The 54,654-nt window shown below is 67.2% G+C and carries 64 protein-coding genes (2 of these 64 running past the window's edge); 14 read left to right on the forward strand and 50 right to left on the reverse strand.

Going from position 1 to position 54,654, the window contains the following annotated elements:
* The 3 genes from truA to ACX1DX_RS06270 form a co-directional block, all read left to right on the forward strand.
* Positions 1-548, forward strand: partial view of a tRNA pseudouridine(38-40) synthase TruA gene (gene truA / locus ACX1DX_RS06260; RefSeq protein ID WP_459397993.1) — the 3' portion only. The gene continues 256 nt to the left of window position 1, outside the view; the window shows 548 of its 804 coding nt (coding positions 257-804); the start codon falls outside the window, past its left edge; it ends in the stop codon at positions 546-548.
* Complete coding sequence (locus ACX1DX_RS06265; RefSeq protein ID WP_459397994.1) at positions 545-1,141, forward strand: class I SAM-dependent methyltransferase; 597 nt, start codon at positions 545-547, stop codon at positions 1,139-1,141. The genes truA and ACX1DX_RS06265 overlap by 4 nt, the downstream gene beginning before the upstream one ends.
* A gap of 108 nt (positions 1,142-1,249) precedes the next feature.
* Positions 1,250-1,861, forward strand: a complete 612-nt coding sequence (locus tag ACX1DX_RS06270; RefSeq protein ID WP_182763762.1) for a superoxide dismutase — start codon at positions 1,250-1,252, stop codon at positions 1,859-1,861.
* Positions 1,862-1,927: 66 nt separating this feature from the next.
* On the opposite strand, the gene ACX1DX_RS06275 is transcribed toward ACX1DX_RS06270, so the two are convergent.
* The 14 genes from ACX1DX_RS06275 to infA form a co-directional block, all read right to left on the reverse strand.
* On the reverse strand, positions 1,928-3,895 hold the full coding sequence (locus ACX1DX_RS06275) for an acyltransferase family protein (protein WP_459397995.1): 1,968 nt from the start codon (positions 3,893-3,895) through the stop codon (positions 1,928-1,930).
* A gap of 17 nt (positions 3,896-3,912) precedes the next feature.
* Positions 3,913-4,554, reverse strand: coding sequence for a transglutaminase-like domain-containing protein (locus ACX1DX_RS06280; protein WP_182763764.1), 642 nt, complete (start codon positions 4,552-4,554; stop codon positions 3,913-3,915).
* Complete coding sequence (locus tag ACX1DX_RS06285; protein WP_182763765.1) at positions 4,551-5,696, reverse strand: glycosyltransferase; 1,146 nt, start codon at positions 5,694-5,696, stop codon at positions 4,551-4,553. Before ACX1DX_RS06285 ends, ACX1DX_RS06280 begins: the two co-directional genes overlap by 4 nt.
* A gap of 63 nt (positions 5,697-5,759) precedes the next feature.
* Positions 5,760-6,551, reverse strand: coding sequence for an ABC transporter ATP-binding protein (locus tag ACX1DX_RS06290; RefSeq protein WP_076058057.1), 792 nt, complete (start codon positions 6,549-6,551; stop codon positions 5,760-5,762).
* Complete coding sequence (locus ACX1DX_RS06295) at positions 6,551-7,453, reverse strand: ABC transporter permease (RefSeq protein ID WP_076058055.1); 903 nt, start codon at positions 7,451-7,453, stop codon at positions 6,551-6,553. The genes ACX1DX_RS06290 and ACX1DX_RS06295 overlap by 1 nt, the downstream gene beginning before the upstream one ends.
* A gap of 8 nt (positions 7,454-7,461) precedes the next feature.
* Positions 7,462-8,427 carry an ABC transporter substrate-binding protein gene (locus ACX1DX_RS06300; protein ID WP_459397996.1) on the reverse strand — a complete coding sequence of 322 codons (966 nt, stop codon included), beginning with the start codon at positions 8,425-8,427 and terminating at the stop codon, positions 7,462-7,464.
* Between the two features lie 77 nt (positions 8,428-8,504).
* Entirely contained in the window at positions 8,505-9,467 is a 963-nt protein-coding gene (locus ACX1DX_RS06305; protein WP_459397997.1) for an ABC transporter substrate-binding protein, read from the reverse strand.
* An 88-nt stretch (positions 9,468-9,555) separates the two neighbouring features.
* Entirely contained in the window at positions 9,556-10,077 is a 522-nt protein-coding gene (gene rplQ, locus ACX1DX_RS06310; RefSeq protein ID WP_459397998.1) for a 50S ribosomal protein L17, read from the reverse strand.
* Between the two features lie 36 nt (positions 10,078-10,113).
* A complete protein-coding gene (locus ACX1DX_RS06315) occupies positions 10,114-11,136 on the reverse strand; it encodes a DNA-directed RNA polymerase subunit alpha (RefSeq protein WP_182763769.1) in 1,023 nt (340 codons plus the stop codon).
* Positions 11,137-11,262: 126 nt separating this feature from the next.
* Positions 11,263-11,868 (reverse strand): 30S ribosomal protein S4, encoded by a 606-nt coding sequence (gene rpsD / locus ACX1DX_RS06320; RefSeq protein WP_076058042.1) that lies wholly within the window; start codon positions 11,866-11,868, stop codon positions 11,263-11,265.
* A 32-nt stretch (positions 11,869-11,900) separates the two neighbouring features.
* Positions 11,901-12,308, reverse strand: coding sequence for a 30S ribosomal protein S11 (gene rpsK, locus ACX1DX_RS06325; protein WP_182763770.1), 408 nt, complete (start codon positions 12,306-12,308; stop codon positions 11,901-11,903).
* A 50-nt stretch (positions 12,309-12,358) separates the two neighbouring features.
* A complete protein-coding gene (rpsM, locus tag ACX1DX_RS06330) occupies positions 12,359-12,733 on the reverse strand; it encodes a 30S ribosomal protein S13 (RefSeq protein WP_076058038.1) in 375 nt (124 codons plus the stop codon).
* Positions 12,734-12,924: 191 nt separating this feature from the next.
* Positions 12,925-13,038, reverse strand: a complete 114-nt coding sequence (gene rpmJ, locus ACX1DX_RS06335) for a 50S ribosomal protein L36 (RefSeq protein WP_002514836.1) — start codon at positions 13,036-13,038, stop codon at positions 12,925-12,927.
* 275 nt (positions 13,039-13,313) lie between these two features.
* On the reverse strand, positions 13,314-13,535 hold the full coding sequence (infA, locus tag ACX1DX_RS06340; RefSeq protein ID WP_040284660.1) for a translation initiation factor IF-1: 222 nt from the start codon (positions 13,533-13,535) through the stop codon (positions 13,314-13,316).
* Positions 13,536-13,663: 128 nt separating this feature from the next.
* Between infA and ACX1DX_RS06345 the strand changes: the two genes are divergently transcribed.
* Complete coding sequence (locus tag ACX1DX_RS06345) at positions 13,664-13,951, forward strand: YciI family protein (protein ID WP_459397999.1); 288 nt, start codon at positions 13,664-13,666, stop codon at positions 13,949-13,951.
* Positions 13,952-14,020: 69 nt separating this feature from the next.
* Here the strand turns inward: ACX1DX_RS06345 and ACX1DX_RS06350 are convergent, their stop codons facing one another.
* From ACX1DX_RS06350 to ACX1DX_RS06425, 16 genes are all read right to left on the reverse strand, one after another.
* Positions 14,021-14,863 (reverse strand): neutral zinc metallopeptidase, encoded by an 843-nt coding sequence (locus ACX1DX_RS06350; protein WP_459398000.1) that lies wholly within the window; start codon positions 14,861-14,863, stop codon positions 14,021-14,023.
* A gap of 122 nt (positions 14,864-14,985) precedes the next feature.
* On the reverse strand, positions 14,986-15,345 hold the full coding sequence (locus tag ACX1DX_RS06355; RefSeq protein ID WP_076058030.1) for a DUF1707 SHOCT-like domain-containing protein: 360 nt from the start codon (positions 15,343-15,345) through the stop codon (positions 14,986-14,988).
* Positions 15,346-15,376: 31 nt separating this feature from the next.
* Positions 15,377-16,195 carry a type I methionyl aminopeptidase gene (gene map, locus ACX1DX_RS06360; RefSeq protein ID WP_459398001.1) on the reverse strand — a complete coding sequence of 273 codons (819 nt, stop codon included), beginning with the start codon at positions 16,193-16,195 and terminating at the stop codon, positions 15,377-15,379.
* Complete coding sequence (locus tag ACX1DX_RS06365) at positions 16,192-16,770, reverse strand: adenylate kinase (RefSeq protein ID WP_076058026.1); 579 nt, start codon at positions 16,768-16,770, stop codon at positions 16,192-16,194. Before ACX1DX_RS06365 ends, map begins: the two co-directional genes overlap by 4 nt.
* A complete protein-coding gene (secY, locus tag ACX1DX_RS06370; RefSeq protein WP_076058024.1) occupies positions 16,767-18,080 on the reverse strand; it encodes a preprotein translocase subunit SecY in 1,314 nt (437 codons plus the stop codon). Before secY ends, ACX1DX_RS06365 begins: the two co-directional genes overlap by 4 nt.
* A gap of 183 nt (positions 18,081-18,263) precedes the next feature.
* Positions 18,264-18,704: a 50S ribosomal protein L15 gene (gene rplO, locus ACX1DX_RS06375; RefSeq protein ID WP_076058022.1), complete on the reverse strand. Its 441-nt coding sequence runs from the start codon at positions 18,702-18,704 to the stop codon at positions 18,264-18,266.
* A gap of 1 nt (position 18,705) precedes the next feature.
* Positions 18,706-18,888, reverse strand: coding sequence for a 50S ribosomal protein L30 (rpmD, locus tag ACX1DX_RS06380; RefSeq protein WP_459398002.1), 183 nt, complete (start codon positions 18,886-18,888; stop codon positions 18,706-18,708).
* Positions 18,888-19,502, reverse strand: coding sequence for a 30S ribosomal protein S5 (gene rpsE, locus ACX1DX_RS06385; RefSeq protein WP_076058018.1), 615 nt, complete (start codon positions 19,500-19,502; stop codon positions 18,888-18,890). The genes rpmD and rpsE overlap by 1 nt, the downstream gene beginning before the upstream one ends.
* Before the next feature lie 24 nt (positions 19,503-19,526).
* Positions 19,527-19,910: a 50S ribosomal protein L18 gene (rplR, locus tag ACX1DX_RS06390; protein WP_076058016.1), complete on the reverse strand. Its 384-nt coding sequence runs from the start codon at positions 19,908-19,910 to the stop codon at positions 19,527-19,529.
* A gap of 3 nt (positions 19,911-19,913) precedes the next feature.
* Positions 19,914-20,456: a 50S ribosomal protein L6 gene (gene rplF, locus ACX1DX_RS06395; protein WP_076058013.1), complete on the reverse strand. Its 543-nt coding sequence runs from the start codon at positions 20,454-20,456 to the stop codon at positions 19,914-19,916.
* Between the two features lie 27 nt (positions 20,457-20,483).
* Positions 20,484-20,888, reverse strand: a complete 405-nt coding sequence (gene rpsH, locus ACX1DX_RS06400) for a 30S ribosomal protein S8 (protein WP_076058012.1) — start codon at positions 20,886-20,888, stop codon at positions 20,484-20,486.
* Between the two features lie 76 nt (positions 20,889-20,964).
* Positions 20,965-21,150: a type Z 30S ribosomal protein S14 gene (locus tag ACX1DX_RS06405; protein ID WP_076058010.1), complete on the reverse strand. Its 186-nt coding sequence runs from the start codon at positions 21,148-21,150 to the stop codon at positions 20,965-20,967.
* A gap of 7 nt (positions 21,151-21,157) precedes the next feature.
* On the reverse strand, positions 21,158-21,787 hold the full coding sequence (rplE, locus tag ACX1DX_RS06410) for a 50S ribosomal protein L5 (RefSeq protein WP_076058008.1): 630 nt from the start codon (positions 21,785-21,787) through the stop codon (positions 21,158-21,160).
* Positions 21,787-22,155, reverse strand: a complete 369-nt coding sequence (gene rplX, locus ACX1DX_RS06415) for a 50S ribosomal protein L24 (protein WP_076058006.1) — start codon at positions 22,153-22,155, stop codon at positions 21,787-21,789. Before rplX ends, rplE begins: the two co-directional genes overlap by 1 nt.
* Position 22,156: 1 nt before the next feature.
* On the reverse strand, positions 22,157-22,525 hold the full coding sequence (gene rplN / locus ACX1DX_RS06420) for a 50S ribosomal protein L14 (RefSeq protein WP_076058004.1): 369 nt from the start codon (positions 22,523-22,525) through the stop codon (positions 22,157-22,159).
* A 281-nt stretch (positions 22,526-22,806) separates the two neighbouring features.
* Positions 22,807-26,106 (reverse strand): ABC transporter ATP-binding protein/permease, encoded by a 3,300-nt coding sequence (locus ACX1DX_RS06425; RefSeq protein ID WP_459398003.1) that lies wholly within the window; start codon positions 26,104-26,106, stop codon positions 22,807-22,809.
* Between the two features lie 143 nt (positions 26,107-26,249).
* On the opposite strand from ACX1DX_RS06425, the gene ACX1DX_RS06430 reads away from it, so the two are divergent.
* Both ACX1DX_RS06430 and ACX1DX_RS06435 read left to right on the forward strand, forming a co-directional pair.
* On the forward strand, positions 26,250-28,148 hold the full coding sequence (locus ACX1DX_RS06430) for a hypothetical protein (RefSeq protein ID WP_459398004.1): 1,899 nt from the start codon (positions 26,250-26,252) through the stop codon (positions 28,146-28,148).
* A 75-nt stretch (positions 28,149-28,223) separates the two neighbouring features.
* Positions 28,224-28,604, forward strand: a complete 381-nt coding sequence (locus ACX1DX_RS06435; RefSeq protein WP_076060654.1) for a phage holin family protein — start codon at positions 28,224-28,226, stop codon at positions 28,602-28,604.
* 253 nt (positions 28,605-28,857) lie between these two features.
* Here the strand turns inward: ACX1DX_RS06435 and rpsQ are convergent, their stop codons facing one another.
* The 12 genes from rpsQ to ACX1DX_RS06495 all read right to left on the reverse strand — a co-directional run bounded on the left by rpsQ (position 28,858) and on the right by ACX1DX_RS06495 (position 37,542).
* Entirely contained in the window at positions 28,858-29,151 is a 294-nt protein-coding gene (gene rpsQ / locus ACX1DX_RS06440; RefSeq protein ID WP_076060656.1) for a 30S ribosomal protein S17, read from the reverse strand.
* Between the two features lie 2 nt (positions 29,152-29,153).
* Complete coding sequence (gene rpmC, locus ACX1DX_RS06445; protein WP_076060659.1) at positions 29,154-29,384, reverse strand: 50S ribosomal protein L29; 231 nt, start codon at positions 29,382-29,384, stop codon at positions 29,154-29,156.
* A complete protein-coding gene (rplP, locus tag ACX1DX_RS06450) occupies positions 29,384-29,803 on the reverse strand; it encodes a 50S ribosomal protein L16 (protein WP_076060661.1) in 420 nt (139 codons plus the stop codon). Before rplP ends, rpmC begins: the two co-directional genes overlap by 1 nt.
* Positions 29,804-29,805: 2 nt before the next feature.
* Positions 29,806-30,615, reverse strand: a complete 810-nt coding sequence (gene rpsC, locus ACX1DX_RS06455) for a 30S ribosomal protein S3 (RefSeq protein ID WP_076060663.1) — start codon at positions 30,613-30,615, stop codon at positions 29,806-29,808.
* Positions 30,616-30,618: 3 nt separating this feature from the next.
* Complete coding sequence (gene rplV / locus ACX1DX_RS06460) at positions 30,619-31,020, reverse strand: 50S ribosomal protein L22 (RefSeq protein ID WP_076060665.1); 402 nt, start codon at positions 31,018-31,020, stop codon at positions 30,619-30,621.
* 27 nt (positions 31,021-31,047) lie between these two features.
* Positions 31,048-31,329 carry a 30S ribosomal protein S19 gene (gene rpsS / locus ACX1DX_RS06465; RefSeq protein ID WP_076060668.1) on the reverse strand — a complete coding sequence of 94 codons (282 nt, stop codon included), beginning with the start codon at positions 31,327-31,329 and terminating at the stop codon, positions 31,048-31,050.
* Positions 31,330-31,347: 18 nt separating this feature from the next.
* Positions 31,348-32,184: a 50S ribosomal protein L2 gene (gene rplB, locus ACX1DX_RS06470; protein WP_459398005.1), complete on the reverse strand. Its 837-nt coding sequence runs from the start codon at positions 32,182-32,184 to the stop codon at positions 31,348-31,350.
* Between the two features lie 28 nt (positions 32,185-32,212).
* Positions 32,213-32,524: a 50S ribosomal protein L23 gene (gene rplW, locus ACX1DX_RS06475; RefSeq protein ID WP_182763784.1), complete on the reverse strand. Its 312-nt coding sequence runs from the start codon at positions 32,522-32,524 to the stop codon at positions 32,213-32,215.
* Entirely contained in the window at positions 32,521-33,258 is a 738-nt protein-coding gene (rplD, locus tag ACX1DX_RS06480; protein ID WP_076060672.1) for a 50S ribosomal protein L4, read from the reverse strand. Before rplD ends, rplW begins: the two co-directional genes overlap by 4 nt.
* On the reverse strand, positions 33,255-33,911 hold the full coding sequence (rplC, locus tag ACX1DX_RS06485) for a 50S ribosomal protein L3 (RefSeq protein ID WP_459398006.1): 657 nt from the start codon (positions 33,909-33,911) through the stop codon (positions 33,255-33,257). Before rplC ends, rplD begins: the two co-directional genes overlap by 4 nt.
* An 11-nt stretch (positions 33,912-33,922) precedes the next feature.
* The gene (rpsJ, locus tag ACX1DX_RS06490; RefSeq protein WP_040284687.1) at positions 33,923-34,234 is read right to left on the reverse strand and encodes a 30S ribosomal protein S10; all 312 of its coding nucleotides are present in this window, start codon (positions 34,232-34,234) and stop codon (positions 33,923-33,925) included.
* Positions 34,235-34,581: 347 nt separating this feature from the next.
* A complete protein-coding gene (locus ACX1DX_RS06495; RefSeq protein ID WP_459398007.1) occupies positions 34,582-37,542 on the reverse strand; it encodes a glycoside hydrolase family 2 TIM barrel-domain containing protein in 2,961 nt (986 codons plus the stop codon).
* Positions 37,543-38,027: 485 nt separating this feature from the next.
* Here ACX1DX_RS06495 and ACX1DX_RS06500 point away from each other — a divergent pair, with 485 nt between their 5' ends.
* The 5 genes from ACX1DX_RS06500 to ACX1DX_RS06520 all read left to right on the forward strand — a co-directional run bounded on the left by ACX1DX_RS06500 (position 38,028) and on the right by ACX1DX_RS06520 (position 43,946).
* A complete protein-coding gene (locus ACX1DX_RS06500; RefSeq protein ID WP_459398008.1) occupies positions 38,028-39,854 on the forward strand; it encodes a DUF294 nucleotidyltransferase-like domain-containing protein in 1,827 nt (608 codons plus the stop codon).
* Positions 39,851-40,522, forward strand: a complete 672-nt coding sequence (locus tag ACX1DX_RS06505; protein WP_459398009.1) for an exonuclease domain-containing protein — start codon at positions 39,851-39,853, stop codon at positions 40,520-40,522. Before ACX1DX_RS06500 ends, ACX1DX_RS06505 begins: the two co-directional genes overlap by 4 nt.
* A gap of 72 nt (positions 40,523-40,594) precedes the next feature.
* Positions 40,595-42,346 carry a DEAD/DEAH box helicase gene (locus tag ACX1DX_RS06510; protein ID WP_459398010.1) on the forward strand — a complete coding sequence of 584 codons (1,752 nt, stop codon included), beginning with the start codon at positions 40,595-40,597 and terminating at the stop codon, positions 42,344-42,346.
* 78 nt (positions 42,347-42,424) lie between these two features.
* Positions 42,425-43,381, forward strand: a complete 957-nt coding sequence (locus ACX1DX_RS06515) for a glutathione S-transferase family protein (protein ID WP_459398011.1) — start codon at positions 42,425-42,427, stop codon at positions 43,379-43,381.
* 22 nt (positions 43,382-43,403) lie between these two features.
* A complete protein-coding gene (locus tag ACX1DX_RS06520; protein ID WP_459398012.1) occupies positions 43,404-43,946 on the forward strand; it encodes a hypothetical protein in 543 nt (180 codons plus the stop codon).
* Positions 43,947-43,983: 37 nt separating this feature from the next.
* Here the strand turns inward: ACX1DX_RS06520 and ACX1DX_RS06525 are convergent, their stop codons facing one another.
* Positions 43,984-44,811, reverse strand: a complete 828-nt coding sequence (locus ACX1DX_RS06525; protein WP_182763792.1) for a uracil-DNA glycosylase — start codon at positions 44,809-44,811, stop codon at positions 43,984-43,986.
* Positions 44,812-44,875: 64 nt separating this feature from the next.
* On the opposite strand from ACX1DX_RS06525, the gene maeA reads away from it, so the two are divergent.
* The gene (gene maeA, locus ACX1DX_RS06530; RefSeq protein ID WP_459398013.1) at positions 44,876-46,591 is read left to right on the forward strand and encodes an NAD-dependent malic enzyme; all 1,716 of its coding nucleotides are present in this window, start codon (positions 44,876-44,878) and stop codon (positions 46,589-46,591) included.
* A gap of 48 nt (positions 46,592-46,639) precedes the next feature.
* Here the strand turns inward: maeA and gltX are convergent, their stop codons facing one another.
* A complete protein-coding gene (gene gltX / locus ACX1DX_RS06535; protein ID WP_459398014.1) occupies positions 46,640-48,097 on the reverse strand; it encodes a glutamate--tRNA ligase in 1,458 nt (485 codons plus the stop codon).
* A 74-nt stretch (positions 48,098-48,171) separates the two neighbouring features.
* Between gltX and ACX1DX_RS06540 the strand changes: the two genes are divergently transcribed.
* Both ACX1DX_RS06540 and ACX1DX_RS06545 read left to right on the forward strand, forming a co-directional pair.
* On the forward strand, positions 48,172-48,777 hold the full coding sequence (locus ACX1DX_RS06540) for a DUF4112 domain-containing protein (protein ID WP_459398015.1): 606 nt from the start codon (positions 48,172-48,174) through the stop codon (positions 48,775-48,777).
* Positions 48,778-48,801: 24 nt separating this feature from the next.
* Positions 48,802-50,481: a glutamine--tRNA ligase/YqeY domain fusion protein gene (locus tag ACX1DX_RS06545; RefSeq protein WP_459398016.1), complete on the forward strand. Its 1,680-nt coding sequence runs from the start codon at positions 48,802-48,804 to the stop codon at positions 50,479-50,481.
* Between the two features lie 161 nt (positions 50,482-50,642).
* Here the strand turns inward: ACX1DX_RS06545 and ACX1DX_RS06550 are convergent, their stop codons facing one another.
* The 6 genes from ACX1DX_RS06550 to fusA all read right to left on the reverse strand — a co-directional run.
* Positions 50,643-51,029, reverse strand: a complete 387-nt coding sequence (locus tag ACX1DX_RS06550) for a hypothetical protein (protein ID WP_459398017.1) — start codon at positions 51,027-51,029, stop codon at positions 50,643-50,645.
* A gap of 85 nt (positions 51,030-51,114) precedes the next feature.
* Complete coding sequence (locus ACX1DX_RS06555; protein WP_459398018.1) at positions 51,115-51,546, reverse strand: hypothetical protein; 432 nt, start codon at positions 51,544-51,546, stop codon at positions 51,115-51,117.
* Positions 51,547-51,673: 127 nt separating this feature from the next.
* Complete coding sequence (locus tag ACX1DX_RS06560; RefSeq protein ID WP_182763799.1) at positions 51,674-51,841, reverse strand: hypothetical protein; 168 nt, start codon at positions 51,839-51,841, stop codon at positions 51,674-51,676.
* Between the two features lie 760 nt (positions 51,842-52,601).
* Complete coding sequence (gene tuf, locus ACX1DX_RS06565) at positions 52,602-53,795, reverse strand: elongation factor Tu (RefSeq protein WP_076060712.1); 1,194 nt, start codon at positions 53,793-53,795, stop codon at positions 52,602-52,604.
* Positions 53,796-53,977: 182 nt separating this feature from the next.
* Entirely contained in the window at positions 53,978-54,439 is a 462-nt protein-coding gene (locus ACX1DX_RS06570) for a GNAT family N-acetyltransferase (protein WP_459398019.1), read from the reverse strand.
* A gap of 77 nt (positions 54,440-54,516) precedes the next feature.
* Positions 54,517-54,654 carry the end of an elongation factor G gene (gene fusA, locus ACX1DX_RS06575; protein WP_459398020.1) on the reverse strand. 1,944 nt of this gene lie beyond the right edge of the window, so 138 of the gene's 2,082 nt are visible here — the last part of the coding sequence; its start codon lies off the right edge, out of view — the gene reads right to left on this strand; it ends in the stop codon at positions 54,517-54,519.

Here is a 54,654-nt window from a genome sequence, read left to right on the forward strand (position 1 = left end):
CGGACGACATCGCCATCCGCGACGTCACCCCGGCCCCCGAAGGTTTCGACGCGCGGTTCTCGGCCATCTGGCGGCGCTACTGCTATCGCCTGACCGACGGGGTCGCCGATCCGCTGCTGCGCGGGCACATCACACCGTCGCGCGAACCGATCGACGTCGGCGCGCTCAACGCCGCAGCGGAACTGCTGATCGGGCTGCGGGACTTCGCCGCCTTCTGCCGGCCGCGCCAGGGTGCCACCACCATCCGCGACCTCCGGGAGCTCAGCGCCACCCGCCGCCCCGACGGCGTGATCGAGGTGCACCTGCTGGCGGACGCGTTCTGCCACTCGATGGTGCGCTCCCTGATGGGCGCGCTGACCGCCGTGGCGGCGGGGCGGCGCAGCCTCTCCTGGTTGGAGGAGGTGGCCGCCAGCAGCGTGCGCCATGGCGAGGTGCAGGTCATGCCGGCCTGTGGCCTCACGCTGGAAGAGGTGGGCTATCCGCCCGACGATGAACTGGCCGCCCGCGCCACCGCGGCGCGCGCCATGCGCACCCTGGAGACATCATGAGCCACTACTTCGACACCCCTGACCAGCCGCTGGTCACGCACGAGTTCACCGCCACCGTCTTCGGCAACGACCTGACGTTCACGACAGCCGGTGGCGTGTTCTCCGGGGGCCGCCTCGACCTGGGCACCTCCGTCCTACTGCGCGAGGTGAGCCCACCCGAGCGGGGCCATCTGCTGGACCTCGGGTGCGGAGTCGGCACCATCGCCGTCGGGCTGGCCGTGGCGGCGCCCGGCGCCACCGTCGACGCGGTCGACGTGAACGGCCGCGCCGTCGAACTGACCCGGATGAACGCCCAGCGGCACGGTGTCGCCGAGCGGGTGCACGCCGTCGCCCCCGACGAGGTGCCCGCGGACATGCGCTACGACGAGATCTGGTCGAATCCTCCGATCAGGATCGGCAAGCAGGCGTTACACGAGTTGCTCCTGACGTGGTTGCCGCGGCTCCAGCCTGACGGTGTCGCCTGGTTGGTCGTCGGGAAGAACCTCGGCGGTGATTCGCTGCAGCGCTGGCTGACGGACCAGGGGCATCCGACGGAGCGCGTGGCGTCGGCCAAGGGCTTCCGTGTGCTCAGGGTCGCCGCCTCAGGGGCCTGATTTCCCCGCCAGCGGAACCCGCTGAGAAGTTGAAGCGGTGACCAAATGGGCGGCATAGGATGGGGACCGTCAGCGCGCAACGGCGCGAGTCAACGATCAGGAGACACCATGACCTACACCCTTCCCGACCTCGACTACGACTACGGGGCACTCGCCCCGCACATCGCCCCGGAGATCATGGAGCTGCACCACAGCAAGCACCACGCCGCCTACGTGGCCGGTGCCAACACCGCTCTCGAGCAGCTCGCCGCCGCGCGCGACAAGGGTGACTTCGGCGCCGTGAACAAGCTCGAGAAGGACCTCGCCTTCCACCTGGGCGGCCACATCAACCACTCCGTCTTCTGGAAGAACATGTCGCCCAACGGCGGCGGCGAGCCCACCGGCGACGTGGCTGAGGCGATCGGCGAGTTCTTCGGTTCGTTCGACGGCTTCAAGAAGCAGTTCAACGCCGCCGCCAACGGCCTGCAGGGCTCCGGCTGGGCCATGCTCGTGTGGGACACCCTCGGCCAGCGCCTCAACATCAACCAGCTGTTCGACCAGCAGTCGAACGTGCCGGTCGGCCAGCTGCCCGTGCTGCAGCTGGACATGTGGGAGCACGCCTTCTACCTCCAGTACAAGAACGTCAAGGGCGACTACGTCAACGCCTGGTGGAACGTCATCAACTGGGACGACGTGGCGCAGCGCCTCTCCGCCGCCAAGAACGTCCAGCTCACCTACTGAGCCACCGCGTAACACGAAGACCCCGGGCCCAGGCCCGGGGTCTTCTCGTTTCGGCTGAGCCGCAGATCAGCTGCTGGCGGCCGTCAACACGTTCTCGAGCACCTTCTCTGCGGTCTCGTAGCCGAAGGGGTCCACCAGGATGTGGCTGCCGTCGGGCCGCAACAGCTGCCCACCGGGCCGGGAGTCGTCGCACAGCGCCGGGCCGTCGGCCGTCGCAGGCTCGGGGTCCTTGCACAGCAACGGATCCATCCGGAAGGTCTCCACCCTGTCGTCGCGCTGGGCCAGGTCGACGACGATGTCGTTCCACCGGCGGCGGTACTCGTCGTGGTTGACCATGAGATCCAGCAGCGGGTGGCACTCGTCCTCGGTGCAGCGGCTGAGCATGCCGGTGCCAGGGCGCTCGGTCTGCGCGATCACCAGAGTGGCGCCCTGAGAGGTGAGCCGATCGACGCTGCCCGCCAGGTCCTCTTCGAGCGCCTCCCAGAAGATTTCTTCGTCCGGTCCGACGATCCGTCCGTCGAGCCAGCGCTGGTGCACCTCGTAGCGCGACCACCAGAACACCGTCGCCGGACGCTCGGAGTCGATCTTCTCTGTCTGGATGTCGGCGACCATGGTGCAGTCGCCTGCACCCTCGTGGTCGGGCTTGAGGTACTCCTGCAACTCGATCGAGAGGGGCGGGCAGCCACCACGGGAGGCGTTGTCGACGACGAAGCCGTTGTCGCTGGCCACCTGGTCGAGCGATTCCATGAGGCGGAACGGCACGGAGTCGCCCACCACGATGACGAGGTCCGGGTTGGTCTGCGGCACCGGCGAGCCGCCGGGGCTGACGGGTGTCGCGGGCGGGCGCGTGCTGGGCACGGGCAGCCCGCGCAGCGCGGTGGCCCAGGTCATGATGATCACCATGATCACTGCGACGATGAGCATCGTGCGCTTGAAGGTGAGCCACGTGGTGAAGCGGCCGCGACGGATGGGCTCCTCCACGAAGTGGTAGCTCAGCACCGCACAGATCAGCGTCGCCGCCAGCGCCACGGGAGCCCGCAGCATCCGGAACTCCTCCTTGTGGGCCACGTCCAGCCACACGCTCCACGGCCAGTGCCAGAGGTACAGCCCGTAGGAGATCTGCCCGAGGTAGGTCATCGGCCGCCAGGACAGGAAACCCGACAGCATCGTCGGCGGAGAGACCACCAGCGCACCGATCAGCAGCGTGACGCCGACGCTGAGGATCACCGCGCCGCCCTGGAAGTAGAAGGCGCTCGGTCCGGCCAGGAACGGCAGCACGGCCACGGCCGTCATCACGCCGACGGCCGCGATGAGACGGTGGTGGCGGTGGAAGACGGTGCGCACCCCGTGATTGCTCATCACGATGGCCAGCAGGGCACCGAGCAGGGGCTCGAACGCCTTGGTGTCGGTGCCCATGTAGGCGCGGTCGGGCGATGCGGGGTCGTACAGCACCATCAGCAGGGCCGCCGAGACGACGATGAGGACTGCCGCCACCACCCCGATGATGGTGGTGACCCGCTTCCTGCCGCCCAGCTTCCCGGCGGCGAACGCGACGATGCCGATCAGCACCGGCCAGAAGAAGTAGAACTGCTCCTCAACGGCCAAGGACCACATGTGCAGCAGCAACGACGGTGTGCCGTCGGAGGCGAAGTAGCTGTTGGCGCCCATGAACCGCCAGTTGCCCAGGTACAGCACCGTCCAGAAGATGTCCCAGCTCGCGTTGGCCTTGCGGAACAACGGCATCAGGAACGTGGCGTAGAGGAGTACCAGCAGCAGGACCAGCGTGGCGGCGGGCAGCAGGCGGCGGAATCGGCGCTGCCAGAACTTCCCGTACTGCGGCCTCCCGTGGCGCACGGTGTCGCGCAGCAGGCCGGAGGTGATCAGGTACCCGGACAGCACGAAGAACACGTCGACGCCGGCGAACCCCAGTTCCAGGTTGGGAACGCTGAGGTGGAACGCGATGACCAGGCCCACAGCGATGGTGCGGAGGCCATCAAGGCTGGGCACATAGGTGATGTTGTCTGCCGGCTGCACCCCGGGAGTCTAACGCGTCAGCCCGCGGAAGCCCTTCCCCGGCGCCCCTTGCGGCCGTACACCCAGGGCGCCACCTCACGACCCGTCAGCCAGGCGTGCCAGACCGCGATCGCGACGAAGGAGCCCATCCAGGCGCCCAGCGCCCACCGGGTCACGCGGCGCAGCGGGAGTTCCCTGGTCAGCGGGACGAAGTTCACGGCCCCCACGCGGTTCGTCTCGTCCGAGGCGCAGGCGTCGAGCTCGTAACCGCCGACGGTCACCTTGGCCCAGGTGTGCCCGCGCAGCCACCAGGGGTTCTGGAAGCCGCGGACCATGGCCGCGTGCACCAGGCGGGTCTTGAAGCCCAGTTCGCGCAGCACGAGGAGGAGCACCGTGTTGTACTGGTGCGACCATCCCCGGTGCGAACTGAGCGCGCGCTCCGGCGGCTCCCACAGGTGCCACAGCGAATAGTAGGGAAAGGCCCGCGCGACAGCCTTCACCGCCTCGTCGGCCAGCGCCCGCCCGGTGGCTCCCGTCTCGCGGCACTGCTGGGCCAGGGCGGCGACGGTGTGGGGCCCGGACACCAAAGGTCTGCGCGGCGCCAGGGCCGCCACGGGGACCAGCGCGCCGATCAGCGCCACCAGCGGCGACCAACCGATCTTGAGCCGCTTCTTTCTCATAGCCGTCTTCCCTTCGGATTGTGCGCGAAGCCCCGCAGCTTCCGGTACGGCACCTCGTCTGCCAGTTGTCTGTGCAGCGCCAACATCGCGTCGGTGGTTCGCTGCCAGGGATACCGCTCGGCGCGCGCCCGTGCCGCACGCCGCAGCTCTGGGCCGAGGCGCGGGATCAGGCGTTCCACGGCGTCGGCCAGGGACAGTGGGTTGGCGTCGCCGCGCTCGCCGGACGTGGCGTCGACCAGTTCGCTGGCTCCCCCGCTGGTGGAACTGACGACGGGGGTGCCGCACGCCAGCGCCTCGAGCACGGCGAGTCCGAAGGTCTCCGCGGGACACACGGACAGCGACACGTCGTGCTGCGCGATGCGCCTGGCCACCTCGTCGCGGCCGGGCACGAAGCCGTGGAAGAACACCGGCGCGTTGCCGGCGACCGCCTCCAATTCGGCCTGGTCGGGGCCGGTGCCGTACAGGTCCAGCCGCACCGGATGGCCCCTCCGGTGCAGTTCGACGACGGTGGCCACGGCCAGCTGGGGGCTCTTCTCGTGGGAGAGCCTGCCCACGTAACAGAACTTGAGCACGCCGTCGTCGGCCGGTTCGCCCTTGTCGGGGTGGAACGTCTCCAGGTCCACGCCGAGCGGCACGAGCGCCAGGTTGGCGCCGGTGTCGGCGAACTCCTCCTCGGCGAAGCGGCTGGTGACCACGACGGAGTCGAAGTTGCGGGACAGCCGGCGGTTCAGCCCACCGACGATGGTCTCGACGCCGAAGCTGGAGCGCACGAACATCGCGAGCATGTCGGACAGCCGCTCATGGCTGAAGAGCACGGAGCCGACGCTGCGCTTGGCGGCCCAGTTCGCCGCCGGCGAGAGGGTCCACTTGTCCGACACCTCGATGGAGGTGGGCCGGAACCTGTCAAGCACGTCGAGCACCCGCCAGGGTTGGAAGATCATGCGGTACTGCTCGGTGACCTTGGGGGCGCGGACCTGCACGAGGATGCCGGCCTCGGTCTCGAGGATCTGGTCCTTCTCCCCCGGCGCGACGAAGATACGCGTGTGCCCGGCGTCGACGTAGCCCTGGCCCAGGGTTTCGATGACCACCTTCATACCCCCAGACGTGGGGCCGACGAAGTTGGCCAGCTGGGCGATGCGCATTGCCCTACCGTACCCATTCTGTGGGGCGTGAGCTCCCAGTGGACGAGGGACTGAGCCTGAGCGTCAGTCGAGCAGCGTGCGGTCCGACAGGCTGGCGCCCTTGATCTTGGCGAACTCCTGCGTGAGCTGCTCGGCCGTGATCGACTTCTTTGCCTCGTCGTCGACCTCGAGGACGATGCGGCCCTCGTGCATCATGATCAATCTGTTGCCCAGCTCGATGGCCTGGTGCATGTTGTGGGTGACCATGAGGGTGGTCAGCCGATGGCGCTCCACGGCCTCGCCTGTCAGGCGGGTGATCAGGGCGGCGCGCGCCGGATCCAGCGCGGCCGTGTGTTCGTCGAGGAGGAGGATGGCCGGTTGCGCATAGGTGGCCATCAGCAGGCTGAGTGCCTGGCGCTGGCCGCCCGACAGCATGCCCACGCGCATGTCGAGGCGGTTCTCCAACCCGAGTTCCAGCGTGGTGAGGGCCTCCTTGAAGACCGCGCGCTTGGGGCTGGTGACGGCCATCCGCAGGCCGCGCTTGCGGCCACGCTCGAACGCGATGGCCAGGTTCTCCTCGATGGTGAGGTGGGGCGAGGTGCCGGCCATGGGGTCCTGGAAGACGCGCGCGACCCACTTGGCCCGCTGGTGTTCCGGGGTGCGGCTGACGTTCTTGCCGTCGATCGTCACCGTGCCGCCGTCCACCGGGTACCGCCCGGAGACCACGTTGAGCATGGTGGACTTACCGGCGCCGTTGGAGCCGATAACGGTGACGAAGTCTCCCTCGTGGAGGGTGAGGTTGATGGCGTCCAGCGCGACCCGCTCGTTGACGGTGCCGGGGAAGAAGCGCTTCGTGACTGAGGCGAGTTCGAGCATCAGGCGACTCCTGCCTCTGCGGCCTGACGACGACGGCGCTGGCGGCGCAGTTTCTTGAGGGGACCCCACTGCGGCAGCACCAGGGCGAGCACGACGAGCACCGCCGAGATGAGCTTCATGTCGTTGGGGTTGAAGCCGTTGTTGAGGGCGATCTGGATGACGCCACGGTAGATGACCGAGCCGAGGGCTGCGGCCAGCACGGCCTGCCACACTGCGGTCATCCCGAAGATGGCCTGGCCGACGATGACCGAGGCCAGGCCTGCGACGATGAGGCCGATACCCATGGAGATGTCCGAGAATCCCTGGTACTGCGCCACGAGCGCGCCACAGAGGGCCACCATGCCGTTGGAGATCATCAGGCCGACGATCTTGGTGACGCCGGTGTTGATGCCCTGCGATCGGGCCATCATCTCGTTGTCGCCGGTGGCGCGGATGGACACCCCGAAGCTGGTGCCGAGGAACCAGTAGACCACCAGCCCGACGAGGAGCACGACGACGCTGAACGCCGCCACCGACATCCAGGTGCCGAGCAGCCGTTCGCCCCGGAACCAGCTGAACAGCGTGTCGGTGCGCAGCAGCGGCACGTTGGCCCGGTTGCCCATGATGCGCAGGTTGATGGAGTACAGCGCGATCTGGGTCAGGATGCCTGCCAGCAGGGGGTTGATGTTGCCCCAGACGTGGAGCAGCCCGGTGATGGCGCCGGCGAGCATGCCGGCGACCATCCCGGCGATCATCGCGGCCCAGACCGGCACCCCGTTCACGAGCAGGATGGCGCACGTGGCGGCACCTGTCGTGAACGAACCGTCCACCGTCAGGTCAGGGAAATCCAGGACCCGGTAGGTGAGGTAGACGCCCAACGCCATGATGGCGTAGAGCAGGCCGATCTCGAGCGCGATGATCATCTAGGTACTCAGAACTTCTTGGTTGCGCGGTCGACGACCGCCTGGGGCAGTTCGATGCCCTGGGCTGCGGCCGCCTCTTCGTTGACGAACAGGTCGAACTGCTTCTGCGTCTCGACCGGGATGTCGGAGGCGGGAGTACCCTCGAGCATCTTGATCAGCACGGCGGCGGCGTCCTTGCCCTGCTGGATGTAGTTCACCGAGAGCCCGGCGGTGGCGCCACGCTCCATCGTCGACTCGTCCGAGGCGAAGACGGGGACGGACTTCTTTTCGGCCACCTGCACGAGGGACTCTGCGGCGGAGACGACGGTGTTGTCGGTGGGGATCAGGTAGGCGTCGACGTCGAGGGATTCGGCTGCCTGCTGCACCTCGGCGGAGTTGGTGACGGTGGCCGTCTTGATCTCCATGCCACGGGATTCGGCGGCCTTCTCGGCCTCAGCCACCTGGACCTCCGAGTTGACCTCACCGGAGGAGTACACGATGCCGACGGTGACGGCCTCGGGCAGGATCTCCTTGACGAGGTCGAGCTGCGCGTCCATGGGGTTGAGGTCCGAGACGCCGGTGATGTTGGCGTCCGGGGCGTCCCAGTCCTGCATGAGGCCGGCGGCGACCGGATCAGTGACGGCGGCGAAGGCGATCGGCTTGTCCGTGATCACGTTGGCCAGCGCCTGGGCGGTGGGGGTCGCGATAGCGAGGTAGCCGTTGAAGTCCGAGCTGGCGAACGTGTTGGCGATGCTCGTGAGCGTCGACTGGTCGCCCTGGGCGTTCTGCAGGTCGATGGTGAGGTTCTCGCCCTCCGTGTAACCGGCCTCCGCCATGGCTTCCTTGAAGCCGTCTGCGACGGCGTCGAGCGCCGGGTGGGAGACGATGGTGGCGATGCCGATCTTGTAGGACTCCGTGGAGCCCTCCTCTGCGGCGCCACAGCCGGTCAGTGCGAGCGCGGCGATGGTGCCGAGCGCGACAACCTTGAGTTTCATGTTTCTCCTTGCGCGAAAGGGTGAGTGCCTGTAAAGCGTAGGCTTCCGCGGCGCCGCTGGGCGCCGGCGTCCACCCCTCAGTACGTGGTGGCGGCTTCGTCGATGACTGCCTTGGGGATGGTCACGCCCATCCGCTCAGCGGCGGCGGGGTTGACCACGGTCTCCAGGGATTCCTGCAGCTGGACGCTGGTGTCGCCCGGCTCCCCTCCCTTGAGGAGTTCGACGATCATCTTGGCTGTCTGCAGACCCTGCGCCTTGTAGTCGGTCGAGAGTGCCGCGGCCGCGCCGCGCTCCACCGAATCAGGATCCGAGCTGACCAGCAGCGCCTGCTTCTGTTCGGCCACCTGCACCATGGACTCCATCGCCGAGACGACGGTGTTGTCGACGAGCGTGAAATAGGCGTCGACGTCCAGCGACTCAGCGGCCTGCTGCACCTCGGAGGAGTTCTGGATGGTGACGGTCTTGACCTCGACCCCGAGTTCCCTGCCCGCCTCCATGGCCTTCTCGGCCTGCACCTGGGCGTTGACCTCGGAGGCCGAGTAGACGATCCCCACGGATTCGACGGTGGGGTCGATGTCGAGGATCAGCTTCAACTGCTGGTCGGTGGGCAACTGGTCGGAAGTGCCCGTGACGTTGCCGCCCGGCTTCTCCATCGAATCCACCAGGCCCGCGGCGACCGGATCCGTCACGGACGCGAACACGATGGGCCGGTCCTGGATCACCTGCGCCATGGCCTGGGCCGGCGGCGTGGCGATCGCCACGAACAGGTCGTGCTTGGAGGCGGCGTAGGTGTTGGCGATGTTGGTCAGAGTGGCCTGGTCGCCCTGGGGATTCTGGAACTCGAGGGTGAGGTTCTCCCCCTCGACGTAACCTGCCTCGGCGAGGCCCTCCTTCACACCCTCCCAGATGAGGTCCAGCGACGGGTGGGAAACGATGGTCACTCCACCGATCGACACCTCGTCCGGCGCGCTCTGTTGCGCGCCGCAGCCAGTGAGCAGCAGGGCGGCGACAGCCGCACCTGCAAGAACTCGTCGCAGCATCTGGTCTCTCCTCTGAACGGCCAAAACTAACGAAACCCTAGCGGTGAAACAGAAGGGGCCCCACGACGGGGGCCCCTTCCGGATGGTGTCACTTGGACTCTGCAGCGTCCTCGTCAGCAGCCGTCTCGTCGGCCGCGGCGGGCGACTCCTCGGTCTCGGCGACCTCGTCGGTTTCGGCGACCTCTTCAGTCTCCTCAACCTCTGCGGTCTCCTCGGCCGGTGCGGCCTTGGGCGCCTTGGCCTTCGGGGCCACGGCCTCGGTGATCAGTTCGATCACTGCCATGGGGGCGTTGTCGCCCTTGCGGGGGCCGATCTTGGTGATGCGGGTGTAGCCACCGTTGCGGCCCTCGAAGGTGGGGGCGATCTCGTCGAAGAGACGACGCACGACGTCGACGTCGGTGACCGACTGCAGCACCAGGCGACGGTTGTGCAGGTCACCGCGCTTGGCCTTGCTGATCAGACGCTCGGCAACCGGCTGCAGCAGCCGGGCACGGGTCTCGGTGGTGGTGATTCGGCCGTGCTCGAAGAGCTGGGTGGCCAGGTTGCGCAGGATGTGGCGCTGATGGGTCGGGCTACCGCCCAGACGGGCACCCTTGGTCGGCTTAGGCATTGATCAATTCTCCAGTGTGAGTAGCGGTGTGGGCGGTCAGTACTGCTCGGTCTCGGCGAAGTCAGCGTCTTCGTCGTTGTCCTCGTCGTAGCGCTCGATGGCCTGCAGCGGGTCGAAGCCCGGGTGCGAGTCACGCAGCGACAGGCCGAGGTTGGCGAGGGTCTCGCGAACCTCGTCGATCGACTTGCTGCCGAAGTTGCGGATGTCGAGCAGATCCTCTTCGCTGCGGGCCACGAGCTCACCCACGGTGTGGATGCCCTCGCGCTTGAGGCAGTTGTAGGAGCGGACCGACAGTTCCAGATCCTCGACAGGGAGGTTCAACGACTCGGCGATCTGCTCGTCGACGGGCGACGGGCCGATCTCGATGCCTTCGGCGTCCACGTTCAGCTCGCGGGCAAGGCCGAACAGCTCGACGAGGGTGGTGCCGGCCGAAGCGACGGCGTCACGCGGCGTCATCGACGGCTTGGTCTCGACGTCGACGATGAGACGGTCGAAGTCGGTGCGCTGGGCGACGCGGGTGGCCTCGACCTTGTAGGTGACCTTGAGCACCGGCGAGTAGATGGAGTCGACCGGGATGCGGCCGATCTCTGAATCGGGATCCTTGTTCAGCACTGCGCTGACGTAGCCACGGCCGCGTTCGACAACGAGTTCCATCTCGAGCTTGCCGGTCTCGTTGAGAGTGGCGATGTGCAGCTCGGGGTTGTGGATCTCGACGCCTGCCGGGGGCTGGATGTCACCGGCGGTGACGGACCCGGCACCTGCCTTGCGGAGGTACATGACGACGGGCTCGTCCTCCTCCGAGGAGATCACGAGGCCCTTGAGGTTCAGGATGATCTCGGTGACGTCCTCGACGACGCCCTCCACCGTGGAGAACTCGTGCTGGTTGCCTTCGATCTTGATGCTGGTGACCGAGGCACCCGGGATGGACGACAGCAGGGTGCGACGCAGCGAGTTGCCGAGCGTGTAGCCGAAGCCGGGCTCGAGGGGCTCGATGACGAACCGGGACCGGTGGTCCGAGACGACCTCTTCCGTGAGGCCCGGGCGCTGTGCGATGAGCATGGTGTTTCCTCCCCGCGCCGACCGCTATATGAGGGCGCGAAATAGTGCTGAGCCCGACCGTCGGGCCCAGCGCCCCGCCCGGAGCGAGCCGGACGGGGCGGTGGTGGGGCACAAGGCCCCGACGGATCACTTCGAGTAGAGCTCGACGATCATCTGCTCCTGGACATCGACCACGATCTGCTCGCGGACGGGGAGCTGGTGCACGAGGATGCGCATCCGGTTGGGACGAGCCTCCAGCCATGCGGGAACCGAACGCTCGCCGTGGGTCTCACGGGCGATGACGAACGGGGTCAGGTTCAGCGACTTCTCAGCCACGTCGATGATGTCCTTGGCGCGGACACGGTACGACGGGATGTTGACGCGCCCACCGTTGACCAGGAAGTGGCCGTGGACGACGAGCTGACGGGCCTGACGACGCGTCGAAGCGAAACCGGAGCGGTACACGACGTTGTCGAGACGCGACTCCAGGATCTGCAGCAGGCGGTCACCGGTCTTGCCGGGGTGACGGTCGGCTTCTTCGTAGTAGCGACGGAACTGCTTCTCGAGGACGCCGTAAGCGAAGCGCGCCTTCTGCTTCTCACGAAGCTGCAGCGAGTATTCGGAGTCCTTCGTGCGACCGCGGCCGTGCTGACCCGGAGGGTACGGACGACGCTCGAAGGCCTTGTCGTTGCCGACAAGGTCAGTCCCGAGTCGACGGGACTTCTTGGTGATCGGGCCGGTATAACGAGCCATAATGTATTAGTCCTATTCTCTCTCGGGCCGGATCAGACGCGACGGCGCTTCGGCGGACGGCAGCCGTTGTGCGGTGTGGGGGTCACGTCGGAAATGGCGCCGACCTCCAGGCCGACGGCACCGAGCGAACGGATAGCGGTCTCGCGGCCCGAGCCCGGGCCCTTGACGAACACGTCGACGCGCTTCATGCCGTGCTCCATGGCACGACGACCAGCGGCCTCGGCGGCCATCTGAGCGGCGAACGGGGTCGACTTACGCGAGCCCTTGAAGCCGACGGTGCCGGCGGAGGCCCACGAAATCACATTGCCCGTGGGGTCGGTGATCGAGATGATGGTGTTGTTGAAGGTGCTCTTGATGTGCGCCTGACCGGCGAGCACGTTCTTCTTTTCCTTGCGGCGGCCCTTGGTCTTGGCGCCGGCCTTGCGGCTTGCAGTAGCCATATGTTCTTAAGTCTCCTTGAGTCCTTGAGAGGAGGCGCTCGACCCGGAGGTCAGCGTGCCTTCTTCTTGCCAGCGACGGCCTTCTTCTTGCCCTTGCGGGTGCGGGCATTGGTGCGGGTGCGCTGACCACGAACCGGAAGGCCGCTGCGGTGGCGACGGCCCTGGTAGTTACCGATCTCCACCTTGCGGCGGATGTCGGCGGCAGTGCTACGACGGAGGTCACCCTCGATCTCGTAGCTGCCTTCGATGTGGTCGCGCAGCGCGACGAGCTGGTCGTCGGTCAGCTGGTGGACGCGGAGATCGCCGGAGACCCCAGTCGCGGCGAGGGTTTCGGCGGCGCGGGTACGGCCGATGCCGAAGATGTAGGTGAGTGCGACCTCGAGGCGCTTTTCGCGCGGCAGGTCAACACCAACTAGGCGTGCCATCAGGCGGTTTCCTTTCCTATGCGAAGGTGTGGGCGTGACGCGTCCCCGCCGCCTATGGTGCTCGGCTCGAGCACCGACGGGGCCTTGGCCTTCGTCCAAGGGTGGTCGATCCCGCTGGGGGATCTAGCTATCACGTTGTTTCAGTTGTCAGGCGGAACCAGGCCTGGGCCCTCGTCCGCGGTGGCCTGTGATCAGCCCTGGCGCTGCTTATGGCGCGGGTTGTCGCAGATCACCATCACACGACCGTGCCGGCGGATGACCTTGCACTTGTCGCAGATCTTCTTGACGCTCGGCTGAACCTTCATTCGAGCAACCTTTTCAATCGGCGACTGGGAGCGCAGGGCGCGCCCAATCTTGCGGTGGATGAGCTTGGTCGAAGTGGCCACGGGCACGCGGGCGCGCACGGGCATTGACGACCGAGGAGCAACTTTACGCTAGGCGTGCGTGGAAGGCAAAAGCACGCCCACGGCCCACCTCGGTGCGGGCAGCTGAGCAACTCGCCGGTATCCAAAATAGAAAGCGCCGCCGGCCCACGTGGGACCAGGCAGCGCTCGAGAGGGTGCGGCAGTAGCCGCAGGTCTCACTTGTGTCGGTAGACGATGCGGCCGCGGGTGAGGTCGTAGGGCGACAACTCCACGACGACGCGGTCCGACGGCAGGATGCGGATGTAGTGCTGCCGCATCTTGCCACTGATCGTGGTCAACACCTTGTGGCCGTTGGCCAGTTCGACGCGGAACATCGCGTTGGGCAGGGCCTCGACCACGGTGCCCTCGAGTTCGAGAGCTCCCTCTTTCTTCGCCATAAACTCTCTTCTGTTCGCACCGGGCGCTCTGAGCGCGCGCCGGATGATACTGCAATCGGCAAGTTTACGCCCACAGTGGCCGCTCGCCAAACGGCGGGCCACACCCGCCGCCCCACTAGCCTGTCCCCATGGCATATTTCGCAGTCCGTTACAGCTACTCCGACGACGCAGCCGAGCTCGACAGGGTGCGCCCCAGCCACCGGGAGTTCCTGGCCTCCCTGGCTGCCGGTCCTCTGGAGGCCAGTGGCCCGTTCGTCGGTGCCGCGCACCCCAGCGCAATGCTCCTCCTCAAGGCCGGATCCGCGGACGAGGTGGCGTCGGCCCTCGACGCCGACCCCTTCTGGGAGGCCGGCCTCATCGCCGAGCGCCTCGTCGAGGAATGGAATCCCATCATCGGCGTGTTCGCGGACAACTGAGTGGCCAGTTGACGCGGAACGCCGCGGGGGTCGCGATGCTCGCAGGCCAACTCTCCCCGGCACGAACTCCTAGGCGACCTGGTCGTCCGGCACGGCCCAGGTGTTGCAGTCGTTCATGGTGGCCGCGTAGAGGCCCCGGGTGCCCCAGTACAGCAGCGACTCTCGTGAGCCGTGCACCCCGTCGGCACGCATCGTCTCGAGGCGCTCCATCCAAGACTCGTACTGTTCCTGCCCGAAGCTGAACGCGCTGTTGTGCCGGGTCATCGCGGCGGACCAACAGGTGGCCTGCAGCTCCGCGCGCCGCTCCAGCACGGGGGTGTTGGCCAACGCAGTCTTGGCCCGGGTGATGCCTGCCAGGCTCTGCAGGTGGTGTCCGTACTCGTGGTTGACCATCTCGTTGACCGACAGGTCCCAGGTGCGCGCCATGTCGAAGTGCCGCGCACCGAAATGGACGCTGCCGCCCTCGGCCGAACAGTAGAACGCGGGCGCCTCCAGGTAGCCACAGGCGCTGTCGTCGCCCTCACCGGTGAAGAACTGGACGCCCGGAGCCGTCGTCAGCCACCCCAACTGCTGGAACGTGGGCACCCAGGAACGGTGCACGCAGAACCACTGGTCGCGCACCGCCGCCTCCCACTCCGCCTCGTCGCGGACGGTCTTCGGGGAGGCGCAGTGTTCCAGCGCGACCGGGGCCAGGGCGTTCAGGGTGGTGACCTGCGCGTCGTAGAGCGGCGACACCGGGTCTGGGCCCGGCAACGGCTCCCAGGTCTGCCCGGGCAGCTCCCACTCCCCCGGCCCGGCTCCCGGCTCCGGGACCTGCTCACCCCCGGCAGGGGGCGGTCCGGCATCAGGAGGGGGCTTCAGGTTCATGCCGAAAATGACGAGGGCGAGCGACAGCACCAAGGTGGTCACCACAGCGATGAGGGTGGTGAGCCCCAGCCGGAATCGCGGCCTGGCCCGCCGAGGGCGAACGGTATGGGCTGAAGTGCGCATCCGTCACTCCCCCCGTCGGCTGCACTGCGCGTGCAGGAAGTATCTCAGAAGATCAGCACGAGCAGGATGATCAACACTGCCACCAGGGCAACGCCGACGACGCCCACCATCATCGCGACGGGCACCAGGGTGCGCGACTGCGTGATCTGTCCTGCCGGGACCCCGCCCTGCTCGACGATGGCCGGCACCTGGGCGGCGGCGGCGGGTAGCTTCTCCATCACGGGGACCAGGTCGCCGAGGGTGCGTGCGTCGTAGACCACGTCCATGGCGGTGGCGTACTCGTCGTGGGTGAGACGCCCGTCGGCGAACGCGTCATTGAGCCGCTGGGTGATGGAGGCGCGCTCCGTCTCGTCGATGGGGTCGCCTGGGCGTTGCAGGTACTTCGAGCTCGGTGGCAGCGGCATGAGGACCATCATAGGCCGCTGTGGGAGCCGCTCAGTCGGACAGCGGACCGAACAGGTCACCGAGCCGGGAGGCTCCACCGTCATGTTCTGTGAGCACCCAGACGCCGTGCTCGGTGAGGGCCACCGTGTTCTCCCAGTGGGAACCGTTCGACCCGTCGCGGCTGACGACGGTCCAGTCGTCGTCGAGCTCGAGGGTCTGGTGTGTGCCGGTGGTCAGCATGGGTTCAATGGCCAGCGCCATGCCCACGGACAACCTGGGGGTGGGCCGACGGCGGTGCCAGTTGGGCACGTCAGGGTCCATGTGCATCTCGGAGCCGATGCCGTGCCCGGTGTACTCCCGCAGCGTTCCGTAGTGCGTGGGCAGGCTCGTGACATAGCCCTCGATGGCTTTGGAGACGTCGCCCACCCGGCCGCCGTCGCGCATCGCCCTGGCGCCGGCCCAGAAGGCCTCGCGGGTGGCGTCGATCAGGGCCTGGTCCTCCGCGGCGCCCGACCCCACGATGATGGTGCGGGCAGCGTCTCCGTGCCAGCCCTCCACGATGGCGCCGAAGTCGATGGAGACCACGTCGCCGTCCTGCAGCACCCTGTCACCAGGGATGCCGTGGACAAGTTCGTTGTTGGTGGAGATGCATGCCACGCCGGGGAACGGGGTGCCGTAGTCGCCGTAGCCCAGGAAGGAGGAGCCGGCGCCGTGGCGGGCGAGCACCTCGCGGCCCACCGCGTCCACCTCGGCCGTCGTGACCCCCGCGGTGGCTGCCGCCACCATGGCGTCGAGGCCTTCAGCGACCACCAGGCCGGCCCTGCGCATGAGGCGCAGTTCATCGGCCGATTTCAGTTCGATCATGCTCATCGGCGGCTGATGTGCAGGTCGAGTTCGTCAAACATGCGCTGCTGCACTTCCTCGACGGTGCCGGTGCCCTCGATGTCGACGAGGAGGCCCTTCGACTCGTAGTGGAACAGCAGCGGGGCCGTCTGGCCCGCGTAGACCTCCATGCGGCGACGGATGGTGTCCGCGTTGTCGTCCGCCCGGCCCTCCTTGGCCGCGCGGGCCAGGAGCCGTTCGACGAGCGCCTCAGGCTCGACATGCAGCGATACCACGGCGTCGAGCCGCTGGTCCTGCTCCGAGAGGTAGCGGTCCAGGAAGTAGACCTGGTGCATGGTGCGGGGGAATCCGTCCAGCAGGAAGCCGGGCTCGCAGTCCGGCTGCGCCAGGCGGTCCGCGACGATCTGCTCCGTCATGTCGTCGGGTACGTACTCTCCCGCGTCGATGATCTCCTTGACCTTGATGCCGAGCGGGGTCTGGTTCTTGATGTTGAACCGGAAGATGTCGCCGGTAGAGATCGCAGGGACACCGTAGCGGTCGGCCAGCGCTGTCGCCTGCGTGCCTTTTCCCGCCCCTGGGGCACCCATGATCAGTAGCTTCACCGCAGGAAGCCCTCATAGTTGCGCTGCTGGAGCTGGCTCTCGATCTTCTTGACCGTGTCCAGGGCTACACCGACGATGATCAGGATGGAGGTGCCGCCGAACGGGAAGTTCTGCTGGGCGCCCACTGCCATGAAGGCGATCGTCGGGATGAGGGCGATGGTGGCCAGGTAGAGCGAGCCGGGCGCCGTCAGACGCGACAGCACGTAGGCCAGGTAACGCTCGGTCGGCTTGCCGGCGCGGATGCCCGGGATGAAGCCGCCGTACTTCTTCATGTTGTCCGAGACTTCTTCAGGGTTGAAGGTGATGGACACGTAGAAGTAGCAGAACGCGACGATGAGCACGAACTGGACCAGGTTGTAGACCCACGAGTACATGCCCGTGCCGGTGAAGTTGGCCTGGATCCACTGGGAGACGCCGCTCTCCGGCCGGAAGGTGGCGTAGAGGACCGGCAGGTACATGATCGACGAGGCGAAGATGACCGGGATGACGCCGGACTGGTTGACCTTCAGCGGGATGTAGGTGGTGGAGCCGCCGACGAGGCGACGACCGACCATGCGCTTGGCGTACTGCACCGGGATGCGGCGCTGACCCTGCTCCACCCAGATGATGCCGAGCATCACCAGGAGGCCGATGCCGATCACGAGGAAGAAGAGGATCCAGCCCGTGGCACCCTGGTGCGACTGCTTGATGGACCACAGGCCCGTCGGGAAGCTGGCGACGATCTGGGTGAAGATCATGATCGACATGCCGTTGCCGACGCCGCGCTCCGTGATGAGCTCGCCCATCCACATGATGATGCCGGTGCCGGCGGTCATGACCATGACCATGGTGACCAGCGGGAACAGCTCGTCGGAGTAGAGGATGCCCTCACAACCGGGGAGCAGCTGACCGGTCCGGGCCAGCGTCACGAACGCGGTGGCGTTCAGGACGGCCAGGACCAACGTCAGGTAGCGGGTGTATTCGGTGATCTTCGCCGTGCCGGAGGCACCCTCCTTCTTGAGGGCCTCCAGACGCGGGATGACGACGGTGAGGAGCTGGAGGATGATCGACGCGGTGATGTAGGGCATGATGCCCAGCGCGAAGATCGTCAACTGCAACAGCGCCCCGCCCGAGAACAGGTTGATGATGTTGTAGATGCCAGCGGATGGCCCCTGAGTGGCGATGGCCAGACACTCATCGATGCGTGCCATGTTCACGTTCGGGGAAGGGATCGTCGACCCCAGGCGGAACACGGCGATGATGCCCAGCGTGAAGAGGAGCTTCTTACGAAGGTCCGGCGTCCTCAACGCATTAGCCAAGGCGGAGATCATCCGACCCCTACTTTCCAGGTAGCAGATACTTTCGACCGCGCAATCGCTGCACGGCAACCAGGGCAGCCTATCAAGCTGATAGTCCCTGCTGAAACTCAACTCACAGTGTGAGTGAGCGGGACAGGAAAGCGGGGCGGCTCCGCAACCGGAGCCACCCCGCCGTCTCTGTCTCTGGTGACCGAATCAGAGTTCGGTCACGGAGCCACCGGCACCCTCGAGCTTCGCCTTGGCGGAGTTCGAGAACGCGTTGGCGGTCACGTTGAGGGCAATGGAGACATCCCCGTTGCCCAGCACCTTGACCAGGTTGCCTGCGCGCACCGCGCCGGCCGCGACCAGATCCTCGACGCCCACTTCGCCGCCCTCAGGGAAGAGCTCAGCGAGGCGGCCGACGTTGACGACCTGGTATTCGACACGGAACGGGTTCTTGAAGCCCTTGAGCTTCGGGAGGCGCATGTGCAGAGGCATCTGCCCGCCCTCGAAGTTCGCAGGGGTGTTCTTACGCGCGCCGGTGCCCTTGGTGCCGCGACCTGCGGTCTTACCCTTCGAGCCCTCACCACGGCCAACACGGGTCTTAGCCGTCTTGGCGCCCGGGGCGGGCTGCAGATGATGCAGTTTCAGCGCCATCTCACTTCACCTCTTCCACGGTGACCAGGTGGGCCACGGTACGGATCATGCCGAGAACCTCGGGACGATCCTCCCGCACCACCGAAGCACCGATGCGCTTGAGTCCGAGCGTACGCAGCGTGTCACGCTGGTACTGCTTGCCGCCGGCCGAAGACTTGGCCTGCGTGATCTTGAGGTCTGCCATCAGGAAGCCACCCCTTCTTTGGTCTCGCGGGCAGCGCGGAGGAGAGCCGCCGGGGCGACATCCTCGACCGGCAGACCGCGGCGCTTGGCCACGGCTTCCGGCATCTCGAGCTGCTTGAGCGCCACCACAGTGGAGTGGACGACGTTGATGGCGTTGGCCGAGCCGAGCGACTTGGCGAGCACATCGTGCACGCCGGCGCACTCGAGCACCGCACGGGTGGCGCCACCGGCGATCACACCGGTACCGGGGGACGCGGGGCGCAGCAGCACGACGCCACCGGCCTTCTCGCCCTGAACCGAGTGCGGGATGGTGCGCTGGATCAGCGGCACGCGGAAGAAGTTCTTCTTGGCCTCTTCAACGCCCTTGGCGATGGCGGCCGGAACCTCCTTCGCCTTGCCGTAACCGACACCGACCATTCCCTCGCCGTCACCGACGACGACCAGTGCGGTGAAGCTGAAGCGCCGACCGCCCTGGACGACCTTGGCGACACGGTTGATCGCCACGACCTTCTCGAGGTACTTGTTCTCTTCCTTGGAAGCCTGCTGGCCACGACGATCGTCACGGCCACGACGCTCCCCCTGAGCACCGCTACGGCGCTGCTGGGTTTCACTCATCGTGATATCCCTTTCCTTTCGTCGTTAGAAGCCGAGCCCGGCCTCGCGGGCGGCGTCGGCGAGTGCCGCGATCCGCCCGTGGTACTTGTTGCCGGCACGGTCGAAGACGACGTTCTCAACGCCAGCTGCCTTCGCACGCTCAGCGATGAGAGCACCCACCTTGCGGGCCTTCTCGGACTTGTCGGCTTCAACGGTACGCAGGTCGGCTTCCATGGTGGAGGCCGAAGCGAGCGTCTTGCCGGCCCGGTCGTCGATCACCTGAACGAACAGGTGACGAGCGGAGCGGGTGACGACCAGGCGGGGGCGCTCAGGCGATCCGCTGATCTTCTTACGGGCACGGAGCTGGCGACGCGAACGCGCAGCGCTCTTGGCGGCCAACGTCTTGTTGGTCCTGATCGAAATCGCCATGGATTACTTACCAGCCTTTCCAGCCTTGCGGCGGACGTGCTCGCCCGCATAGCGGACGCCCTTGCCCTTGTAGGGCTCAGGCTTGCGGAGCTTGCGGATGTTTGCCGCAGTCTCTCCGACAACCTGCTTGTCGATGCCCTGGATCGTCAGCTTCGTGGGGGTCTCCACGATGAAATCGATGCCCTCAGGGGCGTCGATGATCACCGGGTGCGAGAAGCCGAGCGCGAACTCGAGCTGCTTCGGACCCTTGGAGATGACACGGTAGCCAACGCCGACGATTTCGAGTTTCTTCTCGTAGCCCTCGGTGACGCCCACGATCATGTTGTTGACCAGGGTGCGCGTCAGGCCGTGGAGGGAGCGGGACTCACGCTCGTCGTTGGGACGGGTGATTTCCAGCTGGCCCTCGTCGGTCTTGTCAACGCTCAGCGGCTCAGAAATGGTCAGCGACAGCGAGCCCTTGGGCCCCTTGACGTCGACCTGTCGGCCATCGAGCTTGACGTCGACACCGGACGGGATGGTGATGGGCATCCTGCCAATTCGCGACATATCAGTTTCTCCTCTTCCTTCGCCCGGTCACCAGACGTAGGCGAGTACTTCGCCACCGACGGACTTGGCCTTGGCGTCACGGTCGGTCAGAAGACCCTGCGACGTCGAGATGATGGCGATACCCAGGCCACCGAGGACCTTGGGGAGATCGGTGGACTTCGCGTAAACGCGAAGGCCGGGCTTACTCACGCGCTTGAGGCCCACGATGGTGCGCTCGCGCGAGTCGCCGTACTTCAGGGTCACCTTCAGGACCTTGCCGACCTGGCCTTCGACCTCGGTGAGCTCGTAATCGGTGATGTAACCGTTCTTCTTGAGGATCTCGGCGATGCCCACCTTGATCTTCGACGACGGCATGGACGTGGAGTCCTGGTACGCCTGGTTGGCGTTACGCAGACGTGTCAACATGTCTGCGATCGGATCAGTCATCGTCATGACTATTGCCTCTTTCTCACACCGGTTTCCGGCTGCCCGGACCTGGTGTTAGTTGATTCTGACGTAGTGGGTCTCGTCACCAGGACGACTTGGTCACGCCCGGGAGCTGACCCGCGTGGGCCATCTCGCGCACGCAGACGCGGCACAGGCCGAACTTGCGGTAGACCGACTTCGGTCGGCCACACTTCTGGCAACGGGTGTAGGCGCGGACCGCGAACTTGGGCTTGCGGGCTGCCTTGACCTTGAGTGCTGTCTTAGCCATTAGTTACTCACTTCTTCTTCTTGGCGTAGAACGCAGGACCGCGCTTGGTCTTCTGCTTCTTCGGGTCGTCCTGCGCCTTGAAGGGGAAGCCGAGGTGCTTGAGCAGAGCGCGACCTTCCTCATCGTTGGCGGCCGACGTCACAAAAGTGATGTCCATGCCACGGACGCGGTCGATCTTGTCCTGGTCGATTTCGAGGAACATGACCTGCTCAGACAGACCGAAGGTGAAGTTGCCGTTGCCGTCGAACTGGTTGCCGTTCAGGCCACGGAAGTCACGGATACGGGGCAGCGCCAGGGTCAGGAGACGGTCGGCGAATTCCCACATGCGGTCACCACGGAGGGTGACGTGGGCGCCGATCGGCATGCCTTCGCGCAGCTTGAACTGGGCGATCGACTTGCGGGCCTTCGTGACGGTGGGCTTCTGACCGGTGATCGCCGTGAGGTCCTTGAGGGCCCCTTCGATGATCTTCGAGTCACGTGCAGCCTCACCGACACCCATGTTCACCACGATCTTCACAAGACCGGGGATCTGCATGACGTTGGCGTAGTCGAACTCCTGCTGGAGTGCGGGCACGATCTCTTCGCGGTACCTGGTCTTCAGGCGCGGCATCGCGTTGGTGGTAGCGGTGGCGGTCATCAGATCTCCTCCCCCGTCTTGCGCGCGATGCGCACGGAGCGCTCCGCCTTGTACTCGGAACCGTCGGGACGACGCTTGGACACCTCGACACGCTTGTAACCGACGCGCGTCGGGACCTCCTTGCCGTCGACCTTCACTACGAGCTGCACATTGCTGACGTGGATGGGGGCCTCGACGTTGATGATGCCGCCTTCGACCTTGCGACCGGTCGCAGTCTGGGACTCACGACGGTGCTTCTTGACGAGGTTGACACCCTGGACCGTCACACGCTCGTTGGCGGGATCGACAGCGATGACCTCGGCGACAACGCCCTTGTCCTTACCGGACAGGACCTTGACGCGGTCACCCTTCTTGACGTGGAGCGACATGTCAGATCACCTCCGGGGCGAGCGAGATGATGCGCATGAACTTCTTGTCACGCAGCTCGCGGGCCACGGGCCCGAAGATGCGCGTGCCGCGGGGTTCACCGTTGGCGTTGAGGATCACGGCGGCGTTCTCGTCGAACTTGATGTAGGAACCGTCGGGACGACGGCGTTCCTTGGTGGTGCGGACGACGACGGCCTTGACCACGTCGCCCTTCTTCACGTTGCCGCCAGGGATCGCGTCCTTGACGGTGGCGACGATGGTGTCGCCGAGGAATGCGTAGCGACGTCCGGAACCGCCGAGCACACGGATGCAGAGAATTTCCTTTGCACCAGTGTTGTCGGCGACCTTAAGTCGCGACTCCTGCTGGATCATTACTACTCCTTGCTCCACCGGTTCCTCGTTAAAGGCCTTGTGAAACTAGAAACGAACCCCCTGGATTTTGCCAGGAGGGAACCCCCAGCTCGAGGGAGAGGAGGTTGTGGCGAAGCCTGGGAAAGGTCCCCCCGAAGGGGCACAGACCCAAGGCAACCTGATTAGTCTAGCCCAGCGGCACCAACGCGCGAAATCGCCCCCACTGAGCGGTTCACCCTACCCCACACCGCCGACCGGACCTGAGCGCCACTCCCCTGGCCCGGTGGCCGACGCCGGCGGCGTCACTCGCTCCGCAGCGCCTCGACGGGGTCCTTGCGCGAGGCGGACGAGGCGGGCAGCAGACCCGCGACGGCGGTGAGCGCCATGCTGATCAGGACCAGGCCGACCGCCGCCTGCCACGGGAGGACCGCCACATTCGGGACGTCGAAGCGGGCATAGACGATGGCGTTGGCCGGGATGGTGAGCAGCGCGGTGATCGCCACTCCCAACACGCCGGCGACGAAGCCGACGATGAGTGTTTCGGCGTTGAAGACCCGACGGATGACGCGCTTGCTGGCGCCGACGGCGCGCAGGATGCCGATCTCCTTGCGCCGCTCCAGGACCGAGATGTAGGTGATCACGCCGATCATGATCGACGACACCACCAGGGAGATCGCCACGAACGCGATCAGCACGTAGCTGATGGTGTTGATGATGTCGGTGACCGAACTCATCAACGCACCCACCAGGTCGGAGTACGTGATGACCTGTCCTTCGCGACCGGTCTCACGCATCCGCTCATTGTAGGAATCGAGCAGGTCGGTGATCTGCGCTTTGGACTCGAAGTCGATGGGATAGATGTTGACCGCCGACGGCTCGTCGGGCGACACGTAGCCCAGGGTCCTCAGGGTGGACTCGTAGGTCGCCGCCCGGGTGGAGGCGGTCGACATCAGCAGCTGCGTGAGTTCCTCCTGGCTCTTGTCCATCTGGAACGAGGCCATGAACGCGTCCTGGTCGATGCTCACCGCCTCCCGCAGGTCGTCGGCCAACCCGGCCATCGAGGATTCGACCGCACTACCCAGCTGCGCGGTGATCTCGTCGGTCAGTTGCGCAGCGACATCACCCATGTAGACCTGCATCACCTGTTCGAGGTAGGAGCCGAGCTCCGCCTGGAGTTGCCGCTCCAGCGCGTCGGTGTCCACCACGTCCAGGGCGGTGTCGAGCAGCGCCTGCTGCTGGTCCGCGAGGAACACCTGGGCGTTGCCGGTCACGTCAGCGGGATCCAGGCCCTGCTCGGCGGCCCAGGCGAGGTAGGCACCCAGCTGGGTCTCGACGGCGGTGCGGTCGATCCCCAGTTCCAGCGCGATCGCCGTGAGCGTCGAGTCCGCCTCGGGTGAGGCCAGGAAGGCGGGCATGGCGACGGTCGGATCAGTCGGGTCCAGACCGTTCTCTTTGGCGTAGATGGTGTACGTCTGCAGGAAGACCGGCAGCTGGGCCAGGATCTGTTCGGTGCTGACGGCGGGCAGCTCCGGCATCGGCACCGCGGGCATCTCGGGCAACTGGATGAGGCTGGCCGGATCAAGACCCTCCAGCACCGAGGTGAGGTCCAGCGGGGGCAGCTTCGCCGGGTCGATGCTGAGCGACGACATGTCGAGGTCCAGCTCGAGGCCGCTCAGATCGGGCTGCAGCTTCGATTCGTCGACGGTGAACGCGGCTGTGACGGCCTCCTCGTCGATGGTGAACAGTGAGGTCAGGTCCAGCTCCTCGCGGGGGGCCTCATCTGTGAAGCCCCGGCCGGTGAACACGTTGACCGACGGTTCGGCGAGCTGCTCGCGGACGATGGGCGCCTCCGCCGCCTCCGCCATCAGGTACTCGGTCAGGGCCGGCGTGTAGTAGATGCCGGGGCTCAGGGTGGCGTTGCCGTCGCCCGCGGGCCGCGCGATCCCGACCACCTTCACCGGCGTGCCCTCGGCCACCAACTGTGCGACGTGGCTCTGGTCCTGGCTACGGTCGGTCCACACGTCGAAGTCGTCGTCGTGCACGTAGTAGTCCGCGGCGTTCACGAGCTTGAACGAGACGTCCATCACCTCGTCGTAGGAGAAGTCCCGGGTGGTGGTGGGTGTGACGACGTCTTCCTCGGCCATCATCTGCCGGACCATCTCGTCGAGCTGGGCGGGATCGAGCAGTCCCATGGCGTAGAGCGCGAGGTCGCTGATGCCGCCGGTATCCGTCAGCACCACGAGCATCTCGTCGTGCGCGGCGGGCCAGCGCCCTGAGACCACGTCGTACTGCTCCTCGACGAGACCCAGGTCACCCACCAGCTCGTCGAAGGCGCTGCTCCGCAACCCGGCGGTCACCCCGCCCGCCGCCGGGGAGCGCGCGAAGCCGAGCGCCACCATGGCCGCGTCGGGGTTCACCTGGCGGGGGTCGCTGCCCCCGTCGTCGGCGTACAGCTGGGGGGTGACGTCGTAGGTGTACTCGACGGCGTTGACCAGCGAGTCGATTCCGCCGCCGTTGTCGTCGAGGTAGGTCTTGAGTGAGCCCAGGTCGTTGGTGCCCACGCTCGAGAACATCTTGGCCATGAGTGGTACCTCACGCACCTGCGCGTCGTCCGCGCCGCCCGGCCCGTCGTCCCCCAGCCCGCCGGAGACCAGCATCGCGGTCATGTCGAAACCCTGCGACTGGATGGTGAGGGGGTACTGCGAGAGGGTGTCCTCCTCGACGCCCTTGATGTAGCCCTGGACGCCGTTGGCCAGCGCCAGGATGGCGGCGATGCCGATGATCCCGATGCTGCCGGCGAACGACGTCATGAGCGTGCGCCCCTTCTTCGTCATCAGGTTGTTGAAGGACAACGCGATGGCGGTGAGGAAGCCCATGCTCGTGCGACGGGCCCAGCCGTGGCCGGCCGGGGCGAGCGCTGCGGGGAGGAAGGGATCCGTGTCCTCCACCACCCGGCCGTCGCTGAGGTGCACCGTGCGCGTGGCGTACTGCTGGGCGAGCTCGGGGTTGTGGGTGACCATGACGACGAGCCGGTCCATCGCGATACTCGTCAACAGGGCCATGATCTGGACGCTGGTGGCCGAATCCAGGGCGCCGGTGGGCTCGTCGGCCAGCAGGATCTCCGGATCGTTGATCAGCGCCCGGGCGATGGCGACGCGCTGCATCTGCCCGCCGGAGAGCTGGTTGGGCCGCTTGTGGATGTGCTCCCCCAGCCCTACGTCCTCGAGTGCCGCCCGCGCGCGGCGGCGGCGCTCCGAGCGCGTGACACCCGCCAGCGTGAGCGCGAGTTCCACGTTGGCCAGCACGCTCTGGTGCGGGATGAGGTTGTAGCTCTGGAAGACGAAGCCGACGCGGTTGTTGCGGTAGGTGTCCCAGTCGCGGTCGCGGTACCGCTCGGTGGAGACGCCGTCGATGACCAGGTCGCCGGAGTCGTACTGGTCGAGCCCACCGATGAGGTTGAGCATGGTGGTCTTGCCGGAACCGGAGGGGCCGAGGACCGCGACGAACTCACTGTCGCGGAAGGCGATGGAGACGTCGTCGAGGGCGACCTGACTGAAGTCGCCTGTGGTGTACGACTTGCGCACATCCCTCAACTCGAGCATGTCGGCCTCCTGATGGCGTGTGATCCCGTTCCAGTTTCCCACTGACCGAAAACGGGTTGTCCACAGGGTCGGCAACGAGTGGTGATCCCGTGGACGGTTTGACCACAGTGGTGGTGCCAGACCCCATCCCCCTTGGAGAAACAATGACGTGGCGTCCGCTCTGTACCGCCCTGATCGCGCTGTTCACCTTCGCGCTCATGATCCCCACCGCCTCCGCCCGTCCGCAGGACGGCCACCTCACCGATTCGGGTCACATGGTGGCCCTTCCGGGCACCGGCCCCAACTGGTACGGCGCCTACCACGTGGACAGGCAGACGGCCTACTGCGCGGACCTTATGGCGGACGGTCCCCGCAACGCCTCGTCCTGGGTACAGGCCCCGGCAGGCTACGTCCTCCGCAAGCAGAACCGGGCCAGCCACGGCACTCACGGCAACGGCAGCGCCGCGGCCACCGACCGTGAGCTGGCCGAACTGGCCTGGGTCCTCATGGCCACCGGACAGCAACCCGCGCCCGATATCGGTGCGGCGGTGGAGCACTTCGTGCGGCTACGGACCATCGACGGCGCACACCAGCAGGTCCGCGAGGAGCAACGCTGGGGCGCCGTCGTCACGGCGCACCCGGGTGCGCGGGCCCAGTTCGACCGGCTCGAGAGAGAGGCACGGCTCTATGCAGGCCCCTACACCCTGGAGTTCAACTGGCAGGTCCGGCCATCGCGCAAGTCCCCCACGGGGCACGTGATCGTGGCGGTCCGGAGCGCGGCTGGGGTGGCGGTCCCGCATCGTGCGTTCAGCGTCGCGGGAAGCGGCAACCTTCAGATCGTCGAGGCCCCCACGTCCACTGGGGAGGGCGGCGGCGCCCACGTGCGGGTTTCCCTCCCGTCCCCCGAGGAGTCCACGGTGCGGGGCACGTTGTCGGTCCAGGTGCGGGGTCTGCCCGGCGCCCGACCGAAGCTGTACCTCCCCCAACCGGCCACCGTGCAGCGCCTGCTCGCCGCTCCGGACCTGGTCAAACTGAACGACTCCGTGAGCGTGGAATTGAAGCCAGAAGTCTTCCACCCCACGCTCACCACCAGGACCCGCGACGTCATCGCGCACAGCGGGGCACCGGCGGTGGACATCGTCACGCTGACGAAGGGCCGGCCAGGTGCGGAGTTCACCGGCACCAGTGCGCTGTACGGGCCGTTCGCCTCCCTGGCAGAACTGAAGGCGTCCTCGCGCTCGGACGCGCCCCTGGTGGACACCGCAACGTTCTCCGGCAGATACGACGCCCATGGCGACGCGGAGGTGGCCACCACCGAGCTCCGCTTCCCAGATGCTGGCTACTACACCTGGACGGAATCCCTGGACGCGCGGCCGACGGTGGTGCCACCCGCACCCCCTGCCTGGCCACAGCTGGCGGAGACCAGCGTTGTGCTGAACCCGGGCGTCACGTCAGTGCTGACCGCCTTCGGGGCGCGGGAACCCGCGGAGGTCGGCACGGTACTGGCGGACCGGATCGACCTCGGCGGCATCCCTCCCGGCCTGGAGGTACCCGGCAGCGATGAGCCCCTCAGTGTCAGCGTCTCCGGGCGGATCGCCGGCCCCGTGCCCGCTGTGCCGACGGCGGCCGGGGACTCCTGCGAGGCCGCCGACTGGACTGACGCCGCCACCCTCGTCGAGTACGAAGACACGGCATGGACAGGGGAAACACTTGACGGGTTGGCGCGCTCTACGCCGACGACGCCGGGCTGCTACTCGGCGGAGGCGACGGTGACCATCAGGCACGGGACCGCGACTGTGGGCACCAGCCGGCATCCGTTGGGCGTCCCGGAACAGACCATCCTCGTCACCCCTTCGCCCGGGCCCACCCCCGAACTGCCCTCCCCCACCCCGTCACCGACACCGTCGCCGACCCCGTCCCCCTCCCCCACACCGTCGGCGCCGCCGTCCCCGGAGCCGACGCCGCACGCAGCCCCGCCGTCGGGATCTGCCACGCAGACCACCCACAGCCCGTTCCCTGCAGTCACCCGCACCCGGCCGGGTCTCCCCTCCACCGGACGCTGACGGATGCGCGCAGATCAGGGGTTGATCAGGGTGCGAACTCCAGACGCGCACCACGCGCCGTGGCAGGCTTGAGACATGCAGTTCATCGGCAGGCTCATCGTCACCGCACTCGCCACCGCCATCGCGGTGTGGCTGGTGCCCGGAATCACGCTGTCTTCACCCACCCTCACGGACAAGGTGCTCACGCTGCTGGGCGTTGCGATCGTCTTCGGGCTGGTCAACGGCATCGTCGCGCCACTCGTGAAGGGGCTGGGCACCTGTTTCATCGTGCTCACGCTCGGCCTCGCCCTGCTCGTCATCAACGCCCTCATGCTGATGCTCACCTCGTGGCTGGCGCGCCTCCTCGGCCTGGGATTCCAGGTCGACGGCTTCTGGCCCGCCTTCTGGGGAGCGATCGTGATCGCCATCGTCGGCGCCCTGTTCGGCGGCCTCCTCGGTAGCCGCAACAAGGACTGAGCTCGTCCCCCCGGCATAGTGGAGCCGGTGAATTCACCGTATCTACCAGCGATAGGGCTGGCGGTCATCAACTCGGCTGTGTGCAACTCGTCGGGGTGCTCGCCTTCGACTGGCCGGCCGGCAACATCTTCCTGCTGCTCTGGACCCAGAACCTGATCAAACGCTGGTGGTGGAAGTTCCCCACCCACTGACCCCGAACAACACATTGGCCCGCCCCCCGTGAGGGGGCGGGCCAATGTATGCGAACGGTGCCTTACTTGGCGCGCTCGATGATCTCAACCAGACGCCAGCGCTTCTGCGCCGACAACGGGCGGGTCTCCATGACGCGGACGCGGTCGCCGATGCCGGCTTCGTTGTTCTCGTCATGGGCCTTCAGACGGGAGGTCTTGTTCATGACCTTGCCGTACAGCGGGTGCTTCACGCGATCCTCGACGACGACGACGATGGTCTTGTCCATCTTGTCGGAGGCGACGATGCCGGTGAGCACCTTGCGGCGGTTACGGTCCTCGACCACGGGGGTCTCGGAGGGGGTGGTGGAATCAGTCATGGTCACTTCTCCTCAGCGGGCTCGTCCACGATGCCGAGGTTGCGTTCCTGCAGCACGGTGTAGATGCGGGCGATGTCCTTGCGGACGTTGCGCAGCCGGCTGCTCGACTCCAGCTGGCCGGTGGCCGCCTGGAACCGAAGACCGAACAGTTCCTCCTTGAGCTCAACTACCTTGGCGTTGAGCTGGTCACGCGACAGACCACGCAGGTCGTGTGCGGCGAGAGACTTACTCATCAGTTGTCACCTGCTTCGCGCTTGATGAAGCGTGCCTTGAAGGGCAGCTTGTGGATGGCCAGACGCATGGCCTCGCGGGCGACATCTTCAGTAACACCGGAGAGTTCGAAGATGACCCGACCGGGCTTGATGTTGGCGATCCACCACTCGGGGGAACCCTTGCCGGAACCCATGCGGGTTTCGGCCGGCTTCTTGGTCAGGGGGCGGTCCGGGTACACATTGATCCAGACCTTACCGCCACGCTTGATGTGACGGGTCATGGCGATACGAGCGGCCTCAATCTGACGGTTGGTCAGGTACGAGGGTTCGAGCGCCTGAATGCCGAAGTCACCGAAGGCGAGCTTGGTGCCACCCTTGGATGCACCACTCCGCTTGGGGTGGTGCTGCTTACGGAACTTGACGCGACGAGGAATCAGCATGCTCAGGCTCCTGCGTTCTCAGTTGCGGGCGCAGCCTCAGCCTGGGCTGCGTCGGCGCGACGGCGACCGCCGCGCTCGGGACGGTCACCGCGACCTTCGCCGCGTGCCGGGCGACGGCCCGGACGCTGCTGACGGCCGGCGGGGGCGGCCTGACGGGCAGCCTTCTGAGCGGCGCGCTCGGCGCGGGTGCCGGCGACGTCGCCCTTGTAGATCCACACCTTCACGCCGATACGGCCGAACTGGGTGCGGGCCTCGTAGAAGCCGTAGTCGATGTCGGCGCGGAGGGTGTGCAGCGGCACCTGACCGTCGCGGTAACCCTCGGAGCGGGACATTTCAGCGCCACCGAGACGACCGGAGCACTTGATGCGGATACCCTTGGCGCCCGCACGCATGGCGGTCTGCTGGGCACGACGCATGGCGCGACGGAAGGCGACACGGGCGCCGAGCTGTTCGGCGACACCCTGGGCGACGAGCTGCGCATCGATCTCGGGGTTCTTGACCTCGAGGATGTTCAGCTGGATCTGCTTGCCGGTCATCTTCTCGAGCTCAGCGCGCGTCTTCTCCGCCTCGGCGCCGTTACGGCCGATGACGATGCCCGGACGTGCGGCGTGCAGGAAGATGGTCACGCGCTCGGAACGACGCTCGATCTCGATCGACGAGATGCCGGCGCGCTCGAGGTTCTTCGTCAGAAACTCGCGGATCTTGACATCCTCGCCCACGAGCTCCGCGTACTGCTTGTCGCTGTACCAACGGGTCTTGTGGTCGGTGGTGATGCCCAGGCGGAAGCCATGCGGGTTGATCTTCTGGCCCATGACTCAGGCTCCCTTCGTCTCGCGGGGTTCGACAACCACGGTGATATGCGATCCACGCTTGAGGATGCGGCTGGCCGAACCCTTGGCGCGGGGGCGGATCCGTCGGAGGGTGACGCCCTCGTCGACGAATGCTTTGGAGATGTACAGGTCGTCAGACCGCAGGGCCTCAGCCGACTCCGCGTTGGCCACGGCCGAAGCCACAACCTTGAAGACCGGCTCGGAAGCGGCCTGCGGGGCGAACTTGAGGGCGACGAGGGCGTCCTTGACGTCCATGCCGCGTACCAGGTTGACGACGCGACGGACCTTCGTGGGGCTCATCCGGACGTGCCGCGCGATGGCGAACGAGCCAGGACGATCCCCGAGCAGGTTCTCGCGACGACGGCTGTTGCCGTTTTCGTTGCTCATTGTTGAATCAGTTCCTTATCTCGCGCCTCAGCGGCGACGGGCCTTCTTGTCGTCCTTCACGTGACCCCTGAAGGTACGCGTCGGTGCGAACTCGCCCAGCTTGTGACCGATCATGGACTCGGTGACGAACACCGGGACGTGCTTACGGCCGTCGTGCACCGCGATGGTGTGCCCGAGCATGTCGGGAATGATCATCGAACGGCGCGACCAGGTCTTGATGACGTTCTTGGTGCCCTTTTCGTTCTGAACGTCCACCTTCTTCTGCAGGTGGTCGTCGACGAAGGGGCCCTTCTTCAGGCTGCGTGGCATATTTCTTCAGGCTCCCTATCAGCGCTTCTTACCGGTCTTGCGACGGCGGACGATCAGGCGGTTGCTCGCCTTGTTCTTGCTGCGGGTGCGGCCTTCAGGCTTGCCCCACGGCGAAACCGGGTGACGGCCACCGGACGTGCGGCCTTCGCCGCCACCGTGCGGGTGGTCGTGCGGGTTCATGACAACACCGCGGACGGTCGGGCGGACGCCCTTCCAACGCTTGCGGCCTGCCTTGCCCCAGTCGATGTTGGACTGCTCGGCGTTGCCGACCGCACCGATGGTGGCGCGGCAGCGGACGTCGACCATGCGCATTTCACCCGACGGCATACGCAGCGTGGCGTACTTGCCTTCACGGGCGACCAACTGAATGGCGGAACCGGCGGAACGGCCCAGCTTGGCGCCGCCACCCGGACGCATCTCCACCGCGTGCACCGTGGTGCCGACGGGGATCTGACGCAGCTCCAGGTTGTTGCCCGGCTTGATGTCGGAGCCATCACCAGCGGAGATGATGACGCCCTGCTTGAGGCCGGCCGGCGCGATGATGTAGCGCTTCTCGCCGTCGGCGTAGTGCAGCAGCGCGATGCGAGCGGTGCGGTTGGGGTCGTACTCGATGTGAGCGACCTTGGCCGGTACGCCGTCCTTGTCGTAGCGCTTGAAGTCGATCAGGCGGTAGGCCTGCTTGTGTCCACCACCGATGTGACGGGTGGTGATACGACCGGAGTTGTTACGACCACCGGTCTTCGGCTTGGCGACGAGGAGCGACTTCTCCGGCGTGGAGCGGGTGAGCTCGACGAAATCGGACACACTCGAGCCGCGACGGCCCGGCGTAGTCGGCTTGTACTTACGGATACCCATGAAGTTTCTGTTCCTTCTCTAGTTCCGGTCAGCCAACCGGCCCGGCGAAGATGTCGATGCTCTGACCCTCGGCAACGGTGACGATCGCGCGCTTGGTGTCGGCGAGCTTTCCGGTGCCGTAGCGGGTGCGACGACGCTTGCCCTGACGGTTGAGGGTGTTCACGGACACGACCTTGACACCGAAGATGGCCTCAATGGCGATCTTGATCTCGGTCTTGTTCGCGTCGGGCGAGACGACAAAGGTGTACTTGCCGTCGTCGAGCAGGTTGTAGCTCTTCTCGCTCACCACGGGACGCAGGATGACGTCGCGGTGATCACGGATCTTCAGCGCTGTCGTCACTTGTCCTTCTCCTCAGTGTTGTCGGCCTTCTTGGCCTTCTTCGCCTTGGGTGCCTCTTCGACAGCGGCTTCCTCAGCGACGGGCTCTGCCACCGCGTAGTCCTCGTTCTTGTCCGCGACGAACGCGGCGAGAGCGGCGGAGGTGAACACGATCTTGTCGTTGGCCAGCACGTCGTAGGTGTTGAGCTGGTCAACCGCGATCAGGTGCAGCGACGGGACGTTGCGCAGGCTCAGCCAGGCGTTGTCCTCGAAACGGTCCAGGACGACGAGCGCCTTGCGGATGTCGCCGGCGACCTTGGTCAGGCCTGCGAGTGCCACCTTCGTCGACGGCTTGTCACCGGCGATCTCGGAGATGACGTAGACCTCGCCGTCACGGGCGCGGTCCGACAGGGCGCCACGGAGGGCGGCCGCAATCATCTTCTTGTTGGTGCGCTGGGCGTAGCTGCGCGGCGTGGGGCCGTGGACAACGCCACCGCCGGTCCAGATCGGCGAGCGACGCGAGCCGTGGCGGGCACGACCGGTGCCCTTCTGACGCCAGGGCTTTGCGCCACCGCCGCGAACCTCGCCGCGGGTCTTGGTGTCGTGCGTGCCCTGACGGGCCGCGGCCAGCTGGGCCACGACGACCTGGTGGATCAGGGGGATGTTGGTGTTCGCGTCGAACAGCGCGGCGGGGAGGTCGGCCTTACCAGCCTTCTTGCCCTTGGCGTCCATGACGTCGATGGTCAGATCGCTCATGCTGCGTCACCCTTCCTAGCTGCGGTGCGGACGACGACGAGGGACCCGTTGTTACCGGGGATGGCGCCGCGCACGATGAGCAGGCCACGTTCCGCGTCGACGGCGTGGATCTTCAGGTTCTGCACGGTCACCTTGGCGTTGCCCATGCGGCCCATCATGCGGGTGCCCTTGAAGACACGACCGGGGGTGGCGCAGCCACCGATGGAACCGGGGGCACGGTGCTTGCGGTGCACACCGTGAGAGGCCTTGAGGCCGGAGAAGCCGTGGCGCTTCATGACGCCCGCGGTGCCCTTGCCCTTGGTGGTGCCGGTGACATCGATGAACTCACCGTCGGCGAAGAGTTCAGCGGTCAGTTCCTGACCGAGCTCGAACTCCGCCGCGTCGGCGGTGCGGATCTCCAGCAGATGCTTGCGGGGCGTCACATCAGCCTTGGCGAAGTGGCCAGCGGCAGGCTTGGTCACGTGCTTGGCCTTGATGGCGCCGAAGCCGAGCTGCACGGCGTTGTAGCCGTCAACCTCGGGGGTGCGAACCTGGGTCACGACGCAAGGGCCGGCCTGGATCACGGTCACGGGGACGACCTTGTTGTTCTCGTCCCACAGCTGGGTCATGCCGAGCTTGGTGCCCAGGATGCCCTTCACGATTCGTTCACTCATTTCAGCAGACCTCACGGAAGCTTGATCTCGATGTCGACACCCGCAGGCAGGTCAAGACGCATCAGCGAATCGACTGTCTTCGGCGTGGGATCGAGGATGTCGATCAGACGCTTATGCGTGCGCATTTCGAAATGCTCACGGCTGTCCTTGTACTTGTGGGGCGAACGGATGACGCAGTACACGTTCTTCTCCGTCGGCAGCGGCACCGGGCCGGCCACCTTCGCACCCGTGCGAGTCACGGTGTCGACGATTTTGCGCGCCGAGCTGTCGATGACCTCATGGTCATACGCCCGCAGCCTGATGCGGATCTTTTGTCCAGCCACAGTCGTTCCTAACTTCTCTTGCCCTTTGGAAATTTCAAGTTCCTGCGGGGTGAAACCCCTTGTCACTCCGTACCACGCGGCCGGGAGTGTCGGCCATTTCGTCTCAACTCAAGGGGCCCTCCCAGGAGGGTGAACCTCATTGATTTGCGCCGCTCGGACCCAGTGATGGATCCAGCTGCCCGACTCCGTTCCAGAGATGTCCCGCAGCGCAGACACGCCACCGAACTCCTCGCGGAGCAACCTGACTATTTAAGCACGCCTCCGGGACACGTCCAAATCGGGGTGTCCGAAACGCTCCGGGTCTGTGCGGCGCTCCCCGCACAGACCCGGTGACGCCCCGCGGAGCGTCAGAGGTGGAAGCGCAACGCCCACTGCGCGGCGCGCGGACGCAGTTGGTACTCAGGCCGGACGTCGGGCCCACAGGACCGGCCGCCGAGGCCCTGCTGCTGGGCGTCCAGGTACAGATGGGTACCCGACGACGGGGGCAGCTCGTGGGGATGCGTGGCAGCCGTGACCTGGTGGACGTCGTGCGCCCGCAGGGTGAAGCCGGGCAGTTCGCCGGCCACCGGTTCCGCGGAGACGGACATCCCCAGCTCCGGCAGCGTCAGTTCCCGCAGGTCGCTGCGATGGCCGCTCTCCTGCGGGACCGCGTAGTCGACGACGAGGTCCTCGATCGCCGAGTCGAACCGGCCGACATAGGCCGCCGCGCGGGAATCGGCATAGTTCTCCGCCGGGCCGGTACCGAACCACTCGGCTCGCTGCAGCCCCTCTGGAAGGGTGAGGTGCAGGCCCACGCGGGGCCAAGCGCCCGTCCACCCCGCGGTCGGCAGGGCGGAGGCATCCAAACGGAGGCCGTGGTCGTCCAACGTCCAGACCAGTTCGACGGTGACCGCCTGTTGAGTGGCGGCCGGGGCGTAGCGGTGCAGCACGGTCAAGGACCCGGGCGCGGTGCGCACGGCGACGACGCGCCGCTGCAGCCTGTCGAGACCGGCGGCGCGCCACTGCTTCTCCCAGGCGGGCCCGTCCGTGACGCCATGGCGGGCGATGGCGGGCTCCTCCTCCGAGTAGGAGTGGAAGCCGTCCAACCGGTCGTTCTCGGTGGGGGCGCGCCACAGCTCGAGGCGTGGGCCCGCCACGTCGTGGCCACCGATGGACAGGAGGTCTCCGGTGCGCGCGTCGAAGCGCCCGGGGCCCAGCGTCAGCACGCCGTCCTCCTCCGAGGGGAGATCTGCCGAGACGAGCGGGCGCAGGGTGGCCGGCGCGTCGGCGAGCAGGACCTGGCCGCGGCTCACCACGTGGCCCTCCCCCGCCCACCCGTTGTCGCCCACCAGCACGGCCTCGATGGTGCGCCAGAGCTCCCCGTCGCGCGGCCCGAAGCCGGGCAACGAGACGACCGCGAGGGCGCCCGGGGCAAGCGCGTCTACCTTCAGCTCGCCGGAGCCGATCTGGCGCCCGTCGAGTTCGTCGCGCCAGACGAACCGCAGGTCCGCTGTGTCACCGTCGTGCCGGCGGTTCTCGATCCACACCTCGCCCGCGGTGACGTGCAGCTTGATGGGTGTGATGACGGCCGCGTACTCGGCGAGCATCGGGCTGGGGGTGCCGTCGGAGAGCAACATGCCGTCGGTCACGAACGAGCCGTCGTGGAGGGGCTCGCCGAAGTCGCCGCCGTAGCCGAAGAACTCCTGCCCGTCAGCGGTGCGGGTGCGCAGACCGTGGTCGCGCCACTCCCAGACGAAGCCACCGTGCCACTGCGGGAGCTTGTCGAACAGTTCCTCGTAATCCGCCAGCCCGCCCGCCCCGTTGCCCATGGCGTGCGCGTACTCGCACAGGATCATCGGCCTCGCGGCGAGCTCCGCACCTCGCCCCGGCGAGCCGAACCGGTTGTGTCCGAGGCCCGCGGACAGGTCCTCCATCTCTTCGAGCGAGGGGTACATCCGAGAGACGACATCGGTGTAGCGGCCCTCGAAGTCGGGCTCATAGTGCACGGGGCGTTCGAGATCCCGACGGCGGAGCCACGACGCCATCGCCGCGGCGTTCTGGCCGGTCCAGGACTCGTTGCCCAACGACCAGGCGATGATCGACGGGTGGTTCTTGTCGCGCTCGAAGAACCGCTCGATGCGGTCGAGGAGGGCAGCACGCCACCGTGGGTCGTCCGTGGGGTTGTCGACCCACCCGTCCATTTCGAAGCCGTGCGTCTCCAGGTCGTTCTCCGCGATCACCCACAGGCCGATCTCGTCGGCCAGGTCCAGCAGCCGCGGGTGCGGTGGGTAGTGCGCGGTGCGCAGCGCGTTGATGTTGTGCCTCTTCATGAGGCGGAACTGCTCGCGTACGACGTCCTCGTCGAAGACGCGGCCGTGGTCCGGGTCATAGTCGTGGCGGTTGACGCCGCGCAGCCGGAGCTTGCGGCCGTTGACGCGCCACTCGTGCCCGACGATCTCGATGCGGCGGAAGCCGACGCGGAGGCTCCGGGTCTCGGCGTCGTTGGTGACCTCGGCGTCGTACAGGGCGGGGCGGTCGGCACTCCAGGGGGACACCTCCCCCACCTCGATGACGGCCACGTCCCGGGCCGAGGCGAAGGTGGTCTCCACCCCTAGCTCCGCGACACGCACGGTGATCGGGTAGGCGGCGTCGACGCACCGCAGTTCGGGGAGGAGACGGCCATGACCCGAGGCAGGGTCGTAGTCGGCCCGGAGCCACACGTCGTCGATCCCCGCCGCAGGACGCGCCAGCACGGCGACCGGGCGGAAGATGCCCGGCAGCCACCACTGGTCCTGGTCCTCCAGGTAGCTGGCTGCGGACCACTGGTGCACGCGCACGTGCAGCACGTTGACGCCGGGCCGGGCCTCTTGCGTGACGTCGAGTTCCTGGGTGAGGCGGCTGCCGCGGACGACGCCCACCTCTACCCCGTTCAGCGACACGATCGCCAGCGACTCGACGCCGTCGAAGCGGAGGTGAACCCGTTCGCCGAAGCCCTCCTCGAGCTCGAACGTGGTGCGGTAGTCGCCGGTGGGGTTCTCGTCGGGCACGAACGGCGGGTCCACAGGGAAGGGGTAGTTGATGTTCGTGTACGCCGGCCTGCCCCACTCCTCGCGCCCCTGCAGCACCCAGTGCGAGGGCACCGCGATGCTGTCCCAGTCCGAGTCGTCGAAGTCGACCGCCGCGGCACCCTCCGGCGCCAGGTCCGGCCGGGCCGCGAAGTGGAACTTCCAGGTGCCGCTGAGGTCGAGCTCAGCCGCCGTCGACGCGATGCGCGCGCGCGGCTGTACGCGCTCGCCTGATCCGGGGGAATACGACGTGATCTCGGACATGCAGGACCTCTCGGTGCCGGGTGGGAGGGGGCAAATCCACCTTAGTGCCCGGCTCGGGAAGGACCAGTGGACACCGGGAGGCGCGGACAAATGCTCAGCGTGTGGGCTCACTTTGTGAGGCGCGACCGGACAAGGCCCAGAGAAAGGCCCGGGCGACCCTGGGCCGAGCGCTGAAGGCTTGGGTGCCGGATGCCTGCGTTGGAAAAGCCCGATTTCAGTGCTGGATGTGGCGCCGAGGACGGCAACAAACCCGGCAGTGAAGCAAGCCCTTGCCGCCCTGTGTGACCCTGCATCGATCCGACTGCGCAAACTCGGGCCATCAAAGCACCCAGTTCGAGGTCTTCTCCGCGAACGGGACCCAAGTGCGCAATCGCCCCGCGCACATCACCGCTGCGGCGCGGGGCAATCGGCACAGCGGGCTGAACCCCCCCGTCGCGACGCAGAAGCTAGGCTGGGCGCGACGCTTCTGATCAAGGGGGATCACCGTGTCCGAGTTGGCCGAAACCATCCAGTTCCTCGCGGCCCGCGAGCCCTGGTCGCTGTTGAGCGCCCAACAGATCGAGTCCTTCGCACGCCGCGCCGTGGGGCAGTACGTCCGACGCGGAGACGTGGTGCTCGCCGCGGGGCAGGCGCCCCTGGCGATGTTCGTGGTGCGGTCGGGAGCCGTCGAGATCATCGACGCCAACGGTGTGCTGATCGACCATGACGAACAGGGCGACTGCTTCGGCCAGTCGTCGATCCTCGAGGAGCGGCCCTCCCGGTTCACGTTCACGGCCATCGAGGATTCGCTGCTGTGGTCGTTCGCCCCGGAGGTGGTGCGGGAACTGGTGGCCTTTCCTGAGGTGAGGCGCTTCTTCACCGAGGCCAGGCTGGGTGACGCGACGCGCCATGTGCCGGAGGGTGGGCCGGTGCTGCAGGTGCCGGTGCGCGAGATGCTCACCCGCTCCCCCATCACCATCGACCTGGGCCACACCGTCCGGCAGGCCGCCCTCGCCATGACCGAACACCGCGTGAGCGCCATCATCGTGACCAGCGGCGACGGCGACCTGGCCGGCATCCTCACCGACCGCGACCTGCGTCGCGTGGTGGCCGACGGCATCGACGTGGACAGCCCTCTGTCGGCGGTGATGAGCCACACCCCGTTCACGATCGGGGCGGATGCGCTGGCGCTCGACGTGCTGCTGTCCCTCGTCCAGCACAAGATCCACCACCTCCCCGTGCTCGAGGACGACAAGGTGCTGGGGATGGTGACCTCCGGCGACCTCATGCGTCTGGAGCGCTCCAGCCCCCTGTACATGGTGGGCGACCTGGCCAGGCAGCACGATGTCGCCGGGTTGGTGAAGGTGATGGGCAGGATCCCGAACCTGGTGGGCAGACTGCTGCGCCAGGACGCCACCGCCGAGGACATCACGCGCATCATCAGCCGCACCACCGAGGCGCTGGCCCAGCGCATCGCCGAGATGGGCGAGGCCGAGCTGGGCGCGCCCCCGGTGCCCTACGCCTGGGTGGCGCTCGGCTCGTTGGCCCGGCAGGAGCAGGCGTTGGGCTCGGACCAGGACCACGCCTTCATCCTCAGCGACGACGCGCTACCGGAGCACGACGAGTACTTCGCGGCGCTGGCCGAGTACTGCACCGCCGCCCTGGTGGAGTGCGGTTTCCCGCGCTGCCGGGGAGAGGCGATGGCCACCAACCCGCGGTGGCGGATGCCGCTGCGCGAGTGGCAGCGCACCTTCTCGAACTGGCTGGCCGCCCCGACGTCGGAAGCGGTGCTGAACTCGTCCATCTTCTTCGACATGCGGCCCCTCCACGGCGACCACACGCTCTACACCGCGCTCCAGCAGCGCGTGCTGCGGGCCGCCCCGGAATCCACCCGCTTCCTCGGCCACCTGGCCAAGCACGCCAACGCGGCCGAGGTCCCCGTCGGGTTCCTCCGCGGTTTCGTCGTGGAGAAGCGTGGCCAGCACCGCGACCGGCTCGACATCAAGCTGGGCGGCATCAACCCCATCGTCGACGTGGCCCGGATCTACGCGTTGCGCTGGGGGTTGCCGCAGGTCAGCACCCGCGCCCGGCTCGCCGCCGCTGCCGAGCACGGCGCAGAGGTGGAGAACCTGCTCGATGCCCACGAGTTCCTCGGCTACATCCGGCTGCAGCACCAGGGCCGACAGGTGGCCGCCGGCAGCGAACCCGACAACCACGTCAACCCCGAGGACCTGTCCGACTTCGAACGCAGATCGCTGCGCGAGGCGTTCGTGATCGTCGGCAAGGCGCAGGCGGCGCTCAACGTGGCGTTCCAGACGCAGTTCATCTCATGAGGTGGTCCCTCAGGCGTGGCAACGCCGGGCTGTCCGACAAGGTCCCCGACGGGGGGCTCAGGCGCTACCTGCAGACCGAGCCGCCGCCGCGGGACACGCCCATCGACCAGGTGCCCCTCCTCGCGGTGGACTTCGAGACCACGGGTCTGGTTCCGGGCACCGACAAGGTCATCTCGGTGGGCATGGTCGACGTGGACGGCCTGCGCATCCCCATGGGCAGCGCCACCAACTACCTCGTCAACCCCGGGGAGGGCGTGGGTCAGTCCGCGATCATCCACCAGCTCACCGACGACGAGGTGCTCGCGCACGGCGTGACCACCGAGGAGGCCCTCGACCGGCTGTTCCACCGCCTCGCCGGGCGGGTGCTGCTCGCGCACCACGCGACGATCGAGGTGGGGTTCATCGCCGCAGCGGTCAAGCGCGTTTACGACGTGAGTATCACCCTGCGCGCCGTCGACACCCTCGGGCTCGGGCTGCGGGCGCTCGGCATGGACGAAGACCATCCGCGCGACGCGCTGCGCCTCTGGAAGCTCCGCCGAAGGGCCGGACTGCCGAGCTACAAGGGCCATGACGCTGTCGTGGACGCCCTCGCCTGCGCTGAGTTGTACCTGGCGCTGGCCCAGGAGTTGCAGCTCCGGGATCTGGGCGCGGCCCTGCGCCTCTCCTGACGCCGACGGCGGGTCAAGCGGACACGCGGCTGCTTTGCAAGGTGGGGTTGGGGGGTTAAAGTCGGGCCCCGTATGTCCTCCTCGGCTCTCGACCACCTCTCCCCCGCCTTCCCCCAGCGCGCCGCCTGGGGCACTGCGTCGTCCCTGCGCGCCTGGCAGCAGGAGGCACTGGACCAGTACGAGCGGGACCAGCCGAGGGACTTCCTCTGTGTCGCCACGCCCGGCGCAGGCAAGACCACCTTCGCCCTGCGCGTCGCCCTCACGCTGCTGCAGACCCGGCGGGTCCGGCGGATCGTCGTGGTGACACCCACTGAGCATCTGAAGGTCCAGTGGGCCGACGCCGCGGCCCGCGTCGGCATCCAGCTCGACCCGGGGCTCGGTGGCTCCTCGAAGCGGGGACGCTCGCGCGAGTTCCACGGCTCCGCGGTCACCTACGCCGGCGTGGCCGCCCGCTCCTACGTCTACGAGGCGCTCTGCCACTCGCAGGAGACGTTGGTGATCTTCGACGAGATCCACCACGCCGGCGACTCCAGGAGCTGGGGCGAGGCCATCGTCTACGCCTTCAAGGCCGCAGCCCGCCGCCTGTCGCTGACCGGTACCCCGTTCCGCTCAGACGAGAACCCCATCCCGTTCGTGGCCTACGACGAGCTCGCCCCGGGTGTGAAGCAGTCGCGGGCGGATTACACCTACGGATACGCCGAGGCGCTGGCGGATTCCGTGGTGCGCCCCGTCATCTTCATGAATTACGGCGGGCCCATGCGGTGGCGGACCAAGTCCGGCGACGAACTCGAGCTCGACCTGGGCGTGCCCACCACCAAGGACCTCACCGCCCACGCGTGGCGCACCGCGCTGTCGCCCACCGGCGAGTGGATCTCCGCGGTGCTGCGCGCTGCAGACAAGCGGCTCACCGAGGTGCGGCGGCATCTGCCTGATGCGGGCGGCCTCGTGATCGCCACCAACCAGACCACAGCCCGCGCCTACGCTCGGCTGCTCACCGAGATCACCGGGGCCAAACCGACGGTCGTGCTCTCCGACGACACCAAGGCCAGCGGCAAGATCGACGACTTCTCGGCCTCCGAGGACCGCTGGATGGTGGCGGTCCGGATGGTGTCCGAGGGCGTCGACGTGCCGCGGCTCGCCGTCGGCGTTTACGCCACGGCCACCTCCACCCCCCTGTTCTTCGCGCAGGCCGTGGGGCGCTTCGTGCGTTCACGCCGCAAGGGCGAGGTGGCCACCGTCTTCCTCCCCACCGTCCCCGTGCTCTTGGCGCACGCCGCCACGTTGGAGAAGCAGCGCGACCACGTGCTGGGGCGCCCCAAGACCGACGAGACGGACATCTGGGCGGAGACCGAGGCGCTCATGGAGGCCGCGAACCGCTCGGAGTCGGCCTCCGACGACCTGTTCGGCGAGTTCGAGGCGCTCGAATCCAAGGCGACCTTCGACCACGTCCTCTTCGATTCCCAGGCCTTCGGCATGCATGCGGAGCCCACCAGCCAGGACGAGGCCGATTACCTGGGCCTGCCCGGCCTGCTCGACGCGGGCCAGGTCAGCCAACTCCTCGCCGAGCGCCAGCGCCGCCAGATGCGCCGCCGCGAACGCGAGGACACCAAGGCGGAGCCGGAGGTTGCGCTCCACCGCGCCATGGCCTCGAAGCGCAAAGAACTCAACTCGCTGGTCAGCCAGTACGCCCGGCTCAAGGGGGTCCCGCACAGCCACGTGCATGCGGACCTCCGTCGGGAGTGCGGCGGCCCGCCGCTGGCCAAGGCCTCGCAGGCGGAGGTGGAGGAACGCGTCCGCTCCATCCGCGCCTGGCTGCGCGGCTGACCCCTCCCCCGCAGGAGTTCACCCCAACAGATTCCCCTGGATCTGGAATTAAGTTGAACTGTCAACTATGATGGGGGTATGAGCGAACAGCAAGAGCATTCCACTGGCGGCGTCTACTCCTCCAAGGGCAAAGAGTTCAGCCGCGACACCCGCTACATCGAGACCCGGATCGTCGCCGAGCCCCGTGAGGGCACCGACGACTACCCCGTCGTGCCGAACCGCTACCGCCTGATCGCCGCCTACGCGTGCCCCTGGGCCAACCGCGCCATCATCGTGCGGGAGCTGCTGGGCCTCGAGGACGTCATCTCGATGGGGAACCCCGGCCCCACCCACGACGCGGATTCCTGGACGTTCGACCTGGATCCCGACGGCGTCGACCCGGTGCTGGGCATCGCCAAGCTCAAGGAGGCCTACGAGAAGCGCTTCCCCGGCTATCCGCGCGGCATCACCGTGCCCGCCATCGTGGACGAGACCACCGGGGAGGTGGTGACCAACAACTTCCCGCAGATCACCGAGGACCTCTACTTCGAGTGGAAGCAGTTCCACAAGGAGGGAGCCCCCAACCTCTGGCCGGACGACGTCCGCGAGGAGATGGAGGAGGTCATGCAGCGCGTCTACACCGAGGTCAACAACGGTGTGTACCGGTGCGGCTTCGCGGGCTCACAGGAGGCCTACGACGCGGCCTACGACCGGCTCTGGACGGCCATGGACTGGCTCGAGGAGCGCCTCGGCAGCCGCCGGTACCTCATGGGCGACCAGATCACCGAGGCCGACGTGCGCCTCTTCACCACCCTGGTGCGCTTCGATGCTGTCTACCACGGCCACTTCAAGACCAACCGCAACAAGCTCAGCGAGATGCCAAACCTGTGGGGTTACGCCCGCGACCTGTTCCAGACGCCCGGCTTCGGCAACAACGTGAAGTTCGACCAGATCAAGGACCACTACTACATCGTCCACACGGACCTCAACCCCCTGGGCATCGTGCCGAAGGGCCCGGACCTGAGCGGCTGGGACACCCCGCACGACCGGGGCTGACCCAAGTAGACTTAAACGCGTGATGACAAGCAACGATGCGGTGCGCCGTCCCGACGGCCGCCGGCGGCTCGCCAAGTGGTTCGCAGCCGTCGTCGCATCCAGGGCAGGGGCCCCGGGTGCGGCCACCGGCCCGTCGGCGCGCGTGCAGTCCGTCAAGGAGGAGTTCGCAGCACTCCGCTCCAACCTCATCTACCGCATCGAACACGCCGCCCTGTTCGACGACGCGGCGTTGCTGACCCGCGAGTTCCACCTGGCGCTGAGGCGCTGGGAGGAAGCGCAGGGCAGCGACGACGACGAATTGCTGCAGCGCGCCGCGTCGGAGGTGGAGTTCTCGTTCCGCACGGCGAGGTCGCACGCGGAGACCGTCGGGCTCACGCACCTGCCGGCCGGCTCCCGCGCCAAGGCAGACCGCGCGATCCGGGCAGCGCGCCTGGCAGAGCGCGCGACCACCGAGCAGGAGCGCGAGGAGGCCGTCGCCCACGTGGCCGGCCTGCTCGACGCTCTGTCGCTGTACTACCTGCCGTCGCCCACCGAGGTGCCCCACCTGCTGGGTACCGCCCGCTGACCCGGACCCGCACGGCCCCACCGGAGGGTCGGCGGGCTCACAGGCTCCGCAGCACCGCGTCCAGCATCTCCTCGGTGAGCCTGCCCGTGAACGTGTTCTGCTGGCTCACGTGGTAGCAGCCCACCAGCGCCACCTCCCGCCCGTCCGGAGTGCGGAGTGGGGCGCGGGCCCCGTGCCCGAACCTGGGTTTGGGTTTCGGCACCTCCCACCCTGCGTGCCGCACGGCAGCCAGCGTGGCGTCCCACCCGATGCCGCCCAGGCACATGATGGAGCGCACATGCGGGGCGGAGATCCCCAGATCCGCATCGAGCCACGGCGCACAGGTCCGCTTCTCCTCGGTGGTCGGCTTGTTCTGCGGCGGAGCGCACCGCACCGTCGCCACGATCCGCACCCCGATCAGTTCCAACCCGTCGCCGGCGTGCTGCGAGGTGGGCTGCGTCGCCATGCCGGCCCGGTACAGCGCGGCGTAGAGCCAGTCCCCCGACCGGTCGCCGGTGAAGTTGCGCCCCGTCCGGTTCGCGCCGTTGGCCGCCGGCGCCAAGCCGACGATCAGGACTGGGGCGTCGGTGGGCCCCAGCGCCGGAGCGGGGCGACCCCAGTACGGCTGGTCCGCGAACGACGCCCGCTTCTGCACCGCCACCAGCTCGCGCCACTCAACGAGGCGGGGACAGGCGCGGCACACCGAGACCCGCGCGTCCAGCTCCTCCGGCGCAATGCCGCGCGCCAGCCGGGCGACATCGTCGGGGGTGTGGGCCACGGGCGTCGACGGCGTGGCCGGGTCGCCGGGCCAGCCGGTGCCCGGCGGCACCGGGGAGGCGAACAACTGCCCGGTGATCGGGTGCGGCAGCTCAGGCGACGGGTGCATGGGGCGACTATAGTTCGGTCCTGCAGGCCGCACGCCGCAACGTCGTCACCGTTAGGCTGGGCGCATGCCCAAGCGCCAATACGAGTCCCTCCCCGGCAGCCACGGGTCCCGCGTCCGCATCAAGGCCCGCGGCGGGGCGGTACTGCGTGATCCGCGCATCAACCGGGGCACGGCATTCACCCACGATGAGCGGGAGAAGCTGGGCCTGACCGGCCTGCTGCCCAGCCACGTGACGCCACTCGAGGCCCAGCTGCACCGCTCCTACATGCGCTTCAAGAACGCGACCACCCCCCTGTCGAAGTTCTCGTATCTCCAGGGCCTGCGGGAGCGCAATTCCGTGCTGTTCTACCGGCTCCTCAGCGAACACCTGGAAGAGGTGATGCCGGTGGTCTACACCCCCACCATCGGCGAGGCGATCAAGGAGTTCAGCTTCTGGTTCCAGACCATGGACGGCGTCTTCCTATCGATCGACCGACCGGAACTGGTGGAGGCCTCCCTCCGCGCCACGGAACTGGGCGGCGACGACGTCGACATCCTCATCGTGACGGACTCCGAGGGCATCCTCGGCATCGGCGACCAGGGCGTGGGCGGCATCCAGATCTGCAACGGGAAGAAGTCGCTGTACACGGCCACCGCGGGCATCGACCCCGACCGGATGCTCTCGGTGGTCCTCGACGTGGGCACGGACAACCTCAAGCTGCTCAACGACGAGTTGTACCTGGGCGAGCGGCACGCGCGCGTCCGTGGTGAGCGCTACGACGCCTTCGTCGCCTCGTTCGTCGCGGCGGCCCAGACCGTCTTCCCCAACGCCATGATCCACTGGGAGGATTTCGGCGCCAGCAACGCCCACCGTCTCCTGGACGCCTACCGCGGCGACATCTGCACCTTCAACGACGACATCCAGGGCACCGCGGCCGTCGTGGCGAGCGCGATCCTGGCGGGCGTCCAGGCCAAGCGGGAGAAGCTCGGCCAACAGCGCTTCGTCATCCACGGCGGCGGCACGGCAGGCGTCGGGATCGCCGACCTGCTCGTCGACCTGCTCGTCAAGGAGGGGCTCACCGGGGACGAGGCACGCAGGCTGTTCTGGGTGACCAGCAGCCGCGGTCTCGTCACCGACGACGCCACCCAGCGCTTCCGCGACTTCCAGCGCCCGTACGCGAGGGGCATCGGCGAACTGGGTGAGTGGGACCTCAACCACCCCGGTCTCTACAAGCTGGCCGACATCGTGCGCAACGTGCACCCCACCGTCCTGATCGGCACCTCGGGGCAGCCTGATTCCTTCTCCGAGGACATCATCCGCGACATGGCCGCCCACGTGGAGCGCCCGCTCATCCTGCCGCTGTCCAACCCCACGACGCTCGCCGAGGCCCTCCCGGAGGACTTGCTGGAGTGGACGCACGGCCGGGCCCTCATCGCCACCGGCTCACCCTTCCAGCCGGTGCTCCGCGACGAGACGACCTACACCATCGCGCAGGCGAACAACGCCTTGGTGTTCCCCGGCCTGGGCCTGGGCGTCGCGGTCTGCAACGCCGAACGGGTGACCGACTCGATGATCGCGGCCTCGGCGGAGGCCGTGGCCTCGCTGGCAGAGGCCCGGCGACCCGGGCAGTCGCTGCTGCCCAGCATCAACGACCTGCGGCGCGTCTCCGCGACGGTGGCCATCGCCGTCGCGAAGGCTGCGGAGGCCGACGGTGTGGCCAGGACGCCGCTCACCAACCCGGTTGAGCAGGTGTTCGAGTCCATGTGGATGCCGAACTACCCGGAGCTGGTCTTCGACTGACCTTTCCTCCCGCCTCGGCGTGGACGGACCACTGACCAATGCGGAGGATCAGAGAGTCGCGCGCAACGCCTTGAGGCGGGTGAGCGATGACTCGCGGCCCAGGATCTCCATCGATTCGAACAGCGGCGGCGACACCCGGCGGCCCGAGATCGCGACGCGGATCGGCGCGAAGGCGAACTTCGGCTTGATGCCCATGCTCTCCACGAGGCGCTCCTTCAGCGCCGCCTGGATGGAATCGGTGTCGAAGGGCACCTGCTCAGCCACCGCGATGGCGGCGTCCAACACCTCGGCGGCGTTGTCCGCCAACGCGGCCGCAGCGTCGTCGTCGACGGTGAGTTCACCGTCGGCGATGAAGAGGTAGTCCAGCTGCGGCAGGGCGTCCTTCAGCAGCACGAGCCGTTCCTGGATGATCGGCACCGCCTTGCGCAGCACCTCCACCTGCTCGGCCGACGGCGTCCAGTTGGCCTCTTCGAACCTCATGATCCGGTCTGCCAGTTCTTCGGCGGACAACGAACGGAGGTAGTGGCCGTTGAGCCAGTCGAGCTTCTTCAGGTCGAAGATGGGGCCGACGGGGTTCACCTTGGCCCAGTCGAACTCCTCGACGAACTGCTCGAAGGTCTTGACCTCCTGCTCGTCGTCGCCGGCGTAGCCGAGCAGCTGCAGGAAGTTGCGCACCGCCTCCGGGAGGTAGCCCTCCTCCTTGAACCACATGAGACGGGCGGCAGGGTTCTTCCGCTTGGAGATCTTCGACTTGTCCGTGTTGCGCAGCAGCGGCATGTGGGCGAACTGCGGCAGTTCCCAGCCCAACCACTGGTACAGCAGGACGTGCTTCGGCGTCGAGGAGATCCATTCCTCGCCGCGCACCACCGTGTTGATGCCCATGAGGTGGTCGTCGACCACGACGGCCATGTGGTAGGTCGGGAAACCGTCGGCCTTCAGGATCACCTGGTCGTCGGGGCGGGGCGCCTTGACCCCGCCGCGCACGATGTCCTGGAACGTCAGCGGAACGTCGTCGGGGATGAGCATCCGCACGACGGGGGTCTCGGAGAAGCCGGCCAGCTGGGCGCGCTCGTCGCGGGTCATCCCGTGGCACAGTCGGTCATAGCCCGTGACCGAGGCCTTGGACTGCTCCTGCTCGCGGCGCAGCTCGGCGAGCCGCTCGGACGAGCACCAGCAGTAATAGGCATGCCCGGCCTCGACCAGCTGCTCGACGAACGGCCGGTAGGTGGTCAGCCGCTCCGACTGGCGGTAGGGGCCGTGCTCGCCGCCGACGTGCGGGCCCTCGTCGGGCTGCAGGCCCAGCCAGGCAAGCGACTCGTAGATCTGGTCCTCAGAGCCCGCCACGAGGCGGGCCTGGTCCGTGTCCTCGATCCGCAGGACGAACTGTCCCCCCGTCTTGCGGGCCCAGGCCAGGTCGAACAGCGCCATGAAGGCGGTTCCGACGTGGGGGTCTCCGGTGGGCGAGGGGGCGACGCGGGTGCGGGCGGGGATCACTGTTTCGCTCATAGTGGCCCCAGCCTATCGGGCCTCACCCGTGGGGCTACTGGTCTTGCCCCCCAACTCGCGCAACACTGGAGCGTATGACTCAGGAACCGCCCCCCACGCCGGCCAGCGCCATCGAGCGCGCGCGCAAGGTGGCGGAGGAGGCGCTGTCCGGTTCAACCACAGACCCGAAGCTGAAGGCCGCCCGGGACAGGACGAAGCGGGACCTGGGCAACGTGCCGAAGGAATCGCCGGCAAAGCTGACCCGCGCCCTCTCGTACGTGCTCGACGACCTGGTCCAGGTGCCCGGTACCAAGATCCGCATCGGCGTGGACCCGGTGCTTTCTATCGTGCCGTGGGCCGGCACCGCCGTGGGAGCCGTGTTCGGCGGCAGCATCCTCGTCGACGCGATCCGGCTGCGTGCCCCCATCCCGGTCATCGGCCGCATGGCCTTCAACTCGCTGCTCGACTGGCTGCTCGGCATGATCCCGTTCGTCGGCGCCATCTTCGACGCGGCCTACCGCTCCAACAAGAAGAACCTCAAGCTCCTCAACGGAGCCATCGAGAACCGCGAGCTGGTCAAGCAGTCGTCCGTCCGGTACTGGATCGCGGTGGGGGCACTCGTGGCGGTGCTGCTGGCCGTCGTGATCACCATCCCCATCCTGCTGATCCTGGGGCTCGCAGACCTTGCCGCCGCGCGGTAGCCGGAGCGTGCTAACTTACCCGTCATGACGGAGTCATCAGCCAAGCCCTCGAACTTCATCTACGACGCGGTGCGAGGCGACGTCGAGCAGGGCAAGCGCGGCGGCCGGGTCCAGACCCGCTTCCCACCCGAGCCGAACGGCTACCTGCACATCGGGCACGCCAAGGCCATCGTGGTTGATTTTGGCGTCGCCACCGACTTCGGCGGCATCTGCCTCCTGCGTCTGGACGACACCAACCCGGAGACCGAGGAGACCAGCTTCGTCGACTCCATCATCGAGGACATCGAGTGGCTGGGCTACGAGCCCGCCGACGTGCGCTACGCGTCGGATTACTTCCAGAAGCTCTACGACTGGGCCGAGCAGCTCGTCGAGAAGGGCCTGGCCTACGTCGACGACCAGGACGGCGACGCGATCTCCGCGGGACGCGGCGGCTTCGGCAAGCCGGGGGTCAACTCCCCGTACCGCGACCGCAGCGTCGAGGAGAACCTGGAGCTGCTCCGCAAGATGCGCGCCGGCCACTACGCCGACGGTTCGCGGGTGCTGCGCGCCAAGATCGACATGTCGCACGAGAACATGCAGCTGCGTGATCCCGTGATGTACCGCATCCGCAAGGTTGCCCATCACCGCACCGGCGACGACTGGCCGATCTACCCCAACTACGACTGGGCCCATGGCCAGTCTGACGCGATCGAGGGCACCACGCATTCGCTGTGCACTCTCGAGTTCGAATCGCACCGCCCGCTCTACGACTGGTTCCTGGAGCAGCTCGGCGTTGAGGACGGCCCCCGCCAGTACGAGTTCGCCCGCCTGGAGCTGACGCACACCATCACCTCGAAGCGCCGCCTGGCGCGGCTGGTGATGGACGGCGTCGTCGACGGCTGGGACGACGCCCGGATGCCGACGCTCCGCGGCCTGCGGCGCCGCGGCTACCCGGCGGCGGCCATCCGGCAGTTCATGCTCGAGGTGGGCACCACCCGCACGAACTCGCGTCAGTCCATCGAGGCGCTCGAGTCCTACGTGCGCCGCGAACTCAACACCACGGCGCAGCGCCGCATGGTGGTGCTCAACCCGTTGAAGCTGCGCATCACCAACTGGCCCCTCGACGACAACGGGCAGCCGGCGGTGGAGCACTTCGAGGTGTCCAACAACCCGGAGCGCCCTGAGGACGGCACCCGCCAGGTGGAGTTCACCGGCGAGCTGTGGATCGAGCAGGACGACTTCCGCGAGGTCCCCCCGCCGAAGTACTTCCGCCTCTCCCCCGGCCGCGAGGTGCGTTTGCGCGGCGCCTACTTCGTGACCGCCACCGACGTGGTGAAGGACGAGAACGGCGAGGTCATCGAGGTGCTGGCCACCTACGACCCCGCGTCGAGGGGCGGCAATTCGCCCGACGGCCGCAGGGTGAAGTCCACGATGCACTGGGTCTCGGCCGAGCATGCGGTGCCGGTGCGGGCCGCGCTGTACGAACGGTTGTTCACCACCGAGGCCCCCGGCGAGGCGACGGGCGAGGCGCTGGACGACCTCAACCCGAACTCGCGCCAGATGGTCGACGGTTGGGCCGAGGAGGCGCTGGCAGACGCGGCGCCTGGCGAAGTGGTCCAGTTCGAACGCCTCGGCTACTTCGCAGCCGACCTCGACGAGGACATGCTGTTCCACCGCACCGTCGGCCTCCGCGACGAGTGGGCCGCCATCCAGAAGCGCGGCTGACACCCGTACTGACGCGGGCCCAGGAGTAATCCTGGGCCCGCATTCACGACTGACCCGCAGTGCGCAGGTGCGGGGACTCGCAGGTTTCAAAGAAGACGCGAAGAAGGCCAAGGAGATTGTGCTCCGAGGCCTTCCGCTATTCAGCTGCGGACCAGTTCGAGTCAGCCGCGCTTCTCGGGGCCTGCGAACATCACAATGTTGTTGAACACCCACTGGTTGCTCTGACTGAAGGCGTAGCCACCCGCAGGCTTCGCGGTGGCGGCGTACACCGTCGTCCACGTGTAGGAACGGCACGCGCCACGGCTGGCGGCGGCGGTGTCGCACTCGGTCTTCCACTGCCGACCGGCAGAGGTGAACGCACCGTCGGTGGTCGAGCCGAGGTCACCCAGCGGGTTGCCCTTCCTCGCCTGACGCGACATGTACGGCAGGTAGGTGAGGTTGTTGAAGGCCCAGCCCGATTCGCGGACGAACGGCCCGTCCTCCATCACGGTGGCCCAGATCTCCGTGCGGCACCGCTCCGTCTGCGAGTAGTCCTCAGAGGCCGTCACCCACTGCCGGCCGTTGAGCGTGTGCTTGCCCGGGCGTTGACCGTCAGCTTCAAGACGGCCTCGGCAGGGTTGCCGGCGGCCTCGGTCACCACGACCTCGACCTGGAAGCTGTCCCTGCCCGCCGCCGTGCCGCTGATGAGACCGTTGCTGTTGAGGACAGCCAGGCGGGTGCGCCGTCGAGCACGTAGCTCAGCGGCAGCGACTGGTCCGTGGCGCCGAGGTGTCCTGCGCCGCCGGGCTCACGCACAGTGAGCGTGGCGGAGCCGACGGTGGAGCCGTCGCTGGCGCTGAGCACCGCCTCCCCCGCCGCGGCAGGCACCTGCAGGACCGCCGAGACGCGGCCCAGGGCGTCGGCCGTGGTGGTCGCCGAGTGCGATCCCAGGGTGAGGGTCACGGTGGTGTCCGCCTCGAAGCCGACGCCGGTCACCGTCACCTCCTGTCCGGGGTCGACCACCGCCGGGGTGACCTCCACGAGGGCCGGGAGCGGCACGTCGACGAGGGGCTCAGGCTGCGCCACGGCCGGGGGGCCTTATCGGTCACTTCGGCTGCGTTCGTCAGGATGCTCCAGGGTCTGGTAGAACGAAAGGCTCACGATGCCGTAGGTGCCGCATGCCGAGGGTACGGTGCCGCAGAACTCCGGGCGGTCACGGGGGTGTCAAGGCGCCAGATGCGGTTGACACCGACGGCACGTCCGGTGCGATCTGCTGCCAGTTGCCGGCCACCTTCGTCTCGACCTTGACCTCGCGGATCTGCTGGCCGTGGTCCGCGGCGTCCTCGCTGAGGCTGATACGGTTGACGCTCTGGCGAGCCAAGGTCGATCAGCATCGGCGTGATGTCATCGCCGCCGTCGGAGACCCACGACGAGCGGCTGTTGCCGTCGGTGATGTCCTGGGTGCTCCCACCACCGACGGTGACCGCGCGTCCGCGCGCGAGGTCGTTGCCGAACGCCTTGCGACGCAGCTGTGCAAAGTCCATGATCGCGTCGACGTTGGAATGCGACAATCGACCCTCCATCGTCGGGGGCACGTTCAGCAGCAGGACGGAGTTGCGGCCAACCGACGCAGATGTCCGCCGGGGCCGACGACCGCCTCCACCTGCGCGTAGGTGCCGTGCACGTTGATCGGGTCGTCGTGGGCGAAGCCGAGCTGGAGTTCTCGATGAGGACCTCACCTTTGTCGTCGGACACCTGGATGAGGTAGGCGAAGGCCGAGGTCGAGCGCCAGGAGTCGCCGGGCTGGCGGAAGTTGACGTCGCGCAGAGGTGACGCTGAAGTGCACGGAAACCTGCTGGCGATCACGAGGGGGTGCGCGCCCGTGACCGGGGGCATGGCGACCCCGTCGAACATGACGTCGACGGTGGTCTGGGCGCCCGTGTGACGGTGATGCAGTGAGATCGCATGGCGTTCCCCGTTCGAGGGCGTCCCCGGCCGCCCTCATTTCCTCCTGCGAGGACGAAGCCCACCCACGGGTTCGGCGTCACACCGCTTCGGGACGGAGCCGACAGAGGAGCGGGAACGGCGAAGGGGCCGCACAGCCAAGCTGTGCGGCCCCTTCGCGGGATCAGTAGATCAGATCACTTGAGGATCTTGGTGACATTGCCTGCACCGACGGTACGGCCGCCTTCACGGATGGCGAACTTGAGGTTCTCCTCCATGGCGATCGGCTTGTTGAGGTGCACGGTCATCTCCGTGTTGTCGCCGGGCATGACCATCTCGGTGCCAGCGGGGAGCTGGACGACGCCGGTCACGTCGGTGGTGCGGAAGTAGAACTGCGGGGAGTAGTTCGAGAAGAACGGCTTGTGACGGCCGCCTTCTTCCTTGTTCAGCACGTAGACGTTGGCCTCGAAGTCGGTGTGCGGGGTGGTCGAGCCCGGCTTGATGACGACCATGCCGCGCTCGACGTCTTCCTTCTTGGTGCCGCGGAGCAGCAGGCCGACGTTCTCGCCAGCGCGACCCTCGTCGAGGATCTTGCGGAACATCTCAACACCGGTGACGGTGCTGGTCTGCTTCTGCTCACGGATGCCGATGATGTCGACGGTGTCGCCGGTGTTGACGACGCCGCGCTCGATGCGGCCGGTGATGACGGTGCCACGACCGGTGATCGTGAAGACGTCCTCAACAGGCATCAGGAAGGGCTTGTCGGTGTCACGCTCGGGCTGCGGGATGTACTCGTCCACGGCCTCCATGAGCTCGAGGACCGACTTGCTCCACTTCTCGTCGCCGTTCAGGGCGGGGAAGGCGGCAACGCGGACGATCTTGGTGTCTTCGAAGCCCTGAGCGGTCAGGATCTCGTCGAGTTCCATCTCGACCAGGTCGATGAGGTCAGCGTCGTCGTCGTCGATCATGTCGCACTTGTTGAGCGCGACGACGATCGCCGGCACGCCGACCTGGCGAGCCAGGAGAATGTGCTCGTGGGTCTGAGCCATCGGGCCGTCGGTGGCGGCGACCACGAGGATGGCGCCGTCCATCTGAGCCGCACCGGTGATCATGTTCTTGACGTAGTCAGCGTGTCCGGGGCAGTCAACGTGCGCGTAGTGACGCTTCTCGGTCTGGTACTCGACGTGCGAGATCGAAATGGTGATACCACGCTGGCGCTCTTCGGGCGCCTTGTCGATCTGGTCGAACGCCGAGGCAGAGTTCCACTGCGGGTACGCGTCGTGCAGCACCTTCGTGATCGCCGCGGTGAGAGTGGTCTTGCCGTGGTCGACGTGTCCGATGGTGCCGATGTTGCAGTGCGGCTTGGTCCGCTCAAACTTGGCCTTTGCCACGAGGGCTCCTTCTTGGATCTCGCCACGCACTCTGCGCAGCTCTAGATTTTTGGGGTTCCTGATGCCGGTAGGGCACAAGGGACTCATTCATTTTTGTGCAGTGAGCGCCGATAGTCAAACCAGAGGTGCTCACACTGATCGGCCAGTCTAGCGAATATGTTCAAGCTGCGGAGCGGCGAGGTTCAGATCCGGGCCCGATGGCCTATGGCCGAGGGCCGCAGCATCGAGATGTGGGCGATACCGGCCTCCTCGAACTGCTCCCCCACCGGCCTGAACCCGAAGCCCGCATACAGGGCCTGGACGTAGGTCTGGGAGTGCAACACGATCGGCTCGGCACCCAGGCGGTCCACGGCCTCCCGGATGAGCACGCGGGCCAGGCCCTCACCTCGCCGGTCGCTCCGCACCGCCACCCGGCCCAGGGCCCAGGAGGCGCCGTATTCCGGCGTGGCCAGCCTGAGCGTGCGCAGGTAGGCCGCCGCTCCCCCGTCGTCGTGGATGGCGTAGTGCAGAGTCTGCGGTGCGCGGTCGTGCTCGTCGAAATCCTGGACGTCGGCACGCTGCTCCACGTAGAACACCACCGAGCGCAGCACGGCGATGTCGAAGAACTCGTCCTTGCCCAGTTCGGCCCAGGTCCTGATCCGCATGTCCACAGCGTCACTGTATAGAAAACCGGCCGGGAGCTTTCGCTCCCGGCCGGTCTCACACATCGTGGGGCCGAGTGTTACTCGCCCTTCGCCTTGGCGACGATCTCTTCCATGATGTTCTTCGGGGTCTCGGCGTAGGAATCGAATTCCATCGAGTAGTTGGCCTGGCCCGAGGTCTTCGAGCGCAGGTCACCCACGTAGCCGAACATCTCCGA

This window comes from Tessaracoccus zhenghani, from assembly GCF_054552775.1.

Coding starts and splice junctions, on each gene's coding strand:
- ACX1DX_RS06265 (WP_459397994.1), top strand. CDS start 545: ATGAGCCACTACTTCGACACCCCTGACCAGCCGCTGGTCACGCACGAG.
- ACX1DX_RS06270 (WP_182763762.1), top strand. CDS start 1,250: ATGACCTACACCCTTCCCGACCTCGACTACGACTACGGGGCACTCGCC.
- ACX1DX_RS06280 (WP_182763764.1), bottom strand. CDS start 4,554: ATGAGAAAGAAGCGGCTCAAGATCGGTTGGTCGCCGCTGGTGGCGCTG.
- ACX1DX_RS06285 (WP_182763765.1), bottom strand. CDS start 5,696: ATGCGCATCGCCCAGCTGGCCAACTTCGTCGGCCCCACGTCTGGGGGT.
- ACX1DX_RS06290 (WP_076058057.1), bottom strand. CDS start 6,551: ATGCTCGAACTCGCCTCAGTCACGAAGCGCTTCTTCCCCGGCACCGTC.
- ACX1DX_RS06295 (WP_076058055.1), bottom strand. CDS start 7,453: ATGATCATCGCGCTCGAGATCGGCCTGCTCTACGCCATCATGGCGTTG.
- ACX1DX_RS06300 (WP_459397996.1), bottom strand. CDS start 8,427: ATGAAACTCAAGGTTGTCGCGCTCGGCACCATCGCCGCGCTCGCACTG.
- ACX1DX_RS06305 (WP_459397997.1), bottom strand. CDS start 9,467: ATGCTGCGACGAGTTCTTGCAGGTGCGGCTGTCGCCGCCCTGCTGCTC.
- rplQ (WP_459397998.1), bottom strand. CDS start 10,077: ATGCCTAAGCCGACCAAGGGTGCCCGTCTGGGCGGTAGCCCGACCCAT.
- ACX1DX_RS06315 (WP_182763769.1), bottom strand. CDS start 11,136: ATGCTCATCGCACAGCGCCCGGGCCTCACGGAAGAGGTCGTCTCGGAC.
- rpsD (WP_076058042.1), bottom strand. CDS start 11,868: ATGGCTCGTTATACCGGCCCGATCACCAAGAAGTCCCGTCGACTCGGG.
- rpsK (WP_182763770.1), bottom strand. CDS start 12,308: ATGGCTACTGCAAGCCGCAAGGCCGGCGCCAAGACCAAGGGCCGCCGC.
- rpsM (WP_076058038.1), bottom strand. CDS start 12,733: ATGGCACGCCTAGTTGGTGTTGACCTGCCGCGCGAAAAGCGCCTCGAG.
- rpmJ (WP_002514836.1), bottom strand. CDS start 13,038: ATGAAGGTTCAGCCGAGCGTCAAGAAGATCTGCGACAAGTGCAAGGTC.
- infA (WP_040284660.1), bottom strand. CDS start 13,535: ATGGCGAAGAAAGAGGGAGCTCTCGAACTCGAGGGCACCGTGGTCGAG.
- ACX1DX_RS06345 (WP_459397999.1), top strand. CDS start 13,664: ATGGCATATTTCGCAGTCCGTTACAGCTACTCCGACGACGCAGCCGAG.
- ACX1DX_RS06355 (WP_076058030.1), bottom strand. CDS start 15,345: ATGCCGCTGCCACCGAGCTCGAAGTACCTGCAACGCCCAGGCGACCCC.
- map (WP_459398001.1), bottom strand. CDS start 16,195: ATGAGCATGATCGAACTGAAATCGGCCGATGAACTGCGCCTCATGCGC.
- secY (WP_076058024.1), bottom strand. CDS start 18,080: ATGATCTCCGCCTTGGCTAATGCGTTGAGGACGCCGGACCTTCGTAAG.
- rplO (WP_076058022.1), bottom strand. CDS start 18,704: ATGGCGCTGAAACTGCATCATCTGCAGCCCGCCCCGGGCGCCAAGACG.
- rpmD (WP_459398002.1), bottom strand. CDS start 18,888: ATGGCAGACCTCAAGATCACGCAGGCCAAGTCTTCGGCCGGCGGCAAG.
- rpsE (WP_076058018.1), bottom strand. CDS start 19,502: ATGAGTGAAACCCAGCAGCGCCGTAGCGGTGCTCAGGGGGAGCGTCGT.
- rplR (WP_076058016.1), bottom strand. CDS start 19,910: ATGGCGATTTCGATCAGGACCAACAAGACGTTGGCCGCCAAGAGCGCT.
- rplF (WP_076058013.1), bottom strand. CDS start 20,456: ATGTCGCGAATTGGCAGGATGCCCATCACCATCCCGTCCGGTGTCGAC.
- rpsH (WP_076058012.1), bottom strand. CDS start 20,888: ATGACGATGACTGATCCGATCGCAGACATGTTGACACGTCTGCGTAAC.
- ACX1DX_RS06405 (WP_076058010.1), bottom strand. CDS start 21,150: ATGGCTAAGACAGCACTCAAGGTCAAGGCAGCCCGCAAGCCCAAGTTC.
- rplE (WP_076058008.1), bottom strand. CDS start 21,787: ATGACCGCCACCGCTACCACCAACGCGATGCCGCGCCTGAAGACCAGG.
- rplX (WP_076058006.1), bottom strand. CDS start 22,155: ATGTCGCTCCACGTCAAGAAGGGTGACCGCGTCAAGGTCCTGTCCGGT.
- rplN (WP_076058004.1), bottom strand. CDS start 22,525: ATGATCCAGCAGGAGTCGCGACTTAAGGTCGCCGACAACACTGGTGCA.
- ACX1DX_RS06425 (WP_459398003.1), bottom strand. CDS start 26,106: ATGCTCGAGTTGAGGGATGTGCGCAAGTCGTACACCACAGGCGACTTC.
- ACX1DX_RS06430 (WP_459398004.1), top strand. CDS start 26,250: ATGACGTGGCGTCCGCTCTGTACCGCCCTGATCGCGCTGTTCACCTTC.
- ACX1DX_RS06435 (WP_076060654.1), top strand. CDS start 28,224: ATGCAGTTCATCGGCAGGCTCATCGTCACCGCACTCGCCACCGCCATC.
- rpsQ (WP_076060656.1), bottom strand. CDS start 29,151: ATGACTGATTCCACCACCCCCTCCGAGACCCCCGTGGTCGAGGACCGT.
- rpmC (WP_076060659.1), bottom strand. CDS start 29,384: ATGAGTAAGTCTCTCGCCGCACACGACCTGCGTGGTCTGTCGCGTGAC.
- rplP (WP_076060661.1), bottom strand. CDS start 29,803: ATGCTGATTCCTCGTCGCGTCAAGTTCCGTAAGCAGCACCACCCCAAG.
- rpsC (WP_076060663.1), bottom strand. CDS start 30,615: ATGGGCCAGAAGATCAACCCGCATGGCTTCCGCCTGGGCATCACCACC.
- rplV (WP_076060665.1), bottom strand. CDS start 31,020: ATGAGCAACGAAAACGGCAACAGCCGTCGTCGCGAGAACCTGCTCGGG.
- rpsS (WP_076060668.1), bottom strand. CDS start 31,329: ATGCCACGCAGCCTGAAGAAGGGCCCCTTCGTCGACGACCACCTGCAG.
- rplB (WP_459398005.1), bottom strand. CDS start 32,184: ATGGGTATCCGTAAGTACAAGCCGACTACGCCGGGCCGTCGCGGCTCG.
- rplD (WP_076060672.1), bottom strand. CDS start 33,258: ATGAGCGATCTGACCATCGACGTCATGGACGCCAAGGGCAAGAAGGCT.
- rplC (WP_459398006.1), bottom strand. CDS start 33,911: ATGAGTGAACGAATCGTGAAGGGCATCCTGGGCACCAAGCTCGGCATG.
- ACX1DX_RS06495 (WP_459398007.1), bottom strand. CDS start 37,542: ATGTCCGAGATCACGTCGTATTCCCCCGGATCAGGCGAGCGCGTACAG.
- ACX1DX_RS06505 (WP_459398009.1), top strand. CDS start 39,851: ATGAGGTGGTCCCTCAGGCGTGGCAACGCCGGGCTGTCCGACAAGGTC.
- ACX1DX_RS06510 (WP_459398010.1), top strand. CDS start 40,595: ATGTCCTCCTCGGCTCTCGACCACCTCTCCCCCGCCTTCCCCCAGCGC.
- ACX1DX_RS06515 (WP_459398011.1), top strand. CDS start 42,425: ATGAGCGAACAGCAAGAGCATTCCACTGGCGGCGTCTACTCCTCCAAG.
- ACX1DX_RS06520 (WP_459398012.1), top strand. CDS start 43,404: ATGACAAGCAACGATGCGGTGCGCCGTCCCGACGGCCGCCGGCGGCTC.
- ACX1DX_RS06525 (WP_182763792.1), bottom strand. CDS start 44,811: ATGCACCCGTCGCCTGAGCTGCCGCACCCGATCACCGGGCAGTTGTTC.
- maeA (WP_459398013.1), top strand. CDS start 44,876: ATGCCCAAGCGCCAATACGAGTCCCTCCCCGGCAGCCACGGGTCCCGC.
- gltX (WP_459398014.1), bottom strand. CDS start 48,097: ATGAGCGAAACAGTGATCCCCGCCCGCACCCGCGTCGCCCCCTCGCCC.
- ACX1DX_RS06540 (WP_459398015.1), top strand. CDS start 48,172: ATGACTCAGGAACCGCCCCCCACGCCGGCCAGCGCCATCGAGCGCGCG.
- ACX1DX_RS06545 (WP_459398016.1), top strand. CDS start 48,802: ATGACGGAGTCATCAGCCAAGCCCTCGAACTTCATCTACGACGCGGTG.
- ACX1DX_RS06570 (WP_459398019.1), bottom strand. CDS start 54,439: ATGCGGATCAGGACCTGGGCCGAACTGGGCAAGGACGAGTTCTTCGAC.